Source organism: Flavobacterium sp. FG19 (genome assembly GCF_057809475.1).
The window spans coordinates 1-57,671 of the sequence record NZ_JBMDKA010000028.1 but is presented as its reverse complement, the minus strand read 5'-3'; the positions used below and the strand labels follow the sequence as shown (position 1 = coordinate 57,671).

General features: G+C 36.8%; 48 protein-coding genes and 1 tRNA gene (1 of these 49 running past the window's edge). 32 read left to right on the top strand and 17 right to left on the bottom strand.

All coding sequences use genetic code 11. From position 1 onward, the window contains the following. The 6 genes from ACODST_RS22560 to ACODST_RS22535 all read left to right on the top strand — a co-directional run. Positions 1–420: the 3' portion of a lactonase family protein gene (locus tag ACODST_RS22560; RefSeq protein ID WP_488934349.1), read on the top strand. The gene continues 705 nt to the left of window position 1, outside the view; only the last 420 of its 1,125 coding nucleotides appear in the window; its start codon lies beyond the left edge, outside the window; its stop codon occupies positions 418–420. Between the two features lie 46 nt (positions 421–466). Continuing rightward, positions 467–1,522 carry a GNAT family N-acetyltransferase gene (locus ACODST_RS22555; RefSeq protein ID WP_488934348.1) on the top strand — a complete coding sequence of 352 codons (1,056 nt, stop codon included), beginning with the start codon at positions 467–469 and terminating at the stop codon, positions 1,520–1,522. A gap of 147 nt (positions 1,523–1,669) precedes the next feature. Beyond that, positions 1,670–2,251: an LOG family protein gene (locus ACODST_RS22550; protein ID WP_488934347.1), complete on the top strand. Its 582-nt coding sequence runs from the start codon at positions 1,670–1,672 to the stop codon at positions 2,249–2,251. Between the two features lie 126 nt (positions 2,252–2,377). Then, a complete protein-coding gene (locus tag ACODST_RS22545; protein ID WP_488934346.1) occupies positions 2,378–2,845 on the top strand; it encodes an SRPBCC family protein in 468 nt (155 codons plus the stop codon). Positions 2,846–2,914: 69 nt separating this feature from the next. Further along, entirely contained in the window at positions 2,915–3,283 is a 369-nt protein-coding gene (locus ACODST_RS22540) for an iron chaperone (RefSeq protein WP_488934345.1), read from the top strand. A 6-nt stretch (positions 3,284–3,289) separates the two neighbouring features. Continuing rightward, positions 3,290–3,973, top strand: coding sequence for a 2'-5' RNA ligase family protein (locus ACODST_RS22535; protein ID WP_488934344.1), 684 nt, complete (start codon positions 3,290–3,292; stop codon positions 3,971–3,973). On the opposite strand, the gene ACODST_RS22530 is transcribed toward ACODST_RS22535, so the two are convergent. The 5 genes from ACODST_RS22530 to ACODST_RS22510 form a co-directional block, all read right to left on the bottom strand. After that, a complete protein-coding gene (locus tag ACODST_RS22530; RefSeq protein ID WP_488934343.1) occupies positions 3,974–4,339 on the bottom strand; it encodes a VOC family protein in 366 nt (121 codons plus the stop codon). A gap of 48 nt (positions 4,340–4,387) precedes the next feature. After that, complete coding sequence (locus ACODST_RS22525) at positions 4,388–5,083, bottom strand: VanW family protein (protein ID WP_488934342.1); 696 nt, start codon at positions 5,081–5,083, stop codon at positions 4,388–4,390. After that, positions 5,080–5,742 (bottom strand): class I SAM-dependent methyltransferase, encoded by a 663-nt coding sequence (locus tag ACODST_RS22520; protein WP_488934341.1) that lies wholly within the window; start codon positions 5,740–5,742, stop codon positions 5,080–5,082. The genes ACODST_RS22525 and ACODST_RS22520 overlap by 4 nt, the downstream gene beginning before the upstream one ends. A gap of 105 nt (positions 5,743–5,847) precedes the next feature. Further along, complete coding sequence (locus ACODST_RS22515; RefSeq protein ID WP_488934340.1) at positions 5,848–6,585, bottom strand: DUF2625 domain-containing protein; 738 nt, start codon at positions 6,583–6,585, stop codon at positions 5,848–5,850. A 24-nt stretch (positions 6,586–6,609) separates the two neighbouring features. After that, on the bottom strand, positions 6,610–8,757 hold the full coding sequence (locus tag ACODST_RS22510; RefSeq protein WP_488934339.1) for a cation:proton antiporter: 2,148 nt from the start codon (positions 8,755–8,757) through the stop codon (positions 6,610–6,612). A gap of 318 nt (positions 8,758–9,075) precedes the next feature. Between ACODST_RS22510 and ACODST_RS22505 the strand changes: the two genes are divergently transcribed. From ACODST_RS22505 to ypfJ, 8 genes are all read left to right on the top strand, one after another. Next, the gene (locus ACODST_RS22505; RefSeq protein WP_488934338.1) at positions 9,076–10,503 is read left to right on the top strand and encodes an L-serine ammonia-lyase; all 1,428 of its coding nucleotides are present in this window, start codon (positions 9,076–9,078) and stop codon (positions 10,501–10,503) included. A gap of 113 nt (positions 10,504–10,616) precedes the next feature. Next, positions 10,617–11,810, top strand: coding sequence for an SH3 domain-containing protein (locus ACODST_RS22500; RefSeq protein WP_488934337.1), 1,194 nt, complete (start codon positions 10,617–10,619; stop codon positions 11,808–11,810). A 50-nt stretch (positions 11,811–11,860) separates the two neighbouring features. Next, the gene (panB, locus tag ACODST_RS22495; protein WP_488934336.1) at positions 11,861–12,679 is read left to right on the top strand and encodes a 3-methyl-2-oxobutanoate hydroxymethyltransferase; all 819 of its coding nucleotides are present in this window, start codon (positions 11,861–11,863) and stop codon (positions 12,677–12,679) included. A gap of 158 nt (positions 12,680–12,837) precedes the next feature. After that, a complete protein-coding gene (locus tag ACODST_RS22490) occupies positions 12,838–13,527 on the top strand; it encodes an RluA family pseudouridine synthase (RefSeq protein WP_488934335.1) in 690 nt (229 codons plus the stop codon). A 75-nt stretch (positions 13,528–13,602) separates the two neighbouring features. Further along, complete coding sequence (locus ACODST_RS22485; RefSeq protein WP_488934334.1) at positions 13,603–14,931, top strand: aldehyde dehydrogenase; 1,329 nt, start codon at positions 13,603–13,605, stop codon at positions 14,929–14,931. Positions 14,932–15,052: 121 nt separating this feature from the next. Then, complete coding sequence (locus ACODST_RS22480; protein ID WP_488934333.1) at positions 15,053–15,847, top strand: hypothetical protein; 795 nt, start codon at positions 15,053–15,055, stop codon at positions 15,845–15,847. Positions 15,848–15,934: 87 nt separating this feature from the next. After that, positions 15,935–19,990, top strand: coding sequence for a PAS domain S-box protein (locus ACODST_RS22475; protein WP_488934332.1), 4,056 nt, complete (start codon positions 15,935–15,937; stop codon positions 19,988–19,990). Positions 19,991–20,083: 93 nt separating this feature from the next. Continuing rightward, positions 20,084–20,932 (top strand): KPN_02809 family neutral zinc metallopeptidase, encoded by an 849-nt coding sequence (gene ypfJ / locus ACODST_RS22470; protein ID WP_488934331.1) that lies wholly within the window; start codon positions 20,084–20,086, stop codon positions 20,930–20,932. 97 nt (positions 20,933–21,029) lie between these two features. Here the strand turns inward: ypfJ and ACODST_RS22465 are convergent, their stop codons facing one another. The 5 genes from ACODST_RS22465 to ACODST_RS22445 form a co-directional block, all read right to left on the bottom strand. Beyond that, positions 21,030–21,206, bottom strand: a complete 177-nt coding sequence (locus tag ACODST_RS22465; RefSeq protein WP_488934330.1) for a bacteriocin — start codon at positions 21,204–21,206, stop codon at positions 21,030–21,032. Positions 21,207–21,491: 285 nt separating this feature from the next. Then, positions 21,492–21,565: transfer RNA gene (locus ACODST_RS22460), tRNA-His, on the bottom strand. 66 nt (positions 21,566–21,631) lie between these two features. Next, positions 21,632–22,348: a bacillithiol biosynthesis deacetylase BshB1 gene (gene bshB1, locus ACODST_RS22455; RefSeq protein WP_488934329.1), complete on the bottom strand. Its 717-nt coding sequence runs from the start codon at positions 22,346–22,348 to the stop codon at positions 21,632–21,634. A gap of 89 nt (positions 22,349–22,437) precedes the next feature. After that, positions 22,438–23,502 carry a chorismate-binding protein gene (locus ACODST_RS22450; protein WP_488934328.1) on the bottom strand — a complete coding sequence of 355 codons (1,065 nt, stop codon included), beginning with the start codon at positions 23,500–23,502 and terminating at the stop codon, positions 22,438–22,440. Positions 23,503–23,505: 3 nt separating this feature from the next. Continuing rightward, positions 23,506–23,937 carry a PaaI family thioesterase gene (locus tag ACODST_RS22445; RefSeq protein WP_488934327.1) on the bottom strand — a complete coding sequence of 144 codons (432 nt, stop codon included), beginning with the start codon at positions 23,935–23,937 and terminating at the stop codon, positions 23,506–23,508. 265 nt (positions 23,938–24,202) lie between these two features. On the opposite strand from ACODST_RS22445, the gene ACODST_RS22440 reads away from it, so the two are divergent. The 4 genes from ACODST_RS22440 to purL all read left to right on the top strand — a co-directional run bounded on the left by ACODST_RS22440 (position 24,203) and on the right by purL (position 32,316). Further along, positions 24,203–25,711 carry a hypothetical protein gene (locus tag ACODST_RS22440; RefSeq protein ID WP_488934326.1) on the top strand — a complete coding sequence of 503 codons (1,509 nt, stop codon included), beginning with the start codon at positions 24,203–24,205 and terminating at the stop codon, positions 25,709–25,711. A 99-nt stretch (positions 25,712–25,810) separates the two neighbouring features. Continuing rightward, a complete protein-coding gene (locus tag ACODST_RS22435; protein ID WP_488934325.1) occupies positions 25,811–26,395 on the top strand; it encodes an XAC2610-related protein in 585 nt (194 codons plus the stop codon). A gap of 178 nt (positions 26,396–26,573) precedes the next feature. Beyond that, entirely contained in the window at positions 26,574–28,415 is a 1,842-nt protein-coding gene (locus tag ACODST_RS22430; protein WP_488934324.1) for an endonuclease, read from the top strand. 247 nt (positions 28,416–28,662) lie between these two features. Beyond that, on the top strand, positions 28,663–32,316 hold the full coding sequence (gene purL / locus ACODST_RS22425) for a phosphoribosylformylglycinamidine synthase (RefSeq protein ID WP_488934323.1): 3,654 nt from the start codon (positions 28,663–28,665) through the stop codon (positions 32,314–32,316). 211 nt (positions 32,317–32,527) lie between these two features. Here the strand turns inward: purL and hypE are convergent, their stop codons facing one another. The 4 genes from hypE to ACODST_RS22405 are packed head-to-tail and all read right to left on the bottom strand — an operon-like array spanning position 32,528 to position 34,991. Continuing rightward, on the bottom strand, positions 32,528–33,538 hold the full coding sequence (hypE, locus tag ACODST_RS22420; protein WP_488934322.1) for a hydrogenase expression/formation protein HypE: 1,011 nt from the start codon (positions 33,536–33,538) through the stop codon (positions 32,528–32,530). Positions 33,539–33,547: 9 nt separating this feature from the next. Continuing rightward, positions 33,548–33,784, bottom strand: coding sequence for a HypC/HybG/HupF family hydrogenase formation chaperone (locus ACODST_RS22415; protein WP_488934321.1), 237 nt, complete (start codon positions 33,782–33,784; stop codon positions 33,548–33,550). A gap of 2 nt (positions 33,785–33,786) precedes the next feature. Then, entirely contained in the window at positions 33,787–34,641 is an 855-nt protein-coding gene (hypB, locus tag ACODST_RS22410; RefSeq protein WP_488934320.1) for a hydrogenase nickel incorporation protein HypB, read from the bottom strand. Between the two features lie 8 nt (positions 34,642–34,649). Continuing rightward, positions 34,650–34,991, bottom strand: coding sequence for a hydrogenase maturation nickel metallochaperone HypA/HybF (locus ACODST_RS22405; protein ID WP_488934319.1), 342 nt, complete (start codon positions 34,989–34,991; stop codon positions 34,650–34,652). Between the two features lie 187 nt (positions 34,992–35,178). Between ACODST_RS22405 and ACODST_RS22400 the strand changes: the two genes are divergently transcribed. Genes ACODST_RS22400 through ACODST_RS22365 form a run of 8 tightly spaced genes read left to right on the top strand, consistent with a single transcriptional unit; the run spans position 35,179 to position 44,070 of the window. Further along, the gene (locus ACODST_RS22400) at positions 35,179–36,303 is read left to right on the top strand and encodes a hydrogenase small subunit (protein ID WP_488934318.1); all 1,125 of its coding nucleotides are present in this window, start codon (positions 35,179–35,181) and stop codon (positions 36,301–36,303) included. 18 nt (positions 36,304–36,321) lie between these two features. Next, a complete protein-coding gene (locus ACODST_RS22395) occupies positions 36,322–38,058 on the top strand; it encodes a nickel-dependent hydrogenase large subunit (protein WP_488934317.1) in 1,737 nt (578 codons plus the stop codon). A 15-nt stretch (positions 38,059–38,073) separates the two neighbouring features. Then, complete coding sequence (cybH, locus tag ACODST_RS22390) at positions 38,074–38,838, top strand: Ni/Fe-hydrogenase, b-type cytochrome subunit (RefSeq protein ID WP_488934316.1); 765 nt, start codon at positions 38,074–38,076, stop codon at positions 38,836–38,838. Positions 38,839–38,843: 5 nt separating this feature from the next. Beyond that, the gene (locus tag ACODST_RS22385; protein WP_488934315.1) at positions 38,844–39,344 is read left to right on the top strand and encodes a HyaD/HybD family hydrogenase maturation endopeptidase; all 501 of its coding nucleotides are present in this window, start codon (positions 38,844–38,846) and stop codon (positions 39,342–39,344) included. Between the two features lie 16 nt (positions 39,345–39,360). Further along, positions 39,361–41,637, top strand: a complete 2,277-nt coding sequence (hypF, locus tag ACODST_RS22380) for a carbamoyltransferase HypF (protein ID WP_488934314.1) — start codon at positions 39,361–39,363, stop codon at positions 41,635–41,637. Between the two features lie 3 nt (positions 41,638–41,640). Next, positions 41,641–42,285 carry an FKBP-type peptidyl-prolyl cis-trans isomerase gene (locus tag ACODST_RS22375; protein WP_488934313.1) on the top strand — a complete coding sequence of 215 codons (645 nt, stop codon included), beginning with the start codon at positions 41,641–41,643 and terminating at the stop codon, positions 42,283–42,285. Then, positions 42,269–43,345 (top strand): hydrogenase formation protein HypD, encoded by a 1,077-nt coding sequence (hypD, locus tag ACODST_RS22370; RefSeq protein WP_488934312.1) that lies wholly within the window; start codon positions 42,269–42,271, stop codon positions 43,343–43,345. Before ACODST_RS22375 ends, hypD begins: the two co-directional genes overlap by 17 nt. An 8-nt stretch (positions 43,346–43,353) precedes the next feature. Then, on the top strand, positions 43,354–44,070 hold the full coding sequence (locus ACODST_RS22365) for an urease accessory protein UreH domain-containing protein (RefSeq protein ID WP_488934311.1): 717 nt from the start codon (positions 43,354–43,356) through the stop codon (positions 44,068–44,070). A gap of 45 nt (positions 44,071–44,115) precedes the next feature. On the opposite strand, the gene ACODST_RS22360 is transcribed toward ACODST_RS22365, so the two are convergent. Beyond that, positions 44,116–44,400 (bottom strand): hypothetical protein, encoded by a 285-nt coding sequence (locus tag ACODST_RS22360; protein WP_488934310.1) that lies wholly within the window; start codon positions 44,398–44,400, stop codon positions 44,116–44,118. Between the two features lie 244 nt (positions 44,401–44,644). Between ACODST_RS22360 and ACODST_RS22355 the strand changes: the two genes are divergently transcribed. The 6 genes from ACODST_RS22355 to ACODST_RS22330 all read left to right on the top strand — a co-directional run bounded on the left by ACODST_RS22355 (position 44,645) and on the right by ACODST_RS22330 (position 56,507). Beyond that, positions 44,645–47,047, top strand: a complete 2,403-nt coding sequence (locus ACODST_RS22355) for a TonB-dependent receptor domain-containing protein (protein ID WP_488934309.1) — start codon at positions 44,645–44,647, stop codon at positions 47,045–47,047. Positions 47,048–47,195: 148 nt separating this feature from the next. Next, complete coding sequence (locus ACODST_RS22350) at positions 47,196–47,627, top strand: hypothetical protein (protein WP_488934308.1); 432 nt, start codon at positions 47,196–47,198, stop codon at positions 47,625–47,627. A gap of 178 nt (positions 47,628–47,805) precedes the next feature. Then, positions 47,806–49,584, top strand: coding sequence for an AMP-dependent synthetase/ligase (locus ACODST_RS22345; protein WP_488934307.1), 1,779 nt, complete (start codon positions 47,806–47,808; stop codon positions 49,582–49,584). 443 nt (positions 49,585–50,027) lie between these two features. Beyond that, positions 50,028–51,545, top strand: coding sequence for a reverse transcriptase family protein (locus tag ACODST_RS22340; RefSeq protein WP_488934306.1), 1,518 nt, complete (start codon positions 50,028–50,030; stop codon positions 51,543–51,545). Between the two features lie 18 nt (positions 51,546–51,563). Further along, positions 51,564–54,848, top strand: a complete 3,285-nt coding sequence (locus ACODST_RS22335) for a WGR domain-containing protein (RefSeq protein WP_488934305.1) — start codon at positions 51,564–51,566, stop codon at positions 54,846–54,848. A 3-nt stretch (positions 54,849–54,851) separates the two neighbouring features. Beyond that, complete coding sequence (locus tag ACODST_RS22330; protein ID WP_488934304.1) at positions 54,852–56,507, top strand: SWIM zinc finger family protein; 1,656 nt, start codon at positions 54,852–54,854, stop codon at positions 56,505–56,507. Positions 56,508–56,600: 93 nt separating this feature from the next. Here ACODST_RS22330 and ACODST_RS22325 read toward each other — a convergent pair whose 3' ends face one another. Together ACODST_RS22325 and ACODST_RS22320 are read right to left on the bottom strand one after the other, a co-directional pair. Next, positions 56,601–57,065, bottom strand: a complete 465-nt coding sequence (locus ACODST_RS22325) for a hypothetical protein (protein WP_488934303.1) — start codon at positions 57,063–57,065, stop codon at positions 56,601–56,603. A gap of 304 nt (positions 57,066–57,369) precedes the next feature. Continuing rightward, positions 57,370–57,671 (bottom strand): hypothetical protein (locus tag ACODST_RS22320; RefSeq protein ID WP_488934302.1); only part of this gene is annotated, 302 nt, incomplete at its 5' end.

The window sequence follows — 57,671 nt, the reverse complement described above, 5'->3', positions numbered from 1 at the left end:
TGTATTGAAGAAATGGCAGGTCAGATAAGCGTTTACAAATATGACAACGGTATTTTAAATAAAATCCAGCGTATTGCCACACATTCTGACAAGGTAAAAGAAGGTTTTGAAAGTTCAGATATTCATATATCTCCTGACGGGAAATTTCTGTATGCCTCAAATCGGGGCAGAGAAAACAATATTGCCATTTTCGCTATTGATGAAAACGGACTTCTCAAAAATATCGGCTATCAGTCTACATTAGGAAAACATCCCAGAATTTTTGCAATAGATGAAAGCGGCAGATTTTTAGCGGCATCAAATGTTTTAACTGGCAATGTAATTGTTTTTAAAAGAGATTCTAAAACCGGATTATTGAAAAAAACGGGAAAACAGATAAAAATGGAGAATGTTTCCTGTGTGCAGATTAAACAGATCTGAACACATGAAATTATTCTAAGAACTATAATCAGCGGCAAAAAAAAATATGACTGCAGATAACTTCAATTTACAGCCCGATTTTCTGGAAAATGAAATCATAAAACTGATTCCGTTAGAAGAAAATCATTTTGAAGAGCTTTATAAAGTTGCTTCAGATCCATTAATATGGGAGCAGCACCCGAATAATAATCGTTATGAAAGAGATGTATTTTTAAACTTCTTTAAAGATGCAATCGAAAGCAAAGGAGCTTTTATCATTTTTGATAAAACCAAAAATGAGATTGCCGGAAGTACCCAATTTTATGAATTCGAACCAGCCAATAACAGCATTTTTATTGGATGCACTTTTTACGGAAGGAACTTTTGGGGAACCGGTTTTAATGCTCAGGTCAAAAAATTGATGCTCAATTATGCGTTTCAGTTTGTCGATAAAGTTCAGTTTTATATCGGCACCAAAAATTACAGATCCCAAAAAGCAATAGAAAAATTAGGTGCCCAAAAAATAAACGGAACTAATGCTGCTTATAACAACGAACCTTCACCACAAAATTTTGTTTATCAAATTAAAAAACACAAAATCATGACATCAAATTTCAATTTACAGCCTGAAATTTTAGAAAATGAGATCTCAAAGTTAATTCCGTTAAAAGAAGAACATTTTGAAGCACTATTTGAAGCAGCTTCAGATCCGTTAATTTGGGAACAGAATCCTGTAAAAAACCGATATCAAAGAGACGGATTTAAAACTTTTTTTGAAATAATAAATACAAAAAGCCCGTTTCTTATTCTGGACAAACAGACTGGTGAAATAATGGGAACAACCAGTTTTTATGATTACAATCCCGAGAAATCAAGCATCGCCATTGGCTATACTTTTATTACAAGAAAATTTTGGGGCGGCCCTTATAATGCATCAGTTAAAAAATTACTGACAGATTATGCATTTCAGTACGTTGATTCGATCCTCTTTCACGTTGGAGCAGAAAATTACCGTTCTCAAAAAGCCGTTTTAAAACTTGGAGCAGAAAAAGTAAATGATGTCATGTTTAAAATTAATGATAACGATGTCCCTTACTTTGAGTATGAACTGAAAAGAAAGTAGTTTATGCAGTTTTTAGTCACAGTATTCAGTCACAGTATTCAGTCACAGTATTCAGTGGCAGTGTTCAGTGGCAGTGTTCAGTCTTTAGCACCAACTTAATCTTTAATCTTTAATCTTTCAATCTTTCAATCTTTTTAAAAAACAAACATGAATAGAATAACTGTTTTCTGCGGCTCCAGTTTTGGTACTGAAGAAATCTATAAAGAACAAGCAGAATTACTGGGTAAAACCTTAGCACATCAAAATATTGGTCTCGTTTACGGAGGCGCCAATGTGGGCTTAATGGGTGCTGTTGCTGATGGCGCACTAAATTCGGGCGGAACCGTAATTGGTGTACTCCCTAATTTTTTAAGATCTAAAGAAATTGCTCATTTACACCTGACCGAGCTCATTTTAGTAGAAAGCATGCACGAACGAAAAACCAAAATGAATGAATTGTGCGACGGGGTCATTGCCCTTCCGGGCGGTTTTGGAACTTTGGAAGAACTTTTCGAAATGCTGACCTGGGCACAATTGGGGCTGCATAAAAAACCAATCGCCATTTTAAATATAAATGGTTTTTATGATTCACTGATAGAATTACTTCAGACTATGACCAGCAAAGGTCTGCTTAAAGAAGCCAATAAAGAAATGCTTTTAGTAAGTGATACTATCGAAGACTTATTGGCTCAAATGAGAAATTATACACCGCCCACAGTTGGGAAATGGATTGATAAAAAAGAGTTATAAGTTATAGGTTAAGTGTTAGGTGTTAGAAGTACAAATTTTAGAGTTATATTTACAGATAACTCTTAACTCTTAACTTCTAACTCTTAACTCTTAACCCTTAACCTATAACTTCTAACTCTCCAATCGATGAAAACAGAAAACAACAAATTCGCCAAAGCCGAAATGCTCATTCGAAAACCTGTTTCCGAAGTTTTTCAGGCTTTTACTGATCCGGAAATCACCTGTAAGTTCTGGTTTACCAAAGGTTCCGGCAAATTAGAAGAAAATACCCGGACCGAATGGACCTGGGAAATGTACGGTTTCTCACTTACAGTCAGTACACTGGTAATTCAGGAAAATCAAAAAATTGTGATTGAATGGGGAACTCCAGAAGAAACTACTTTAGTCGAATGGATTTTCACTCCGCTGAACGAAAATGAAACTTTTGTGAGTATTACCAATTCCGGTTTAAAAGGCGATCAGGATAAAATAATCGATCAGGTACGCAATTCAACCGAAGGTTTTACGTTAGTTTTAGCGGGAGCAAAGGCATATTTAGAACACAATATACAGCTGAATTTAGTTCTGGACAGGTTCCCGAAAGGACTGGCTTAATTAAAGTTCCGGCTTTTTTTAGTTTCAAATGACTCTATTGTAAACCTGAATCAAAATTATCAACCGAACATGGAAACAAAGAAACCTGAAAATATTAACGAATACATTGGCGGATTTCCAAATGACGTACAGGAAATTCTGGAAAAAGTGAGAATGACAATTCAGAAAGCCGCTCCCGATGCCAAAGAGAAAATCAGTTACTCAATGCCTGCTTTTGATCAAAACGGAATAGTCGTGTATTTTGCGGCTTTTAAAAACCATATCGGATTATATGCGCTTCCAAGCGGACATGAAGCTTTTGCCGCAGCCCTTTCCAAATACAAATCTGGTAAAGGCTCGGTCCAGTTTCCGCTAAACCAGCCGATGCCTTATGATTTAATTACTAAAATTGTAAAATTCAGGGTAAAAGAAAATCTTGAAAAAGTGAAAAAGAAATAATCCTAAATGAGTTTAAGCGAACATTACAACCAACTTTACAACACTTCTAAAGAAGCCATTTTGAACGGCAATTTTGTTTTAGATCACAAAATAAACGATCCTTCTGATGCCCGTTTTGGTCTGACCCTGCTGATACGTCCCAATACCGAAATAAAAAACAATATCCAACTCTTTATCAACGAATTAAAAAAAACAGAACCGGTACAATACTATTATCCCGATACGGATATTCATATTACCGTAATGTCTATCATTTCCTGTTATGAAGGTTTTAACAGAGGTAAAATTAATCCTGAAGAATACACCACCCTTATTCACAAAAGTCTGAAAGGCTTAGAAAAGATCGAAATTGAATTTCGCGGGGTAACTGCCTCCAGTTCTGCTGTTATGATTCAGGGCTTCCCTGCTGATGAGACACTAAATGATCTGCGGAACAAACTGCGTGAGAACTTCAGAAACTCAGCTTTAGAACAAAGTATCGACAGCCGTTATGCTATTTCTACGGCACACTCGACTGTCATGCGTTTTACGGAAGAACTTCAAAATCCGGGAAAACTTATCGAAATTACGGACCAATTCCGAAATCATCATTTCGGTACTTTTACAGTAGAAAAAATTGAACTGGTTATTAATGACTGGTATCAAAGAGAAAAAAACACGCTGCATTTAAACGAGTTTTTGTTACAATAATCACTGCTTTTTAAATTCCCCAAAATGCCATAAAACACCCGAAGGATCATGTAAAAAACATTCGTTCCCCCAGTCTAAGTAACGTGTTGGTGTAAGTTTCACTCCGTATTTTTCAACAAGATTCAGTGCTGCTAATTCCTTATAATAGCGATCGGCGTCATCGACTTCCAAAAATATCATCGTATTTTCAATCCAGTTTTTATCGTAATAGTCCTGCAGGTAGAAAGCAGTTTCACCCCATTTAAAAACAGAAAAATTAGAAGCTAATACTACTTCTTCAAAGCCCAGATCTTTATAAAAGCTTCTTGAAATTTCAAAATTTTTGGCCCCGATAAAAGGGCGGATTGATTTTATATTGTGGTTCATTTTAAATAAAAATTATTCAGTTCTAATATATGAATTTTTAATTAATCCTTAAAGCTTTCGTTTATAATGTGACCGGTTCAGGAGTTTTCTATTTCTGTCAAAAACCTTTATTATAGTAGCGTCTTTTATGGTTTCCGATTCAAAAAACAATTCATTTTCAGTAATAGATACGGCACTTAATAAAGCGGCCTCAATGCATTGATCTTTTATTAGAATTTCAAATTTTACAGGAAAAGGAAAACAGTTTTTAACTCTGAGGTCTTTATAACCGTAAACAATGGTGGCATCGGTTCCTAACGGGGCAAACCGCGTCTCATCAGTATAAATATCAACCGAATGATTATGTCTTTCTAAAATTTCGAGTCCGGCAATTAAACTCAAATGGTAAATAATCCCGGAAACCTGACAGATTCCTCCGGCATTCTCTTCTACTAAAATATCATTTACCAGAGTCCTGCTTTTCTTAAAACCTGAATCCGGACTGCCTGCTATTCTTGAAAAAGAAAAGATTTCTCCGGGATTTAAAAAGCACTGATTAATTCTGTCAGAAACCAGTTTAAGATTGTATACCTTATTTTCAAAAGAAGTGCTGCTTTTTATTTCCTGAGTGACAGATATTTTATGAACAAAGGAACTTGGACAGCTGCCTTTTTTACAAAATTGAAAAAGGTCTTTGCTGACTAAATCCTTTTTAAATCTTGCCGCTAACTTCAGCGATGTTTTAAATTGCTTCCAGGCTCTCATCTCTTTTCTAATTCAATAATTAAATAAGAACTGTACGCTTTTAAAAATGAAGCCGCCAGAACTGAATCTATAACCGTAAAAAATTTTCTGGAAAATTTAGGGAATCTGTGAATTGGTAAAAACAATAAACCAAATGTCCTTTTTACCGCAAAACGGGGATTATTATACAAATCTGCAAGGTCTAAACTGGCAGCACCATGCCAGTCGTCTTTTTTATACCCCAAAAGCTTTCGTCTTTTTTTTGACGGAATATCAAAAATAATCCGTCCTTTCTTTTTTAAAATCCGGGCAGATTCTTCTAAAACCTTATTGATTTTATCTTCGTTCAGATGCATAAAAAAATGGAAACTGATAATCGTATCCAAACTGTTATCTTCTAATGCTATAGAATCCGCATCATTGTGAAGCAGTATTTTTTGGGGAAATTTTTTTCGGGCTTCAGCAAGCATTTCGGCACTGGCATCGGCACCAAGTTCTGCATAATCCAAAAACCGCCCGGTACCACAGGCTAAATCAAGAATTCGTTCGTTTTTATCACGCAATAGCTTATTCAGTATTTTTCTTTCCTGACCATCTATAAACGCTCCATACGTATTATCAAACCGATCCTGATCATATTTAGGTGCCAGATCATTGTAGTAGGTTATAATTTCATCCATATTGACTGCTTAAAACAAAAATCAAATATAGAGAATACCTCAGAAAAATCTTCTTTTGAAAAATAAAATATTCTGCTGTCCTTACCTTTCTGCTTTCTTTACAAACTAAAAACCAAGCTGTTTCCGCAAATCGAGGTTCAAACTATACTGTTCCTGAACTGGAATTATTTTTCGGGAATTTTTATTGATATCATTTCCTTCTGCTGTCCATAAAAAAGGATAAAAATTAAATACTTCGTCACCTTTTAATTTAGAAACCTCTTCACGCCATCCTTTCCAACGATTCCCTTCGTAAAATTTATCAAGGTCATTGGTAAAACAAAAACCTAAAAACTCCGAATAGGTAATGTCAAGCGGTTCATACTCCAGGGTATCCGGAGCTAAATAGTAAATTTTCCCTGTATCATTCCCAAGTCCGCCCCCGTTCAAAAGAAAAAAACCGCCAATCGCATCATCCGCAATCAGCCAGAAAGGCGCAAGCTCACCAAACTCACTAAATGCTTTTCCTTTATTCCAGTCCGGCAGTGTACGGTTAAACCTTGCATTTCCCGAACCCAGAATCCTGATCCAGCCGTCATCAATCAAAAGTCCGCCCGTCATGTAAACAACAGCTCCCATAACAGAACGGGTGGTAACCTGAGTTTTATACAAAGCCTCTTTTGCTTTTGAAGCTTCGGCAGGTAAAACTTCTACTTTATTTTTAGCAGTTTTGATCCAGTCTTCCACAACAGCCCAGCCCGGATCTGTTTTATCTATAAGTTCTTCGGCTTTTTTCATTTTGTTTTGTGCATTTACTGCAAAAGTGGTCAGTAGTAAAACCAGTAAGGAAAACTTTCGTGTCATTTATTGTAGTGGTATTGTTTCTTTTTAGCCTTTCTTTAGAATACTTCCCAGACCGCGGCCAATCTGCTCAATAGCTTCCAGACCTTTGGTTAACGGAGTGGCCGTAAAGTCTTCATAAGCATCCATCGCACTTTCTTTACGGTCATCCTGCGGATAAACCAGAATGATATTATTACCGCTGAAGAATTTTTCAAATTTCTGAGGCAGTCTGTCAAAAATAGACTGATAAGACACCGATCCTTTTCTTGATAAATTAAAAACAATTAGATCTGTAGGGCGTATTTCATCTGAAATGGCTTCAAAATCATCCCATTCCAGAATACTTTTAAAACCCAGTTTGGCATTTAACCTCAAATTACCGGCAATCTGCTGAATCGCCTGATGTGTTTTATATTCAGCATAAATCACAATCGGAATACTCAGTTCCTGCGACAGTCTGCAGATTTTTTGTAATAAAAGCTGGAATCCGATACCTCTTTCAGAAAATGGCGGACAAATAAATACCAGTCTTTTCTCTTCAATAAAGTTTTTCTGGAATCGGCAGATGAAAAGGCTTTTATCGATATTATTGATAATTGAATCCACGTTTTCCCCAAAGATTTTATCCAGGAAACCCGTTTTTCTCGGCCAGCCCACAATCACGATATCCGACATAATTTCTTTTGAAGTTCTGGCAATTCCACTCGCAGGATTATGATCAATCCGGGCAATCGTATTGATTTTCACTTCTGAAGCCGATCCCTGAATTACGAATTTATCAGCCGCTTTTCGGTATTTCAGAATATTTTTTTCAGCCTGATCATTATTGGGTACAATGGTGAGTAACGTTACCGGATTAGACGATTTTTTATCTTTTATCAAAAGGGCAAAATCCAGAAGACTGGCTGCTGCTGAAGTTTTGGCCAGCGGAATTAAAATATGTTCATCTAAAATTTGATCTGAATCGCCATTTTCATGGGAAATCTCTTCTTCGCAGATGGCTATTTTTTTGGCTGCTTTTTCGGTAGCAAAAGAAGCCACAATACAGGTTATCAGAATTAAAATAATGGTTCCGTTTAAGATATTTTCATCCAGGATTTTTGCTTTGTACCCTACCAGAATAACAGCCAGTGTGGCGGCGGCATGCGCACTGCTTAATCCAAAAATAAGCTGTCTTTCGGTTTTGGTATATTTAAAAACAATCTGGGTAAAAAAGGCGGCAATCCATTTTCCAAAAATAGCAACCACACTTAAAGTCCCCGCTACAATTAAAGCAGTTGGACCGCTTAAAATCACACTTACGTCTACCAGCATTCCTACTGAAATAAGGAAAAACGGAATAAAAAGGGCATTTCCAATAAACTCGATCCGGTTCATTAAAGCAGAAGAATGCGGAATCAGCGGATTGAGTGCCAGACCGGCCACAAAAGCTCCAATGATGGGTTCTACTCCTGCCACTTCGGCCAGGAAGGCGGCAAAGAAAACCACCGAAAGAACAAAGATATAATGGGCATGTTTTTCACTCTCCAGTTTCTTAAAAAACCATTTCGCGATACGCGGAATCAGTAAAAACATAATCGCAGAGAAAATCGCCAGCGAAATCCCCAGTTTAATCCAGAACGCCTGATTTAAACTTCCCTGACTGCTTCCCATAATAACGGCCAGAATAATCAAAACGGCGGTATCTGTTAAAATAGTTCCACCCACAGTTATCGCTACAGCCTGATTTTTGGCAATCCCCAGTTTACTTACAATAGGATATGCCACCAGAGTATGCGTGGCAAACATACTCGCTGTTAAAAAGCTGGCATTAAAATCATATTTCAGCAAATAAAAACAAACCGGAAAACCAATGGTAAGCGGCAGAATAAAAGTAAAAAAACCAAACAGCAGACTTTTATTGCGATTCGCTTTAAACTCATTCATATCAAGTTCCAGACCGGCAATAAACATAATGTATAAAAGCCCAATGGTCGAAAACAAATCGACTGCCGAATTTTTTGCCAGAATGTTCAATCCATGGGGACCAATAATAACACCAGAAATAATCAAACCAATAATTCCGGGAATATTAATTTTTTTAAGTAAAATAGGTGACAGCAGTATGATAAAAAGTATCAAAGAAAAAATTAATACCGGGTTGCTGAGAGGTAATTCGAATTCGTGTAAAAAGTGCTTGAAAAATTCTATCATAATGTAATTTATCTTCTTGTGGTATTCTGAAATTTTCGTAAAAAAACATAAGCAGCATTCAAACGAAACCATTGAAGTCGATACAAACAGCAAGCCTTAAGAACTAAAAAGAAATTACAGATTTACCTATTTGTATCTTTACAAAAATACCGAAAAAACACAAACTTCAGACGAAAACCGCATATTAAACAATTAATTTTATTTCGTTGCCGAATTATTAAAATTTAATATCTTTTTTAACAATTACTCAAGATTAACACTCAAAAAGAAATCTTCATTGCATTATTCAATTATCTTTGTCTTAACAAAACTTGAATAATGGAAGAATGTATCTCTGTTTTTGATATGCTAAAAATTGGTGTGGGTCCTTCAAGCTCGCACACTTTAGGCCCATGGAGAGCCGCTGAACGTTTTTTGGAAGAGCTGAAAAACGAAGCTATTTTAGAGCTGGTCGTAAGGGTAAAAGTCGATTTATACGGCTCTCTTTCCTTAACCGGAAAAGGTCATGCTACCGACTTATCCGTCATGCTGGGATTAAGCGGTCAGGACCCGGAATATATTCCCGTTGAAAATATTGCCGGAATTATCAAAACCATTGAAGATACTAATGAAATAAATCTGGCAGGCCAGTGCAAAATTCCTTTTTACTTCCTGCAGGATATTGTTTTCAATAAAGATTTTCTGCCTTTTCATGCCAACGGTTTAAAATTTACAGCTTACAAAAAAGATGATTCAGAATACGAATCGACTTTTTATTCTATTGGCGGTGGTTTTGTAGTAAAAGAAGAACGTGAAAATGCCAAAATAAAAGAAGTCATAAAATGCGCCTTCCCGTTCCCGATTCAAAATGCAGTCGAACTTTTGAACTATACCGTTTCTGAAAATAAATCCATTTCTGAAATTGTTTATGAAAATGAAAAATCGATGCGTTCTGAAAACGAAATCCATTCAGAACTGATGCGCATCTGGAACACGATGTTAGAGTGCATGTATATTGGATGCCATTCTGAAGGAATTCTTCCGGGCGGTTTACATGTGCGCCGTCGTGCTTTTGACATGCATCAGAATTTAATCGGATTGTCCAACTATACAGATCCGCAGTCGTGGCTGGAAGAAATCAGAAAAACCGAAGTTAAATTCCGTCAGATCCTTAAATGGGTCAGCTGTTTTGCTCTGGCAGTAAACGAAGTAAATGCTTCACTAGGCCGTGTGGTTACGGCTCCAACAAATGGCAGTGCCGGTGTTATTCCGGCCGTTTTAATGTATTATATGGTAATTGAAAACCATAATGCCGGAGAAAAAGAAATCAAACAATTTTTGATGGTGGCCGGCGAAATTGGAAGTATCTTTAAAAAAGGCTCTACCATTTCGGCCGCTATGGGCGGATGCCAGGCCGAAATTGGCGTATCGTCATCAATGGCTGCTGCAGCACTCTGCGAATTAATGGGCGGAACCCCGGCACAGGTGTTAATGGCGGCCGAAATTGCCATGGAGCACCATTTAGGCTTAACCTGTGACCCAATTGGCGGACTGGTTCAGATTCCGTGTATTGAAAGAAATACCATGGGTGCTATAAAAGCCATCAATGCAGCCGAACTGGCTCTTGAAACCGATTCTAAAAATGCCAAAGTACCACTAGACAAAGTAATCAATACAATGTGGCAGACGGCAAAAGATATGAACTCCAAATACAAAGAAACATCAGAAGGAGGTCTTGCTGTTGCTGTAAACATGGCGGATTGTTAATTTTTTTTCACTGCGAATTTCAAGAATTTACACTAATTATTTTCTTCTAAATAGTATCATCAAATTCTTGAAAATTCTTGAAATTCGCGGCAGACAAAACCTAAATTTTCTTCATGAAAAAATTCTACTTTTTTATTGCATTATTCTGTTCTCTTTCATCACATTCACAGGAAACGTATTTTATTAATTCAGATACTCGTTTGTATACCAGTACAAATACCTCTGATTTTTTAGGTTATTTTAAATATGGAGCTCAGGTACAACTGTTGTCTGAGAGCAAAAATGGCTGGTATAAAGTCAAAGCTGATAATTTTTCTGAAGGATATGTTCCGGCTAAATTCATATCTACATCTTTAAACGCAAGTGATATAAAAACCACAGATCCGGAAAATCCTATTCTTTTTGGCGGAGATCATTATCATGGCAGTAATCACCTTTTTATACAGGCAGCGGGTTTAAAAGCCAGAGTGCTTCCTGATAAGAATTCAAAGGTTAGAGAGATTTTATTTACCGGTGATGCTGTTTCTATTGATTATCTTCCAAAAGATGAAAATGAATGGGTTAACCTATCCGGTGGTTTTAAGGAAGAATACATAATGTTTACGTTAAGAAAATTTGTTGGAAAAAGACCCAGCATGAATGCTTTACTTAAAGAGTTTGACAAATTAGATGTAAACAACATTCCTGATCGCAAGACAATCAGTGAACGTATTGTTGAATTAGCCTGGAATAGTGATAAAACAACTTTATCTCCGGCTTATCAACGATATTATGAAGTTGTAAAACAATTAAATAGCCCTAAACTTCTTGCTGAAACCGAATTGAACATGGCGATTGTTAAAGGTTTGATGAAATCTAAAACTGCAGAACAAATTATTGCTCTTACCAAAAAAGCCGAATTCAGTTTAAAAGGCATTAAAACAAGATCCTTTTATTTATCGCAGACAGAATTAGTTAACATATTTGGAAAACCTGCTAAAAAGGCAAATATCAGCGATGAGTGTGGTATTTACTTAAGTGATTTATTTTATTATTATCCTGATTTAGAAACTTCTGTTGACGAAAAGAAAAATCAAGCCGAAATAGTTAAAGTTTACATTAACGACAACAACAAGCTTATCATAAATGCCAATTCAGTTTTAGATAATTCGGTGTCCGAAAAAGCTTTCATTGAAAAATACGGAACTTATATCGATGCTTCGATAAAATCACCTCATATTTATTCTATCGCAATGGAAGACAGCAGATTTATAATCGAATTTAAAGATGGGAAAATATTTTCTGTCGAAATATTCTTTTATTGCTGATTCCCCTTTTACAATTATTCAATACTTTTACATTATCAAAAAAACATAAAATGTCAGTAGCAAAAAAAGATTATAAAAGAATCACCACAAAGTCATTAATTGAAATGAAAAGCAACGGAGAAAAAATCTCCATGCTTACAGCGTATGATTATACAATGGCTAAAATTGTTGATACTGCCGGAGTCGACGTGATTTTGGTTGGAGATTCTGCATCCAATGTTATGGCGGGCCATGAAACGACTTTGCCAATTACTTTAGATCAAATGATATATCACGCTTCATCTGTAGTTCGCGCTGTAGAAAGAGGTTTAGTTGTAGTCGATTTACCTTTCGGAAGTTATCAGTCAGACCCAAAAGAAGCTTTACGTTCTGCTATCAGAATCATGAAAGAAAGCGGTGCCCATGCGGTAAAGCTGGAAGGCGGAAAAGAAATTAAAGAATCCATTAAAAAGATATTAAATGCCGGAGTTCCGGTTATGGGACATTTGGGTTTAACTCCACAATCAATATACAAATTCGGAACTTACAGTGTTCGTGCCAAAGAAGAGCAGGAAGCCGAAAAATTAATCGAAGACGCACAGATGCTTGAAAAAATAGGCTGTTTTGGAGTTGTCCTTGAAAAAATTCCTGCTGATCTGGCTAAAAAAGTTGCCGAAAGTATCTCCATCCCGGTTATTGGAATTGGTGCCGGAGGCGGCGTTGACGGACAGGTTCTGGTAATTCATGATATGCTGGGAATGAACAATGAATTCAGCCCTCGTTTCTTACGTCGTTATTTAAATTTATACGAAGAAATGACAAAAGCAATTGGTCAGTATGCTGCCGATGTAAAATCAAAGGATTTCCCTAACGAAAAAGAACAATATTAATTTTTTAAGATACGAAGTCGCTCAGGTTCTTAGCAGCTAAGATTCTTTAGTGACAAAGTTCAAAAGTTTTATAAAGTACCTCCGGCTAAAGCTGGAGGTTTATTTTTAAACAGTCAGGCTATCGCCCAGCTTTTTTCAATTTAAATTTCAGGTCAAAAATGAAAATTCTTTCCGATAAAAACAATCTCCAGATTTTACATGAAGACAATCATTTAATTGTGATTAATAAACGTGTCGGAGACATTGTGCAGGGCGACAAAACAGGTGACAAACCCTTGTCTGATGTCGTGAGAGAATATATCAAAGAAAAGTACCATAAACCCGGTGATGTTTTTCTGGGCGTGATTCACCGCTTAGACCGTCCTACTACCGGAATTGTGGTATTTGCCAGAACCAGCAAAGCATTATCACGAATGAACGAATTGTTCAGTAATCGTGAAACCAAAAAAACCTATTGGGCAGTCGTAAAAAATAAACCTGCCGAAGCATCAGCCAGACTGGTTCATTACCTCAAAAGAAACGAGAAAAACAATACTTCAAAAGCACATCTGAAAGAAGTTCCGGACAGTAAACAGGCCAGCCTCGATTATAAAATCATCAAAGAACTTCAAAACTATACGGTGCTGGAAATCAATCTTCATACCGGACGCCACCATCAGATTCGTGCACAGTTAAGTGCCATTGGTTCTCCAATAAAGGGTGATTTAAAATATGGTGCCGACCGCAGCAATCCTGACGGAGGAATCCACCTGCATGCCCGAAAGCTGGTTTTTACACATCCGGTTACCAAAGAAAACATTACGATTACAGCTCCGGTTCCGGACGAAACGATTTGGAATGCCGTATGATTTTATGATTAAATTGTTAATTTTTTAATTTTTATCGATTAACTTGCATATCCTAAAAATCAAGCTGATCATAAAATGGACTTTAAAAACGACATCAGATACCGAAAAGAAACCCTGAAAAAGTTATTATATAACATTCAGAAAAACGAAGATCTGATCGTAAAAGCTTTATATGATGATTTTAAAAAGCCTGAATTTGAAGCTGTTTTAACAGAAACCAACTATGTTATTTCGGATCTGAAAGACACTATTAAAAACATTCATTCCTGGGCCAGACCCAAACGTGTTTTTCCATCTATACTCAATTTTCCGTCCTCAGATTATATCTACAAAGAACCTTATGGAAATGTTTTAATCATAGCGCCCTGGAATTATCCGTTCCAGCTGGCTTTATGTCCGCTTATTGCCGCTGTTGCCGCAGGAAACCGGGTAGTTCTCAAACCTTCTGAGCTAACACCCCACACCTCTTCCATCATCGCCAGAATTATCGAAAAAACATTTCATATCAGCCATGTTGAAGTTTTTGAAGGCGGAGTAGAAACAGCAGACAAACTCCTTGCGCAGCGCTGGGATTATATTTTCTTTACCGGCAGTGTTTCTGTTGGTAAAATTGTAGCAAAAGCGGCAGCCGAAAACCTTACTCCTGTTACACTGGAACTGGGAGGAAAAAACCCGTGCGTTATTGATGAAACAGCCGATTTAAAACTGGCAGCCAAACGAATTGTATGGGGAAAATTCATCAATGCCGGACAAACCTGTATAGCTCCTGATTACATACTGATCCAGAAAAATATGAAAGTTAATTTCATTTCTTTTCTAATGGAAGAAATCGTAAACGCTTACGGAAAAAAAATAGACAAATCGCCTGATTTTGCCCGTATCATCAATACCAAAAACTGGGTACGACTGGATCAGATGATTGATCGTGAAAAAGTTATTTTTGGTGGAGAAACCAATCATGACAAACTGTATATTTCGCCCACATTAATTGAAGAACCTGATTTAGACAGTGCCATCATGCGGGAAGAAATATTTGGTCCTCTTTTACCGATACTGACTTACGAAACTCCGCATGAAATTCATAACGTGATCAGCAGATATGAAAAACCTCTTGCTTTTTATATTTTTAGTGAAAAAAAAGCATTTGCTCAAAAACTCATTGGTGAATATTCTTTTGGCGGCGGCTGTATCAATGATACTGTGGTACATTTTTCTAATAAAAGACTGCCTTTTGGAGGTGTAGGCCACAGCGGTATTGGAGCTTATCACGGACAAAGAAGTTTTGACACTTTTTCTCATCATAAAGCCATTGTAAAAAAAGGAAACTGGCTCGACCTGCCTATGCGATATGCTCCTTACAGAGACAAACTGGCTTCCATCAAAAGAGTTCTGGACTGGATTTAACCTCTTAAAAACAATTTCGTAATGTTTTGTAGATTTTGATACGGAATTGATTAAAAATATTATATTTACGTCAAACTATAATTAGTAAAACGAAATATATAAAACAACTTTACTTTTTAAAATGAAATCCACACTTGAACAGATTGAAGACATCAGAAGAGATGGCTATTCAATAGATTTTTCCGCTGCTATTAATTATGCTTTCGAAAATTATAAAAAGATTGCTTTATATTCAGGATTAATTATTGTCGTATTTTCTATTCTTGCTTTTGCTTTAATAATAGGGACTATGGCTGTCTTTTTTGGAATACAGGCTTTCTCTGAAGAATTTATCACCCAATTTGAAAGTCAGAAACTCACTTATATTGAACAGCTTATTTCAACTGTTTCCATAGCAGCCGTTACTGCCGTTTTTGCACCGCTGGGGGCAGGATTTCTAAAAATGGCCGACTGTGCCGATAAAGATCAGGAATTTAACGTATCGACTATTTTTACTTATTACAGAGCACCGTACTTTTTACAGTTATTTTCGATGGCTTTTATGCTGGCCATTGTAAGCACCGGGATTTCTTATTTTCTGGAAAGCTCAGGAGTGCCGTTTTTGGGTGGTGTCATTTCGTTGTTAATTTCATTTTTTACCTATTTTGCGATTCCATTAGTTGTTTTTGGAAATTTAACTGCCATCGATGCCATAAAATCAAGCATAGTGGTCGTAAGTAAAAATCCATTGATTATTTTTCTATTGTTCATAATAGGCCTTTTAGGCTCAATGGCCGGTTTTGTGGGTTGTTGTATCGGGGTAATTTTCACCATAGTATTCAACACTTCCGTAAACTATGCCGCTTATTTTTCTATTTTTCATGCCGAAGAAGAACCCGATTCGATAGATTCGATAGGAAAAACAGATTTAGAATAAAACCAGAATTCTGAAAGAAACAGAAACTAACCAATTCTGTTTTTTAGAATTTAAGATTGCTATTTACTAAACCAAAAACCAAAATCTATGGTAGAAGACTATAGTTTTTTCAATTTATTGGTTTCAGGAATTGCCGGTTTTGGTAATACCCTGAAATCGATTATGACAAACTGGTATGTCTTCAACACGGATATCATTTTTTTTAACAATCCAAAACTTATTATCTTAGGACTTTCCTTATTGGCTTTTCTGGGGCTGCTGGTGTATCAGTTTTTCAGAATAAAAGCCAAAATTGGAAACTTCATCGAAAAAAAGAAAGAAGCAGATACTGTAAACAGGGAATATCAGCTTTATATTTTATTCTTTGGAATTGCCGTAATCGTAATTGAAATCATAAATGAGATTTTTAAAATCAGGCCTAAAAGTTTACTGGTTATAAACGTTTCTATAGGTTTTTCGGTATTGCTGGCTTATTTAATTACCGATAAAATAAAATGGCTCCGTGATAAAATCCAGAAGATTTTTATTTTCAGTTTCTTCATTTACATCAGTTATGTAGGATATAATATTATTTTTCTGTCCAATGATGTTGTTCCTGTTATCGTATTCCTGATTTCATTTTTCTTTTCGTACAACATCTTAAAACCCATAAAAGTTTACTGGTTCTTTGTTGGGCTTGTTTTTATCTTTTTAATCCTTACGATAGTCTTTCATTTAATTCCGATAAAATCATCAATACTGTTAATCAATTTCTGTATTCTGATTTTTATTATCAATCAGGTAAAATATGCCGTTTTATTAAACAACCGCGATAATTTCAGGTTTGCCAGCGAAATTGTGCACAAAGGAAATTCATTGACCATTGCCACCGATCAAAAAGGCGAAGTACTATTCTGCAGCGAAACCATTATCGCTATTTTAGGATATTACCCCGATGAAGTAATGGGGCCTAAATTCTGGAAACTCACCCGGGACGATAAGGAACCGTACGATTATCCCGCTCCTATAAGTCATGAAGAAAATAAAATCTATACCCGAAAACTAAAAAGCAAAAACGGAGAATACAAGTATATACAATGGAAAGACAAAAAATTCTCTGACGATCTGGTAATCAGTATTGGTCAGGATGTTACCGAACAGATTATTGTACAGGACCAGTACAAAAACTTAATTCAGACCGCAACGGATATTATTTTTGAAGTAGATGCCGAAGGCCATTTTACCTTTATCAATGAATTTGCTTATTCTCTTCTAGGCTATTCTGAAAATGAAATCATCAACAAACATTATTCTAATTTTATCCACGAAAAGTATTCCATAAGTGCCGTCGATTTCTATGAAAACTTTGAAAGCGACGGACACAATTTCCCCATAATCGAAATTCCGATTTTAAAGAAAAACGGACAGGAATTATGGATTTCCCAAAAAATTATTATCCGCAAAAGCGACCTTGGGCAAACTATAGGTTTTGCCGGAATTGCCAGGGATATTACAGAAATCAAAAACGCCGAAAACGAAAAGAAAAGACGTCTTGAAAAAATCGAGGCCTATACTAATTCGACCAAAAAATTATCCACCACAGATTTCAGCACTTACAATAACCTGAACTCTGTTATTGATTATATCATCAAAGAAGCTTCGACTGTCAGCAAATCAAACCGGGTAAGTTTCTGGAAATACTACAAAGACCTTATCACCTGCAAAAACCTGTACAGCATTGACAATCAAAACATAACTGACAAAAACATACTGGATAAAGAATCCTACCCTATCTATTTTGAAACATTAAAAAACAAAGCGATTATCAATGCTCCTGATGTTTTCAATAAACTGGAAACATCTGAATTCCAGACCCTGTATTTCACCAAAAATCAAATTAAATCAATGCTGGATGTTCCAATCTTCCTCAGCGGACAGCTGGCCGGAGTCGTTTGTTTTGAAAGCACTCAGGAACAAAGGGAATGGGACAATGAAGACATCAACTATGCCCGAACCATTTCTGACGTTATTTCGCTGGCGATTTCAATGCAGATGCGTCTGGAAACCGAAAGGCGTTTAGAATTTAAAAGTCAGCTTTTATCAGCACTTTCCCTTTGTACCGAGAAATTTTTGCTCAGCAAGTCTACCGAACAGATGTTCCAGGAAACTTATGAATTAATTGGAAAAGCTTCCAAGGCTGACCATATGTTTTATTATGAAAGAGACTTTACGACTAATACAGTCAGCCAGAAATACAAATGGTCCAGACAGGGCGTTGCGCATCAGATAACCCCTCTCCGCCAGATGACAGAGGAAAATTTAACCGAGATTTTTGAAGCGGCACGTAACAAACGAATTGTCAATACCTATACCCGAAAACTCGAAAAAACCTTTTTCAAACAGCTGCTGATTAACAATGAAATAAAATCCATCCTGATTCTGCCGTTATACATCAACGATATTTTTACCGGATTTATTGGTTTTGACGACTGTACAAAAGAAAGAAAATGGCTCGAAGAAGAAATTTATATTTTCCAGATCCTGGCCAATAATATTTCATCGGCCTTAGAAAGAAACCGAAACGAAGCCAAAATCATCGAGAGTGAGGAGAAATTTAAATTAATTGCCAACAATATTCCCGGAACGGTTTATTTATCAAAATTTGATGCTTTTTCGACCAAAATTTTCCTAAACGACGAAATTCAGAATTTAACCGGATATTCTAAAGCCGAATTCATAGAAAACAACCTGTCTTTTTTATCCCTTATTCATCATGACGACCGGGATGAAGTCATCAACAATCAGATTGACAACCTTCAAAGCGGAATACCACTGCATAACATTTACAGGATTAAACGAAAAAGCGGCGAATATATCTGGGTAGAAGAATTTGGAGATGTGATCAAGAAAGGAGATGAAATTGAATTTGTGGGCGGCATTTATTTCGATATTACCAATAAAAAAGAAACCGAAGATGCCATTAAAGCCAAACAGCTGGCCGAAGCAGCCAACAAATCAAAATCTGATTTCCTGGCCAACATGTCACATGAAATCAGGACACCGCTGAATGGAATTATAGGTTTTACTCATTTACTGATGAAAACCGAACTGGAAGAAATCCAGGAAAAATACATGACCACCATTAATCAGTCAGCACATTCGCTGCTCGAAATTATAAATGACATTCTGGATTTCTCTAAAATTGAAGCCGGAAAACTGGAGCTTTTCATTGATTTGTATGATATCAAAAAAGTATTGGGGCAGGTATTTGATTTAATTGTTTTTGAATCTAACCAAAAAAGCCTGCAGCTCGAACTTAATGTTGACCGTGATGTGCCTAAATACATTTGGACTGACATTGTACGAATCAAACAAATTTTGATCAACCTGCTTTCCAACGCTGTTAAGTTCACTCATGAAGGCTCAATAAAACTAAACGTTTCTGTTTTATCAAAAAACAAAAACAATCATTGCACGATTCGTTTCTCGGTGGTGGATACCGGAATTGGTATTATGGAAAAAAACCAGAAGAAAATTTTCAAAGCCTTTTCACAGGCTGATAGTTCTACAACGAGAAAATTTGGAGGAACCGGTTTAGGACTTACTATCTCCAATCAGCTTCTGGCCTTAATGGAAAGCCGTCTGCAGTTAGAAAGTAAAATTGGCGAAGGAAGTAATTTTTTCTTTGATTTAAATTTAAAAACCAGCAATCAGAGCATTAACGAAAAATACAATAACGAACTTAAAAACCTTCATATATTATCCAGTTCTGATGCAGACGAAGCAAACCACAGCGATATACGTTTCCTGATTGTGGAAGACAACAAAGTCAATATGCTACTTTTAAAAACAATCGTCAAAAACCTGTATAACAACGCCTTTATTTTTGAATGTGAAAACGGTTACGAAGCCGTAAAACAATTTGAAAGCATCAATCCCACCCTTGTTTTTATGGATATCCAAATGCCCATTATGAACGGCTACGAAACCACGAAAGCAATCCGGAACACCGCTATAGGAAAAGACATTCCAATTATTGCCGTAACCGCCGGAGCCGAAAAAGAAGAACGAAATAAATGTTTATCAGCCGGAATGGATGATTATATCTCAAAACCCATCATGAAAGGCTCTGTTGAAGAAACTCTGGTAAAATGGTTAAAATAAATTAAAAACAAAATTACTGCAGGACTTCATTTTTCCCGAAAATTCTATAAATTCGTACAAAGAAAAACACAAAAAGCTTAAAAACAATTTACTATGAAATGGCAAGGCAGAAGACAAAGTGATAATGTGGAAGACCGGAGATCAGTTCCCGGCGGAAAAATTGCTGTGGGAGGCGGTATTATCGGAATCATTATTCTGCTTCTGAATGTTTTTGGCGGTGAAACAGGTCAGCAAATAGCACCAATTTTGGAACAAATGCAAGGCGGACAATCGCAACGAACTGAAGCTGCTGCTCCATTAAGTGAGGAAGACAAAAAAATGGGAAATTATGTCGGAGTTATTTTGGCAGACACTGAAAACATATGGAGTAAAATTTTTGCTGAGCACGGCATGACATACGAAAAACCAAAATTAGTACTTTTTAAAGACTCCGATCAAAGTGCTTGTGGCAGTGCATCATCAGCCTCAGGCCCTTTTTATTGCCCTGCTGACCACAAAGTCTACATGGATTTAGCTTTTTTTGAAGAATTAAAAACTAAGTTTGGTGCAAAAGGAGGTGATTTTGCGATTGCTTATGTAATTGCGCACGAAATTGGTCATCATATTCAAACCTTACTAGGAACCTCTGCAAAAATGCGTCAAGCACAGCAGGGAAAAAGTAAAGCCGAAGCCAATAAATTATCTGTTGCTCTAGAATTACAAGCTGATTTCTATGCTGGAGTCTGGGCACATTATAATGAGGAAAATCTAGATGTTGGGGATATTGAGGAAGCATTAAGTGCCGCAAATGCTGTTGGTGATGATGCTATTCAGAGTAAATTACAAGGACATGTTGTGCCGGATTCTTTTACCCATGGAACTTCAGAACAAAGAATGTATTGGTTTCAGAAAGGTTACAAAACCGGAGATATTAAGCAAGGAAATACATTCGACGAGATTTGATAATACAAAAGCCAAATATAATAACCACCAAAAAGCCCGACTTTACAGTCGGGCTTTTTTAAATTCAAATAAATAATTTATAGAATTTTATACATTATTAATTACCTGTTAAAGTTTCATATAAAGTTGGTATTCTAGGAAACCCTCTTAAATCAATAACATTGTCACTCATCCTGCTTCCTTTCCACTTCATTCCTCCAGTAACTGTCTTCATTTCTTCTTTAGAAATAGTTTTTACTGAGTTCAAATCCATTTTTTTGATTGTTTTTTTCATAGTTTAAAGTTTTAAATAATTAATATAAATATACCATAAGCATATTTTGCTAACATATAAAAAAAATCCTATAAAAAATATAAAAAAAAGAAAAAATTTCTTAAAAAAAAACTCTCTCTTTAAAAAAAATAAAACCTCATATCCAACAGTAATTCCAATAAAAAAAATCCAAATTCCAAAATGAAGCACTTTGGAATTTGGAATTTCAAAAAATTGGGATTTTACTTTTTTTGTTTTCGTCAGAAAACAAAAAAAGCCCTGAATTACTTCAGGGCTTTAAATCTGGGTGGCTGACCGGGTTCGAACCGGCGACCCGCGGCACCACAAACCGCTACTCTAACCAGCTGAGCTACAACCACCATTTTTGCTTAGCGAGTGCAAATATAGAACAAAGGTTGAGTTCTACAAAGAAAAAAATGAAAAATTTACAATAAATTTTCTAAACTATTGACTGCCAAACACCTTTCAACCGTAAATCCTTCGGCAAAATCTTTTCCAACCAGTCTCCCTAAGTCCTGCGCACGATAATTTAAACTTTCAAAGAAGTTTTTACTCGTAATAGGCGTAGCAGGTTCTTTTGAAGCCGGATCATAAAACTGGGTTTTATAGGCCGAAATAGCTTCCACTTTCTTTTTTTCAAATCCGGTAATGTCTACCACAAAATCCGGCGTAATATTTTTCCACTGAATATAATGATAAACCACTTTAGGTCTCCAGGCTTCCTGCTGCTCTCCGTCAATCGAAGTTTCAATTTTCATCAGTCCCGACAAAAAACAGGCATCTGAAACCAACTTACTGCCTTTTCCGTGATCAATATGACGATCGTCGATGGCATTACATAATACAATTTCCGGTTTATACTTGCGAATCATTTTTATAACTTCTAACTGGTGTTTTTCGTCGTTCACAAAAAAACCGTCGCGCATACGTAAATTTTCACGCACCAGAACCCCTAAAATTTCCGCAGCATCTTTTGCTTCCTGATCTCTAATTTCGGCTGTTCCACGCGTTCCTAATTCACCACGGGTTAAATCAACAATCCCTACTTTCTTTCCAAGGGAAACTTCTTTTAAAATCGTCCCCGCACATCCTAATTCCACATCATCCGGATGCGCGCCAAAGGCTAGTATATCTAATTTCATTTTTTTTGTTTGTTTTGTTTCAGGTTTCAGGTTTCAAGTTACATACGGAACGTGAAACCTGAAACTTTAAACTTGAAACTATTCTTTTGTTATTTTTTCAAAACTTTTTTCATCGTCATCGATTTGTTGACGCTTTCTTCCCATTCTTTTTCAGGAATACTTTCTTTTGTAATGCCGCATCCCATATACAGAATGGCTTTATCTTCCTGAATCTGCATGCTTCGTAAATTTACGAATAAATCAGAACTTGAATTATTCCCTGCAAAACTGCTGTTTAATTCCCCCAGAAAACCACTGTAAAAGGTACGGTCGTACTTTTCGTTTTCGATAATAAATGTTTTTGCTTTTTTCTTTGGCAGCCCACAGACAGCAGGTGTTGGATGCAAAGTATCAATCACTTCTTCTAAAGTCGAATTCTCTTTTAAAACTCCTGAAATATCCGTTTTAATATGCCAGATTGATCCGGCTTTTAAACTGTAAGGTTTCGAAACTATTACAGAAGCAGCAAACTCCCGAAGTCTTTTTACAATAAAATCGGTTACAAACTGCTGTTCGTCTTTTTCTTTCTGCTGCCAGACAATTTCTGTTTGTGCATTATCTTTCTGCGTTCCCGCCAAAGCCATAGTTTCAAAATTATTCCCGCTTGCCTTCAACAGTTTCTCAGGCGTTGCTCCCATCCACAATCCAATTTTAGGATGAAAAAAACAATAACAGAATGTCGCAGGATACAACTGAACCAAATGCTGGAAGGTTTTTATAAAATCAAATTCGGATAAAAATACTTCTTCACTTCGTGATAAAACCACTTTTTTGAATTCCTCATTTGTAATCGCCTGAATTCCCTGAGCGACTAAATATTCGTATTGAAATTTAGCTTCGGGATCAAAACTCAAATCATCAGTTTCAATTGGTTCAAATGAAGTTGGTTCTTTTTCAGCAGTAATAATTTCAGATTCATTTTCCGGAATCAGAATCAGCTGTTTTTCATCAAAAGAAGCAAAAACAAATCCTTTTTCGCTATAGTCTGAAACGGTATGCAAAGTAGTATTCTGTTGTAAAATCCCAACCAGATTTACGGAATTGGGTTTAGAATAAAGAACAAAGGGTAAATTCTGCTCTTTATGATTTTTAATTTTTAAGAAAAACGGATTCATACTTTATTCACTTTTCTTTCTTTCCAAAACCATATTCGTTAATTTGCAAAGCGAAACCAAATTACCCTCTTCATCTGTAATCTTGATTTCCCACAAATGAAGGCTTCTCCCTTTGTGAATAATTCTGGCTGTGCCAAAAACATACCCTTCACGAATACTTTTTAGATGATTTGCCGAAATTTCGATACCTCTGACCTCCTGCTCTTTTGGATTGATAAAAAAGAAAGAAGCCGCACTTCCAACACTTTCCGCTAAAGCTGCAGAAGCGCCGCCGTGCAGTAATCCCATTGGCTGATGAACGCTTGGATTAACGGGCATTTTTGCAGTTAAAAAATCTTCTCCGGCGTCGATATATTCAATTTTCAGCGTTTCCATTAATGTGTTTTTAGAAAACTCATTACAGCGCGCCAAAATCTGCTCTTTTGTATAGTTCATTAAAATATTCTTTAAAATCGTAAAATTAAAGAAAGATAAGACACAAATCGAAAAATCGGATTCTAAAATTAAAAATCAATTATGAACTTGTCAGTTTTTTGCTATTTTTACAAAAACAATCAAAATCAATCTTTGGCATTTTTTAGGCCACAGATTATACAGATTAAAAAGATTTTTATCTGTCATTATGCAATTTATTCGCCACAAATTCACAAATTATTTCAAATAAAAATTCGTGAATTCGCGGCTAAAAAAAAACATCCAAATGCGTCAATACTCTGCCATCTTTATTCTCGGTTTAATTCTTGCTTTTAGTTCGTGCCGAACTGACTTTGATACTGTTCCCAGTACCGGGGATCTGAAGTTTTCAAAAGATACGGTTTATCTGGACACCGTTTTCAAAAATATCGGATCCAGTACGTATCAGCTAAAAGTGTATAACCGAAGCAAAAATGACATTTCGATTCCGGTCATCCAGCTTAAAAAAGGACTGAATTCGAAATACAGAATGACCGTTGACGGAATGACCGGCAGCGACGGAAAGATTTTTAAAGATGTTACGCTTTTGGCTAAAGACAGTCTGTATATTTTTATTGAAACCACCGCTGATATTACCGACGCTGATCCGACTGATTTTTTATATACCGATGAAATCCAGTTTGACAGCGGGGCTAATCTTCAGCAGGTAGCTCTGGTAACTTTAATTCAGGATGCTGTTTTTCTATATCCCAAACAAAATCCGGACGGAACCAAAGAAAAAATCCAGATCGAAGGTAAAGATACGGACGGATTCTACCTTAATGAAAATGATCCTGAAAATGGAAATGAATTAATTTTTACCAAACAAAAACCCTATGTAATTTATGGATATGCGGGAGTGCCCGAAAACAAAACCGTGACTTTTGAAGCCGGGGCGAGAGTACACTTTCATGCCAATTCAGGTTTATATATCGGCGATAAAGCTTCGCTGCAGATTAACGGAACGGTTTCAACAACTGATAAACTGGAAAACGAAGTTATTTTTGAAGGCGACCGTTTGGAATCTCTATATGCCGATATTCCGGGGCAATGGAAATCGGTTATTTTTGCCAATGGAAGTACTGATCACTCCATCAGTCATCTGACTTTAAAAAATGCTGTTATAGGTTTGGATTTTAAAGCTCCTTCAAATACCGTATCCATTAAAAACACACAGATTTACAATTGTGCTGAATATGGAATTTTCGCTCAAAATGCCCGGATTACCGGAGAAAACATCGTAATTAACTATTCTGGTTTAGCCAGTTTATCGTGTGTATATGGCGGAAACTACAGCTTTACACACTGCACTTTCAATAACAACTGGTCCAACAGTTCTCATTTTGCTGTAAATTTAAGTAACAGTATGACAGGTGCTGCTCCTGAAAGCAATCCGCTGACAAAAGCTGATTTCAACAATTGTATTATTTACGGATCCAGTACCAATGAATTCAATATCAGCAAAAATACAAACGCCGCTTTTGTATATCAGCTCAACAACTGCCTGTTAAAATTTGGCACTACCACAAATCCTGATTATCAGTTTAAAACCGACACCGAACATTATAACAATATCATTCTAAATGAAAACCCGAAGTTTTATAATGCTTCTAAAAATCAGTTTAACATTGATAAAACATCTGCCGCTTTCGCAAAAGGAAATCAGGCATACATGATTCCCTTTGATATTTTAGGAATTACAAGAACTTCACCTCCGGATCTGGGCGCTTATCAAAGTAAAGATTTTCCAAAGTAAAATTTTCAAACCATATAAGCGATATAAGAAATTTAAGTTTTGTGTGAATTTTGCTGAAAAATCTGAAAGTCTCAAATTTTAAAAATTTAATATTATCTAATGAAAAGAAGTTTTTTGACCATCATTTTTCTAGCTGCCAGTATTTTTACATTTGCTCAGAGTTCAAAAACAATCCAATGCGATTCTATTTACAAAAACAAAGGAATTACCATACAATTGAAAAGGTTTGAGACTGAAAAAGAGGGTTATGACGGAGACAAAAATTCAATTCTGACCATCCGGCAAAAAGTAAATGGCAAAAATTCAGTTTTACTAAAAGACTCTATTTTCAGCCTCGTCCAGGAAATAAAATTCGAAGATTATAACAATGACGGCATAAAAGATCTTTTAGTTCAAAATATATCTGATGTCAGAAGTAACTGGACCTACAATTTATATTTATATAACTCTAAAACCAATAGTTTCAAAAAAGTGAAAGGCTTTGATGAAATTAAAAATCCCAGCTATAATTCAAAATATAAAATTATTGAAAGCCTTGTAATGTCTGGCACAAACTGGACAGGACTTTACACTATCAAAAATAATAAAATTGATAATTACAAAATTGAAATTGACAATGATGGCAGTACCAAATATGAAAAAGAATACAGGGAAGCCATTAAAAAAATCACTAAAAGAAAGTAAAACTTAATACCCTGGCACTTTTACACAAAAATCAACAGTAAGAAAATATATCTAAAATTAAACATCGCTTAACGTATCGTATACCAAAAAGTAGTAGATTTGTTACAATATATTTTTAAAACACTACAAACCAGCATTTTAAAATTGTATTTCCAAACCAAATCTTAATCCGTATACTATGAAAAAAAATTACTTTTTACTATTGTTACTAGGGGTTACGAGTGTTTTCGCCCAAATTCCTTCGGGATATTACAGTACCGCAACCGGAACCGGTTATACTTTAAAAACACAATTGTACAACATTATTAAAGACCATACCAATAATGGCTATGCCGGTTTGTACACTACTTATTTAACTTCTGACGTTGACAACTTCTACGAAAACGACGGAACCATCTTAGACATGTATTCCGAAAATCCATCAGGAACAGACCCTTACACTTATACAACCGGAACCACTCAGAGATGCGGGAACTACTCTGTCGAAGGCGACTGTTATAACCGGGAACATATCATTCCACAGTCGGTTTTTAATGAGCAGTCACCAATGGTGGCCGATGCCCATTTTATAACTCCAACCGACGGAAAAGTAAACGGGGTACGTTCCAATTATCCGCACGGAAATGTAAGTTCGGCTACCTATACCTCTCAAAATGGAAGTAAATTAGGTTCTAGTGCAGTATCCGGATATTCAGGAACGGTTTTTGAGCCAATCAATGCTTTTAAAGGTGATATCGCCCGAATGTATTTTTATTTTGCCACAAGATATGAAAATACCGTTGCCGGATATTCTTACGCTATGTTTAATGGTTCAGCTAACCAGGTTTTTACAACAGCATTTTTAAACATGCTTTTGACATGGCACGCACAGGATCCCGTAAGCGCAAGAGAAATTGCAAGAAATAACGCAATCTACGCCCGTCAAAACAACCGAAATCCATTTATAGATCATCCCGAATATGTAAATCAAATCTGGGGTGGAACATCTTCTACAGACACACAGGCACCAACTGCACCAACAAGTTTGGCTTCGACTTCAAAAACAGCGGTTTCGATTACACTTTCGTGGACAGCTTCTACAGATAACGCAGCTGTTACAGGATATGATGTTTATGCAAATAGCACTTTAAAAACAACTGTTTCTGGTACAACCGCAACAATTACAGGTTTAACAGCCTCTACCGCTTATTCCATTTATGTTAAAGCAAAAGACGCTGCCGGAAATACTTCTGCGTCTAGTAATACTATTTCAGTTACCACCAACAGCAGCGGGACCGGAACCGCTACCGATTTGCTTTTTTCTGAATACATTGAAGGTTCCGGAAACAATAAAGCGTTGGAAATTGCAAACAATACCGGAAGTTCAGTCAGCCTGTCTGCTTATACCATCAAAAAACAAACCAACGGAGCAGGTTCCTGGAGTACAGGATTGGCTTTAAGCGGCACTTTAGCAACCGGAAGTAAATTTGTAATTGTAAACAGTTCCATTTCTTCCAGCTGTTTTTCAACCACTGCGGCCAATATTTCAACAACAGCAACCGAACTGACTTTTAACGGAAATGATGCAGTAGGTTTATTTAAAAACGGCGTTTTAATTGACATCATCGGAACCTTTAACGGCGGAACGGCTAATTTTGCGGTTGATGTCACTTTAAGAAGGAAATCGACCGTGACTTCTCCAAGCACTACTTTCAATTTAAGCGCTCAATGGGACTCGTATTCACAAGATACCTGTAATAATTTAGCAAGCAAAATGGTGAAACCAACAGAAGAAGTTGTGGAACTTTCAGATGAAATTGTGGTTTTCCCAAATCCTTCTGATGGAATTTTCAATATTGTTTTAGACAATCCAGAATCTCCATATTCTATAGAAATTCTTTCTTTTTCAGGGCAGAAAGTTTTTGAAAAACAAAACACGACAGATTCTTTAATTTCAGTAAGTCATCTTTCGAGCGGAATTTACGCTGTTAAAATCATTAAAGATTCAGAAACGATTATCAAGAAAATAATCATCAACTAATTTTTTTTTTCACGCAGATTAGACAGATAGGAAACTAAAAATATATTGACACAGATTTATTAGTAACTCTAAAAATTAAATCTGCAATATCTGCCAAATCTGCGTGAAACAAAAAACAGATAAATTCTTAATTTTTAGCCTAATTTCAGAGCAAGTTCATTTTTTTCAAAAGAGTTTGTTATCAAATTTGCGCCTGCTATTTATTTACACTAAATTTGCAGCTCAATACAACAAACTACACATCACAATGATCCATTTCTTTGAAAACCAAAGCAAAACAGTTTTTGCCGTACAAACGCAAAATGAACTTTCAGCTCAAGACATTTCAAAATTAAACTGGCTTTTTGCCGACGCACATAAGATCGAGAAATCCGCTTTGACGGATTTTTTTGTTGGTCCGCGTGCCACTATGATTACGCCCTGGAGTACCAATGCTGTAGAAATTACCCAGAACATGGGAATTTCCGGTATTATCAGAATCGAGGAATTTCATCCGGCAACGGAAGATTTTACTGATTTTGACCCAATGCTTTCTCAAAAATTCAATGGATTAGACCAGGAAATCTACACGATCAACATTCAGCCGGAACCCATTCTGGAAATTGATGATATCGCTGCTTACAATAAAGCAGAAGGCTTAGCTTTAAGCGAAGAAGAAGTAGAATACCTAAACAATCTTTCGACTAAACTAGGAAGAAAATTAACGGATTCTGAAATTTTTGCTTTCTCTCAGGCAAACTCAGAACACTGCCGTCACAAAATCTTCAACGGAACATTTGTGATCGACGGAGAAGAAAAAGAAACTTCTCTTTTCAAATTAATCAAAAAAACATCTCAGGAAAATCCTAACGATATTGTTTCTGCATACAAAGACAACGTTGCTTTTGTAAAAGGACCAAAAGTGCAGCAATTTGCACCAAAATCGGCAGACAAACCTGATTTTTACGAAATAAAAGAATTTGATTCTGTAATCTCATTAAAAGCAGAAACACATAATTTCCCAACAACAGTGGAGCCTTTCAATGGAGCTGCAACAGGATCAGGAGGAGAAATTCGTGACCGTTTAGCCGGAGGCCAGGGATCGTTGCCATTAGCCGGAACTGCTGTTTACATGACGTCTTACTCTCGTTTGAAAGAAGACAGAAAATGGGAAAATGCAGTTGAAGAAAGAAAATGGTTGTACCAAACGCCAATGGACATCTTGATCAAAGCTTCAAACGGAGCTTCTGATTTCGGAAATAAATTTGGTCAGCCGCTTATTACAGGTTCTGTTTTAACTTTCGAACACGAAGAAGAAAACAGAAAAATTGGTTACGATAAAGTAATCATGCAAGCAGGTGGAATTGGATACGGAAAATTAGATCAATCAATTAAACACAAACCACAAGAAGGTGATAAAATCGTAATTCTTGGAGGTGAAAACTATAGAATCGGAATGGGTGGTGCTGCGGTTTCTTCTGCAGATACAGGAGCTTTTGGTTCAGGAATCGAGTTGAATGCGATTCAGCGTTCAAACCCGGAAATGCAAAAACGTGCTGCCAACGCGATTCGTGGTTTAGTCGAAAGCGACAATAACCCAATTGTTTCTATTCACGATCACGGTGCGGGCGGACACTTAAACTGTCTTTCTGAATTGGTGGAAGAAACTGGAGGTTTGATCGATTTAGACAAATTGCCTGTTGGAGATCCAACACTTTCTGCAAAAGAAATTATTGGTAACGAATCTCAGGAAAGAATGGGATTGGTTATTGGTCAAAAAGATATTGATACATTACAAAGAATTGCCGACAGAGAGCGTTCTCCAATGTATGAAGTTGGAGATGTAACGGGAGATCACCGTTTTACATTCCAATCACAATCAAACGGTTCAAAACCGATGGATTATGCTTTAGAAGATTTCTTCGGAAGTTCTCCAAAAACGGTTATGACCGATTCTACTGTTGACAGAAAATATGCTGACGTTGCTTACAACGCTGCAGATTTCGAAAGCTATTTAAAAGACGTTTTGCGTTTAGAGGCTGTTGCATCTAAAGACTGGTTGACCAACAAAGTTGACCGTTGCGTTGGAGGAAAAGTAGCTAAACAACAAAATGCAGGTCCGTTACAATTGCCTTTGAATAATGTTGGAGTTATGGCTCTGGATTATTTAGGAAAAGAAGGTATTGCAACTTCTATCGGACACGCTCCTATTGCGGCTTTGATCGATCCGGTTGCCGGATCCAGAAATGCGATTGCAGAATCGTTATCAAACTTAATCTGGGCTCCAATTAAAGAGCAGTTAAAAGGAGTTTCATTATCTGCAAACTGGATGTGGGCTTGTAAAAACGAAGGTGAAGATGCTCGTTTATACGCTGCTGTTGAAGGTTGTTCAGAATTTGCAATTGAATTAGGAATCAATATCCCGACAGGAAAAGATTCACTTTCAATGAAACAAAAATATCCAAACGACGAAGTAATTGCACCTGGAACGGTTATTATTTCGGCTGCTGGAAACTGTACCGATATTAGAAAAGTAGTGGAACCCGTTTTACAGAAAAACGGCGATTCAATCTATTATATTAATTTGTCTCAGGATGATTTCAAATTAGGAGGTTCCTCTTTTGCACAAATCAGAAATACAATCGGAAACGAAACATCTACTATCAAAGACGCTTCTTTCTTCAAAAATGCCTTTAATACGATTCAGGAATTAATCGGCGAAAGCCAAATCTTAGCGGGTCACGATATCGGAAGCGGTGGTTTGATCACAACTTTATTAGAATTGTGTTTTGCTGATGTTAATTTGGGAGCTAAAATTGATTTTAGCGCTTTCGCGGAAAAAGACTTGTTGAAAATCCTTTTCGCAGAAAACATCGGGATCGTATTCCAAGCAAAATCTGATGCAACTGTTGAAGCTAAATTAAAAGCAAATAATATTGAATTCTTCAAATTAGGTACAGTTCAAAGCAAACCAAGTTTGGAATTTGGAATTTATAATTTGGATATTGCGGAGTACAGAGACGTTTGGTTCGAAACTTCTTATTTATTAGATCAAAAACAATCTAAAAACGGAAGAGCTCAGGCACGTTTTGAAAACTATAAAAATCAGGTTTTAAATTATACTTTCCCAGCACATTTTACAGGAAAAAAACCAGAAATCGACAATTCTAAACCAAGACCAAAAGCAGCTATTATTCGTGAAAAAGGAAGTAATTCTGAGCGCGAAATGGCAAATGCAATGTACTTAGCTGGATTTGACGTAAAAGACGTTCACATGACGGATTTGATCTCAGGTCGTGAAACGCTTGAAGATATCCAATTCATTGGAGCGGTTGGAGGATTCTCTAACTCTGACGTTTTAGGTTCTGCTAAAGGCTGGGCCGGAGCTTTCTTATACAACGAAAAAGCAAAAACAGCTTTAGATAATTTCTTCAAAAGAGAAGATACACTTTCTGTTGGAATCTGTAACGGATGTCAGTTGTTCATGGAATTAGAAGTTATTAATCCGGAACATGAAGTTCACGGAAAAATGCTTCATAATGAAAGCCAGAAACACGAAAGTATCTTTACTTCTGTAACCGTTCAGGAAAATAACTCTGTAATGTTATCAACTTTGGCAGGAAGCACTTTAGGAGTTTGGGTTTCTCACGGAGAAGGTAAATTCAAATTGCCTTATGCAGAAGACCAATACAACATTGTTTCGAAATATGCTTACGAAGGTTATCCTGCAAATCCAAATGGTTCTGATTACAACACGGCTATGATGTGTGATAAAACAGGAAGACATTTGGTGATGATGCCTCACATTGAGCGTTCGACTTTCCAATGGAACTGGGCGCATTATCCAAAAGACAGAAATGACGAGGTTACACCTTGGCACGAAGCTTTTGTGAATGCCAGAAAATGGATTGAGAAAAACTAATTTTTTACCATTAAGACATTAAGAAAGATTAAGTTTTAATAGCTAAATCTAAAATATTTTACTTAAAAGCGCCTGAGATTATTGGGCGCTTTTTTTTAAAATAGCCACGAATTCACGAATTATTCTTTTACAAATATGGATTAAATGATTAGACGAATTATCATCATCTGTTAAAATAAAATAATTCGTGGAATTCGTGGCGAATAAAAAATCAGCAGATTCTCGGCAATTGCTCTCCAACTAAAGGATTTACAACTCTTTTACCTCCAAAAGCACTTTCAATAATTATTTTTGACGGATGTTCTGCTGTAACAAAACCTATTTCTGAAGCACTTGAATTTACTTTTTGTAAAATCTTCAAAACTTCATCCTTAATTTCGGGTGCTGTAACACAAACAAAAATTCCTTCATTAGCCACATAAAGCGGATCTAAGCCTAGCAGTTCACAAGCGCTTTTTACCTGGTTTTCGACTTTTATATTTTCTTCAAAAAGGGAAATCCCTAACTTAATTTCTGTTGTTATTTCGTGAAGAACCGAAGCCAGTCCGCCACGGGTGGCATCTCTTAAAAAATGAATTTTATCTCCAAATCGTTCAATCAATTCCAAAACAACATGATTTAAATTAGTAGTATCACTTAAAATATCACTTTCAAATTCCAGTCCTTCACGTTCAGACATAATTGCCATTCCGTGCGAGGCAATTGGTCCGTTTATAATTATAACATCATTTTCCTGAATATTCTGAGTTTTGATATTGGCCTTTTCATGAATAATTCCAATACCGGACGTATTGATATAAATTTTATCACCTTTTCCTCTTTCCACTACTTTGGTATCTCCGGTAACAATTTGCACATTGGCTTTGTCTGCTGCCTGTTTAATTGACAGAATAATTTGGGAAAACTCATCCAGACCAAAACCTTCTTCAATAATTAAGGCCAGCGAAAGGAATTTCGGAACTGCTCCGCACATCGAAAGATCATTAACGGTGCCATTAACTGCCAGTTCACCAATGTTTCCTCCTTTAAAAAATACGGGCGAAACAACATAACTATCTGTAGAAAAAGCCAAATTTCCCTGCAAGTTTAAGGATGCACCGTCATGACGAACTTCTAAAATATCATTTTTCAGGATCTTAAAAATTACTTCGTTGAGCAATTTAGTCATATGTTCACCTCCGCTTCCATGATGCAGGTGAATCACTTCCGATTTTTTTTCCATTTCACAATTTTAAATCTCTTCGCCCATTTCTTTAAGAACTTCCATTGTCCTTTTGGCCTCAGCCTCATCAATAATACCAATGGCCGCTCCTACGTGAACCAGAAGGTAATCTCCAACTTCAGCCTCCGGAACAAGGGCCAAATTGACTTCCTTAATAATTCCTTCAAATGAAACATTTCCAATTCTGAACGTTTCATCAAGTTCGGCTGTGACCTCTTCAAGCCTTCCGGGAACTGCTAAACACATACTTATTGTTTTATAGATTGTATCAAATACTCATACCAGGCGGTTAAACCTTCGCCTGAGGTTGTCGAAACTTCAAAGAAAGTCAGATGAGGATTTACTCTCATTGCATATTCTTTGAGTTTGTCCAGATCAAATTTTAAATACGGCAGTAAATCTATTTTATTGATAATACAGATTTGTGATCCCGAAAACATATCCGGGTATTTAAGCGGTTTATCCTCACCTTCGGTTACCGATATAATGACAATTCGTTTCCCTTCTCCGAGATCAAACATGGCCGGACAAACCAGATTCCCAACATTTTCGATCATCAAAACCGAATCCTGAACCGGTTTCAGTTCTTTTACGGCTTTTGCAATCATTTCACTGTCCAGATGACATCCTTTTCCTGTATTGATCTGGATTACGGGAACGTTTAATTTATGAATCCTGTCGGCATCATTTGTAGTCTGCTGATCGCCTTCAATTACAGAAAAAGCCATTTTGTCTTTCAGGTCAGAAATGGTTCTTTCTAATAAAGACGTTTTTCCCGAACCCGGCGAACTTACTAAATTGACAGAGAAAATATTCAGGGCTTCAAAAAAACCTCTGTTTCTCTCAGCAGTAAGCTGGTTTTTATACAGGATGTCTTTCTCCAGCTGTACCACACTGATGTCATGAGAATGAGAATGATTATGAAAATGATCATGATCATGGTCATCGTGATCATGATCGTGGTCACAATGATGATCGTGATGGTGGTCATGATCATGGTCGTGATAATGAAAATGACCGGAATGAGAATGGAAATACTTCTCTCCTATTTTAGTAAACCTAATTTCGTTTTCATCAGAACTGCATCCGCAAGTGGTACACATAGCTAAACTTATTTTATGATTATTTTCTTTATTTTCAATTCCTTTCCGGAAATAATTTCTTTAAACGGACTATTACAATCCGGACAGTTGTCGAAAGTCTTTTCGATTGCGAATTCCGTTCCGCATTCCGCGCATCTTGCTTTCCCTTCCGGTTCTTCAATAAAAAGTGCGGCATCACTCAGAACATTCCCTACAATACACTGCGGCCAGACAAAGTGAAAAGAGCTCAGTTCAATTCCGGACAGTTTTCCAATTTCCAGATAGAGTTCCAGCACTTTTTGACCGTTTATTTTATGTACTTCTTCCCTGACAATTTTAACAATAGAAGTAACAACTGAAAGTTCGTGCATATTGATACATTTTAAAAAGTACATAACAATTGTTAAAAATACGCCGCATATTCTGGTAAAATACTGATAATTATCACGTTTAAAAAACAAATATTCAAATAGCTTTGAAATTCATTACAACCAAAAAAAGAGTATTAGTTCACGCTGATTCTCAAACAAAACCAGGCTTTCTCAAAATATAATCAGTATGAAAAATAAGGATACAGTAAATGAGACCTATTATAACAGTATTGAAAGACAAGGTTATAACAGAAGGGATTTTTTAAAATTCGTGGCTTACATAGGAGCTTATATGGGCGTACAAAGTTCCGCGATAGGTCAAATTACCAAAGCACTCGAAACCACGCCCCGTCTTCCCGTAATTTGGGAACATTTTCAGGAATGTACCTGCTGCAGCGAATCGTTTATACGTTCTGACCATCCTATTGTGGCCGACATCATACTGGATAAAATCTCCCTGGATTATACGCTGACTTTAATGGCTGCCTCAGGTCATCAGGCCGAAGCGGCTAAAAAAGCCACTATGGACAAATACAAAGGAGAATATATTTTGTGTGTAGAGGGTTCTGTTCCAATGGGGGCCGATGGTAATTACTGCTGCATAGGCGGAAGAAGCGCTGTAGACATTCTAAAAGAAGCCGCTGCAGGAGCCAAAGCTATCATTGCCTGGGGAAGCTGTGCTACAACAGGCTGTGTACAGGCTGCAAGACCAAACCCTACAGGAGCCGTACCTATTAATAAAATTATTACAGACAAACCCATCATAAATGTTCCGGGCTGTCCGCCAATTGGCGAAGTCATGGCCGGAATAATTGTACATGTTGTAGCCTTTGGAAAATTACCTGAATTAGACAGTTCGGGCCGTCCTAAAGCCTTTTATTCCAAAAGAGTTCACGACAGCTGTTACAGAAGACCTTATTTTGATGCGGGACTGTTTGCCGAAACTTTTGACGACGAGAATGCCAAAAAAGGATACTGTTTGTATAAAGTGGGATGCAAAGGCCCAAGTACCTACAATGCCTGTGGTAATATGAGATGGAATGGCGGTGTGAGTTATCCTATTCAGTCGGGTCATGGCTGTATAGGCTGCAGTGCTAAAGATTTCTGGGATGCCGGAAGTTTCTATTCAAGAGATACTTCTATCGGAGGCAGTGTAGAAGCCAATGCCGATACACTCGGAAAAATTGCCCTTGGCGGTGTGGCCGTTGGTATTGGAGCACATGCTGTTCTTGCCAATGTTTCAAAAAGAAAGGAACTCAAAACCCGAATTACCCAGGGAACTGAAAATGAAAAACACTTAGACGATTTATAAGCTAAAAAAAGAAACAAAATGGCAGAGAGAATAGTGGTTGACCCTATCACCAGGATAGAAGGTCATTTAAGAGCCGAAGTAGAAATATCAGACGGTACGATCCAGGAAGCCTTTTTATCATCGACAATGGTAAGAGGTTTAGAAAATATCGTAAAAGACCGAAATCCAAAAGATGTTTGGGCGTTTGTACAACGAACCTGCGGCGTTTGTACGGCAACCCACGCCACAGCTTCTGTAAGAGCAGTTGAAGATGCGCTGGGCATTGTAGTTCCGCCCAATGCAGAAATAGTAAGAAACCTTATGCTTGGTGCTTTATACATCCATGATCATGTGGTGCATTTTTATCACTTGCATGCTTTTGACTGGGTTGATGTAGTAAGCGGTTTAAATGCTGATCCTGTAAAAACATCTCAACTGGCACAATCTATTTCAAACTGGCCTAAAAGTTCTCCCGGTTATTTTTCTGATTTGCAGAAAAGACTTAAAAGATTTGTAGCCAGCGGACAATTGGGCATTTTTGCCAACGGATACTGGGGACATCCGCAAATGAAATTACCGCCGGAAGCTAATTTAATGGCTACGGCTCATTATCTGGAAGCTTTGGAATGGCAGAAAGAAATTGTAAAAGTACATGCCATATTTGGAGGAAAGAATCCGCATCCTAATTTCTTGGTTGGAGGAATGGCCTGTTCTATAAATCTGGACGATGCCAGTGGTTTAAATGCCGAAAGACTTGCTTTTGTGAGACAGCTGCTGGAAGAGGGAAAACGCTTTGTTGAACAGGTTTACCTGCCGGATGTACTTACCATTGCCGGTTTTTATAAAGACTGGGGTGCTGTTGGCGGGTTTCATAATTTTATGACTTTTGGAGATTTCCCAACGCAGGGGCATAATAATACGAACAACAATACTTTTAAATTCCCGTCAGGGGTTATTTTAAATCAGGATTTGACCAAAGTGCACGATTTAGATTTACGAGATCTTAAAACGGTAGAAGAATATGTAAACAATTCCTGGTACGATTATGAAGGTGACGGAAACTCGGGAAGACAGCCCTGGAGCGGAGAAACCAAAATCAATTACACAGGACCCAAACCGCCTTACACGCATTTAAATGTTGACCAGAAATACAGTTTCATCAAAACACCAAGATGGAAAGGACATGCTATGGAAGTAGGTCCGCTGGCAAGAATGCTCGTAGGATATGCATCCGGAAGAGATGAATTCAAAGAAATTGTAGATCATGCTTTATCAAAACTGCAGATTCCTGCCGGAGCATTATTTTCTACTTTAGGAAGAACTGCTGCCAGAGCTTTAGAATCGCAATTGGTAGCCAGCTGGAACCTGGAGTTTTTTGATGAACTGATTAAAAACATCAAAAACGGTGATACCAAAATGGCCAATATGGAAAAATGGGAAACCTCAACCTGGCCAAAAGAAGCACAGGGAGTTGGCCTGGTAGAAGCACCAAGAGGAGCTTTAAGCCACTGGATTGTAATAAAAGATGCTAAAGTGGCTAATTATCAGCAGGTCGTACCATCGACCTGGAATGCTTCGCCGCGAGATCCAAAAGGGCAGCGCTCTCCTTATGAAAGCAGTTTGTTAAAAACACCCGTAGCCAGTCCGGAACTGCCGCTGGAAATTATCAGAACAATACATTCCTTTGATCCATGCATTGCCTGTGCCGTGCATTTATACGACGAAAGTGGTAACATCATTAAGGAAGTTAACGATATATCTGTCTGTACTGTTTAATTTAAATGGAACACAATGCCAACAAAAACCAACGATTATAAAAGAGCTTATATCTGGCAGTTACCCATACGGATTTTCCACTGGGTAAATGCCTGGGCTATTACAGGTCTGGTTATTACCGGATTTATTATTGGTAATCCGCCGGGAATTATTTCTACAAAAGAAGCTTCAGACCAGTTTTGGTTTGGATACATCCGCGAAATTCATTTTATATGCGCTTACTTACTGACTGCCGTTATGATTCTCCGCATTTACTATGCCTTCAGAGGAAATAAATATGCCAGCTGGAGAGTCTTTTTTCCTTTTAAAAAAGAAGGTTTCAAAAGAATGTGGCATGTTATTAAATATGACATTTTTCTGCAGAACGAAGAAACACACGGTTCACCTACCGGGGCGGTGGGACATAACAGTGTCGCTGCTGCCTCTTATCTGGTAATGTTTTTTATGGCGCTTATCATGATCGCAACCGGATTTGCCATGTATGCCCCCACTTCTACCTGGTTTTTTCCTAAAATGTTTGGCTGGGTGGTAAATCTGGTTGGCGGTGATTTAAACGTCAGAACAATTCATCATTATACCACCTGGACTTTTATTTTGTTTGTCATAGTACATGTGTATCTCGTTTTCTTTCATGACTGGCTGGAAGGTCTGGGAGAAACATCGGCTATGGTGAGTGGTTATAAATTTGTACGGACTGAAAGAATTAAAAAAGAAAAAGAGGCAGTTTCTGAAGCAGAAGCAGCCAATCAGACTTCAGTTCAGACAGAAGATTTTAGTTAAGGAATATGGAAACAGTTACTAAGCCGCGAAAATTAGATGAATTTCATTCGGGCGGAAATACCATTTTAGTCCTTGGGATTGGAAATTATTTAATGGGAGATGAAGGTGTTGGTGTACATTTTATAAACCGGATCGATCCCAGTCAATTCCCGGAAGGAATCTCTTTTATTGATGGGGGAACTGGCGGTTTTACCTTACTCCCTTATATAGAAAACCATGAAAAGGTAATTATCGTTGATGCCACAATGGACGGAAAAGAAGAAGGAACAATTACTCTTTTGAAACCCCGTTTTTCAGATGATTTTCCTATTTCACTAAGCGGACACAATTTTGGACTTAAAGATATGGTAGAGATTCTGTCGATGATGAATACCATGCCCGAAATCTATTTGTATACCATAACCATTTCAAAAATGGAACCTATGTGCATGCAGCTGTCTCCAAAAGTAGAGGCCGCTATAGAGAACGTAACCCGGAAAATTATCCGTCAGCTAAAAAAATCATAATGTAAAACTCACTTTTTTGATACCCGCATTTCAAATAACAATTTCAGGCATAGTACAAGGTGTTGGTTTCCGGCCTTTTGTATACAATCTGGCCATGCGGTTCTGTTTGAAAGGATATGTTTCCAATAATGAATCCGGTGTTGTGATACTCCTGCAGGAAAATGAAAAAAAAGTAACCGAATTTGTCCACGAAATAAAAAAAAGATATCCCAAAAAAGCGAGGATTTACGACCTTCAGGTTTCAGAAATTGCGGTTGAAGAAAGCTTTAGTTATTTTTCTATACAACCCACACCAAAGGATATTGCGGTCAACGCTCCTTTAACTCCCGATTTTGCTATCTGTAAAAACTGTCAGGAAGAAATTCTGGATCCTCAAAACTCCCGGTATTTTTATCCGTTTATAAGCTGTACTGCCTGCGGACCAAGATACGCCATTGCTGAAAAATTTCCTTTTGAAAGAGAAAACACCAGTATGAATGTTTTTAAAATGTGTGAAACCTGTAAGGCAGAGTATAAAAATCCTCTGGATATCCGTTTTCATTCGCAGACGAATTCATGTCCGGACTGCGGGGTTAAAATTTTGCTTACAGACCATAACGGAACTCTCATATCAGGAACCAATAAAGAAATTTTTGAAGCGGTTTCAGAAAAATTAAATGACGGAAAAATAATAGCGGTAAAAAATACAACCGGCTACCTTCTTTTGTGTGATGCTTCCAATACAGAAGCAGTACGGGAATTAAGAAGGAGAAAAAAACGCCCTTCAAAACCTTTTGCAGTGTTGTTTACTAATTTACAAAAAATAGAAAACCAGCTTTTTTGTGACAGCACAGAAAAAAATCTGCTTAAATCGGCAAAAGCTCCTATTGTGGTCCTGCCTTTAAAAAACCACAAAGATTTAGCGGTAAACGAAATAGCTCCCCATATGAAAAGCATTGGAGCTATGCTTCCCAATTCGGGAATATTATATTTAATTTCTCACTTGTTCAAAAAACCTCTAATTGCAACGAGCGGTAATTTTAGCGGTTCTCCCATTTGTTCCGGTCAAAATGAAGCAGTCACTTGTTTAAAATCTACAGCCGATTATTATCTGCATCACAATCTGGAGATTCTAAATTCACAGGACGATTCGGTAATCCGGTTTTCAAAAAAAAACAAACAAAAAATTGTACTGAGACGGGCAAGGGGTTTTGCTCCTAATATAGATTATAAACTCTACCCGCATAAAACCACAGAAAAAGTACTTTGTTTAGGGGCCGCTTTAAAAAATACGGTTACCATTTCGCTGCAAGATCAGCTGTATACGAGCGAATACCTGGGGAATGTTTTTCATTACGACATTTTTAAACGATTTGAAAACCGCATAGAAAAGTACCGGCGCTTTTTTGATTTCGATCCGCAGACTATTGTTTATGACCTGCATCCTGATTATGAAAACAACAAAATTGTACCTGCTTTTTTAAAAGAAAACCACAAGTTAAATGTTCTGAAAATTCAGCATCATGAAGCCCATTTTGCGGCCATTCTGGGTGAAAAAAAACTTTGGAAAAAATCGAAAATATTAGGAGTTATCTGGGATGGTACCGGTTTTGGAAACAAATCAAAAATTTATGGCGGGGAATTTTTCACCTATCGTTACAGAAAAATTACCCGCATAGGCCATTTACAGTATTTCTCCTGGATATTAGGCGATCAAATGGCCCGGAATCCCGGAATGGCGGCACTTTCTATTAGTCAGAATCACAGCTATTTCCAGTCTTTTTTTAATGAAAATGAATTAAAAATTTACACGAAACTCATTAAAAACAGTTCGATAAAAACGTCCTCAATGGGAAGACTGATTGATGCTGCGGCTTTTACACTGGGTTTTAAAGGAAACATTTCTTTTGAAGGTGAAACAGGACTGTTTTTGGAAAATCTGGCGCAAAAGGCTTTACACCGCTTCGATATAACCTTAACCGATTATCTGAACGATGGAAACAGCACCGGCATTATCCCTTCTAAAAAATTGCTTTTACAACTTGTAAAAGAATGTAAAAAGAAAACAGACAGCAGTATTATCGCCTTAAATTTTCATTACACTCTGGTAAAATGTATCGAAAGAGCGGCTTTATTCTCGCAGTCAAAAGAAATTGCTTTTAGCGGCGGTGTGTTTCAAAACCCGGTACTTGTTGATTTAATTCTGGATCACTTAAAACCTCTATACAAATTACATTTTCATGAGATACTTTCACCAAACGATGAAAATATTTCATTTGGTCAGTTCAATCATTATTTACATCTAAAAAAATAAACTATGGACATTCTTGAATTATTAGGGCCTGTTGGCAAAACAGAGGAAAAAGATAAAATTTCGTATTCTGCCGGAGTAGTAATGGCTTTAAGCCTGAAAGATATTGGATTTGAAGAAATTAAATATAACGATTATCTCGACGGAATGAAATCTGTTTTTGAAAAGTCAGGAGAGAAAATCTCCCCTAAACGTTCCATTGAAATTTTTAATAACTATGTCGCTCTGCTTCAGGAGGAATTAAAAATAAAAAACGCGGAAAAAGGAGCTGCATTTCTGGCAAAAAATGCATCGAGAGAAGGGGTTATTTCACTGCCAGGCGGATTACAGTATGAAGTACTGGCCGAAGGAAATGGTCCAAAACCCAAAATTACAGATACCGTTAATGTTCTTTATGAAGGCTCCTTACTGAATAAAGAAGTTTTTGACACTACCAAAGATACCGGACCTCAAAAGATGAGGGTTTTACAAACCATTAAAGGCTGGCAGGAAGTATTGCCCTTAATGTCTGAAGGATCGCGCTGGAAAATCTATATTCCGCATTATCTGGCGTATGATGAAACGGGAGCACCTCCTATAATTCAGCCCAATTCAACTTTGGTTTTTATTATTGAACTTTTAAACGTCATTCCGCATGAAATACATGTCTGAATACCGAAATCCGGAACTGGTAAAACACTATCTGAATGAAATACATAAAATAACCACAAAACCGTGGAATATTATGGAAATCTGCGGTGGTCAGACGCACTCATTAGTCAAAAACGGTTTACTGGATTTACTGCCCGGGAATATCAGAATGATACACGGCCCGGGCTGTCCGGTTTGTGTGACCCCTGTTTCATTAATTGACAAAGCCATTGCGTTAATGAAACAGGGAGTAATCCTTTGTTCATTTGGAGATATGATCCGGGTTCCCGGCTCTTCAAAAAGTTTACTGCAGGCTAAAGCGGAGGGAGGTGACCTTCGTATTTTATACTCTCCTCTTGAAGCCATAAACATCGCGTGTAAAAACCCCGGCAAAGAAGTCGTATTTTTTGCCGTTGGTTTTGAAACCACTGCTCCAAGTAATGCCCTGGCGGTTCTTCATGCACAAAAATTAGGTCTGTCCAATTTTAGTTTATTAGTTTCCCATGTACTGGTTCCGCCTGCTATGGAAGCTATTTTGTCGGATGAATTTTGCACACTGAATGCTTTTCTGGGCGCGGGACATGTATGTACTATAGCCGGTCTGGAAGAATATTATCCCATTGCTCAAAAATATAAAATACCCATTGTAGTTTCAGGATTTGAACCTGCCGATATGGTCAGGGCCATTTATCACACCGTTCTGCAGCTGGAGCAGGGAAAACATGAAGTAGAAAACCAATATACCCGATTGGTAAAAAAAGAAGGAAACCTAAGGGCCAAAGAAGTCGTTGCTACTGTTTTTACTATTGGCACGCAGGAATGGCGTGGAATTGGAGTAATTGAGAACAGCGGACTTGTATTGCGGGAAAACTATAAAACATATGATGCCGGCACCCGGTTTTCTATAAAAACGACCGACGAAAAAAAGGAAAATTTGTGTGTAGCCGGACAGATTTTAACGGGAAATAAAAAGCCGGACCAATGCCCTGAATTTGGCAGAAAATGCCGGCCGTCAAATCCACTGGGAGCACCTATGGTTTCTTCTGAAGGAGCTTGTGCCGCCTACTTCAACTATTTATAAAAATCAGAATGATAGGATTATTGATTACCGTTTATGCCGGACTGGAACATGCTTTTGAAGCAGATCATCTACTGGCTGTAAACAATCTTGTGACCAACAGGACAAAAATAAAAGATGCTCTTAAGGACGGAATGTTTTGGGGAGTGGGTCATACCGCCACTATATTTATCGTAGGGGTTATTATGATTGGTTTTAAAATTTCGATAAGCGAAACCATTTTTAGTTATCTCGAAGCGGTAGTGGGTCTAATGCTGATTATTCTGGGAATAGTGCGTTTGTTTAAACTTTTATACAAAAAAAGACATTCCCATACTTACTATCACAGCCACGAACATACGCATCGTAACGGTGTTACGCACACTCATATGCATGCCCATACTTATTTTCACTCGCATCCTGTTGCTTCGTTTAAACATGCACATTACGATGGCTCTGTCAATTACAAAACGGCATTTGGTGTAGGGCTTATTCACGGATTAGCCGGGAGCGGATCGTTAGTTATTCTGGTTATTTCCCAGATGAAAACACCATTGGAAGGTCTGCTTTACATTTTAATTTTCGGAGTCGGATCGATATTGGGAATGTTTATTGCTTCGGGATTGTTTAGTATTCCTTTTACCAAAAGCATCCTTAAATCACAAAAGTTACAATTTGCTTTAATTATAATTTCGTCTGTAATCTGTATTGTTTACGGACTAAAAATCGTGTATACCAATTTATTCTAAAACAAAAACGCCCCGATGCTATCCCCCCGGACCGGGGCATTCTTGTTAGTTTTTAAAGGCAGTCGCAATACCTGTTACGATATTGGAAGCACCATAAGCAAACATTCCTGAAGCTATTGCCTGCTGACCGGCAAAGAATTGGTTTTCTGCAATAGCACTGCTGAAGAATGTTCCTCCGGCAGCTGCGGCTACTAATCCTAAACCAATAGCGGCAACGGCCCACCAGGGTTCCGGATCAGGCGGTGGCGGCGGGTTTTTCAAAAAACGTCTCCACCAGCCCGGATATCGGGTTCCGCACCAGCCCATGGCTAAAAAGAAAGCTGTTTCCATAGTTTTAAAATTGAATTACTGCCTACTCTTTCTGCTTTTCGGCTTACGCATTTAATCGTAGTAAAAGTAAAATAAGCACCATTAGGACAGTCAGGGTTAACTACCGTTTTTAAAGGGGGAAATTTCCCGTTTTTTATAACAGTTAATGAGACTCTAATAGACATATAAGAATTGCTTAATGATATCTTAAGGCAGTTTTCAAACCTTCATGTGCCGGGATAAATATCTTTGTCACATGAAAAAAATGATCCTACATACCGCCTTTGTTATTCTTATATTCCTTATAAGCCCCTTTTCATTTGGACAAAAAACAACTTCTTTAAAAGGAACTGTTACTGACGGAAAACTTCCGGTAGAATTTGCCGACATTATTCTAAAAAGTTTCCGTAATCCTCAGGAAACAGCAAAATACACTGTGACTGACAGTCTTGGTAATTTCAATATAGACCATCTTGTTCCCGCTGTATATCAGTTTGAAATTAAACTAATAGGGTATAAAAGCTTTATACAGCAAATTACAATTGGAGAAACACCCTTGTCTCTCGGAACACTGACTTTACAAAACGACACCAATCTGCTGAATACAGTAGTGGTTAATTCGCAGAAAAAACAGATCCAGAAAACCAATGAGGGTTTTGTTTTTAATGCGGTTTCTACTATTTCACAATCCGGAGGAACAGCTGTTGACATGCTTAAAAATATTCCAACCGTTGCTGTTGATGCAGACGATGTTATTTCGCTGCGAGGGAAAACTCCGCTGATTTTAATTAACGGAAAAAATTCTGCTATTACAGATATGAACCAAATTCCGGCAAGCAGTATTGAAAGTATTGAAATTATTACAAGTCCCACAGCAAAATACGATGCCAATGCCGAAAGCGGGATTATTAATATCAAACTACGAAAAAACAATTTAAACGGATTAAACGGCTCGGCAGCTCTGGGCGTTGGTGCGGGTGCCAAAGGAAGAATGAACAGCTCGGTTCTTTTAAACAACAAAACCGATAAATGGAATATTGGGCTTGCTTATGACAACCGTTTTGCCGGAAGAACCAAAAGTGTAAAAGGAGAAAGAACCAATTACTTCATCGATGATGAGCATTTTATTGATCAAAACCGACAGGACCAAAGAACCGAAGGTCTTCAAAATTTAAAGTTCAATGTCGATTTTTTGCCTAGTGAAAGAAACCGTTTTTCGTTTGAAGTTCTTGGCAATATTGAAAACAAGGATAATGACGAAACCTTAAAAACCAGTATTTATGATAATTCGGGTCAGTTTTTCTCCCGCAGTCAGCGCCATTCAATGGAAATACAAAAAGCCAAAGCAGCAGAAACAGCGCTTAATTACGACCGGAAATTTTCTGATGACCGGAAAAGTTTAAATGCCGGTATCAGCACTTCTTTTAATTTTGGAAGGGAAAATACAAATATCGACACCAATTCATACAACGAAAATCAAAATATCTCCGGAGAACCGTTTTTACAACAAACCCATAATTACGCTAAAGAAAATATTTCTAATGTTATTTTCAATTATGCCTTTCCTGTTTCTGAAAAATCTATAGTGGAAACAGGTTATAAAGGAACCTTTCGTTTTTTTAATTCCGATTTTCAAAGTGCCGATTTTATCCATAATGAGTACGTCGTAGATCCGCTCGTAAGCACCGTTTTTGATTTTAACGAGCAAATAAATGCCGTTTACGGACTTTTGAACTCCTATTCGGGTCCTAAAGAGGATCCTAAATGGAAATACAATTTAGGGTTTCGTGCCGAACAGGTTTCCAACAACGGAAAAACGCAGAACAACAGTGACCAGTTTTCAAATCACTATATAAAACTTTTTCCGTCGGGTTCTCTACAATTGAATTTAGAATCAGATCAGTTTTTGAAACTGGTTTACAGTAAGCGAATTAACCGTCCGGATTTAGAAGACTTAAATCCTTTTATTGATATCACCGATTCCCTGAACCCGCACGGCGGAAATCCGTATCTGAAACCTGAAATCATTCATATTGCAGAATTACAATACAATAAAGAATGGTCCCTTTATTCGCTTTCCGGAAATGTTTTTTTCAGAAATGCCAAAGATGCCATCAGGCAATATGCCCTACTTCAGGATAATGGAGTGGTTTTACTCCAGCCTCAAAACATTGGAAACACCGTTACTTACGGACTGGAAACTCTTTTTACATTCAAACCGTTTTCCTTTTATGATGCGAATATAAGCCTGACAGCTTTCCAGCAGAATATTAAGGCCGATAATCTGGAACAGGCTCAGAATACTGTAAAAAATGCTTTTAGCTGGTATGGTAAAATCATTAATAATTTTGTTCCCTGGAAAGGCGGAAAATTACAGCTTATTGGGAATTACAATTTGGCCGCGGCCACTGCCCAGGGTAAAAGAATTCCAATTTACAATGCCGACATGGGGTTTCAGCAGAAACTCGGGAAAGGAAATGCCCGTTTAGGACTGGTGGTAACGGATATGTTTAATACTCTCGAAAGCGGTTATAAAAACAATACCGCTTTATTCAGCAATACCCGGATTAACAAATCGGATACCCGTGCTTTAATGCTCACTTTTGCTTATACTTTTAAATCTGATTTTAAAGAAAAGTTACTGGAAAACCAGTTTTCTACGGAATAAAATCCTCTTAAAAAAGTACTGAAGACAAAAAATACGGTACTGAACCCGTATATTAAGAGTTTCTATTAAAATTTAAGTTATATTCGCTAAGTAAAAATCGGCCACAGGTTTTTATTAAACGCCAAAAACACTTAAACCTATTATAGAAATGAAATCTGTACATTTATTCTTTGCTGCCTTATTTTTTATTGCGCTGAAATCTTATTCCCAAAACGAAGTCAACCAAATCACCCATAATTCTAAGGACCGTTATATTACTACCTCTATAGGTTATCCTGTTCAGGGCACTTATGCCCCAATTGGGTTAAAAGAACCTATTACAGTTTTAAATCCGGACGGAACAGGGTTTATTCAGGCAGACGATTTAAGCAAGAAAAAAATCAACTGGGGAATTGAATGTACAGAAGATGGTGTTCCGGTTTTTAAAGAAGGCTTTAACAGTAAATCCTATACATTCTGGTACAGACCCAATGACGGCGATGAATGGTACTATTCTCAATTCTCTATTCACTTTGCCAAGAAAAAAATGTTCTTAATGGGTGAAAGAGTAAAAGCGTACGAAGATTATAACGTACAATAGTGCTCTTAAAAGCAGTTTCAAATTAAATTTTTCTTGATTTTTGGGATTGTTTACGAGAAAAAAGAAAACGTTTTCGTTGATTTTTAATAGTCTGTATAAATTTTGCCATAAAATTCCATAAAATAAAAAATCTTACTTAAATTTTATTTAATTTGCAGTAAAATTCAATATATTAAACATGGTTTCAATCACACGCCTTTTTGATTTTCCCTATTATCAACAAGAAACTTATAACCTTCCGGTTGCCCTGGCGACCAAAAAAAACGGGGTCTGGGAAAAAACATCCAGCAGCGAATATATTGCAAAAGCAAATGCTGTTTCGAGAGCATTACTGCGCATGGGCGTTCAAAAAGACGATAAAATTGCTTTAATTACTTCTAACAACCGTACTGAATGGAATATCATGGATATTGGTATTCAGCAGACCGGTGCGCAGAATGTGCCAATTTACCCAACCATTGCCGAAGAAGATTACGAATATATATTAAATCACAGCGGCAGTATTTACTGCTTTGTGTCTGATGAAGAAGTACTTCAGAAAGTAAACGCTATTAAAGCTAATGTGCCTACTTTAAAAGAAGTGTATTCTTTTAATGAAATTCCGGGCTGTAAACACTGGTCTGAGCTTTTGACTTTAGGTGCGGATGAAAGTAATCAAAATGAAGTAGAAGCCCGAAAAGAAAGTATTACGACTGATGATTTAGCGACAATCATTTATACTTCAGGAACTACCGGAAGACCTAAAGGGGTTATGCTTTCCCATAAAAATATTGTTTCCAATGTTTTAGACAGCGCTCCAAGAATTCCGTTTGATCCGGGCAAAAGTACAGCTTTGAGTTTCCTGCCTATCTGCCATATTTTTGAAAGAATGATTCTGTACATCTATCAGTATTATGGTGTTTCCGTCTATTTTGGTGAATCGATTGATAAAATCAGTGATAACTTAAAAGAAGTTAAACCAACGGTTATTACCGCTGTACCAAGGCTTTTAGAAAAAGTATACGATAAAATTTACGCAAAAGGAACCGAATTAACCGGGATCAAGAAAAAACTGTTTTTCTGGGCTATCGATTTAGGTTTAAAATACGAGCCTTACGGAGCAAATGGTTTCTGGTACGAATTCCAGTTAAAAATTGCCCGAAAACTGATCTTCAGTAAATGGAAAGAAGGTTTGGGAGGTAATCTGGAATTAATGGTTTCCGGAAGTGCGGCCTTACAGCCTCGCTTGTCAAGAGTTTTTGCTGCTGCCGAAATTCCGGTTATGGAAGGGTACGGCTTATCTGAAACCTCTCCGGTAATTGCCGTAAACGATCAGAGAAACAGAGGTTTTAAAATTGGAACTGTTGGAAAACCAATCCGTAATATTGAAGTAAAAATTGCCGCAGACGGTGAAATCCTGTGTAAAGGTCCTAATGTAATGTTAGGGTATTACAAAGATCCTGAAAAAACAGCTGAAGCTTTACAGGACGGTTATTTCCACACCGGAGATATTGGAGAAATTGACAGCGAAGGTTTCTTAAAAATCACCGACCGTAAAAAAGAAATGTTCAAAACATCGGGAGGAAAATACATTGCTCCGCAGATGATTGAAAATGCCATGAAACAATCCCGTTTTATTGAGCAGATTATGGTAATTGGCGAAGGCGAAAAAATGCCGGCGGCGTTTATCCAGCCAAGTTTTGAATTTGTAAAAGAATGGGCCAAAATCCATAAAATTACGTTAGGAACTACTGATGCCGAAATTAGTGCCAACCCTGATGTTATCAAACGCATTGATGAAGAAGTTGAAAACATCAACAAAAAATTCGGTCACTGGGAACAGGTAAAACGTTTTGAACTTACGCCGGATGTCTGGTCAATCGATGGCGGACAGCTGACTCCTACCCTGAAATTAAAACGTAAAGTAATCAAGGAAATCTACAAAGACCTTTACGCAAAAATCTACGATCATAATTAAATCAAAATAATTTAACCAAAGGAAAAGGCTTTCTCTAACCGGAAAGTCTTTTTTTATTCAGAAAAGTTTTTTTTATTTTTAAAACAATCATTTTCAAATCCTTATAAAAAACCAAAAAATCTATTTCAATTTTATTGATATACATTAAAAGTTTTTTAGTATGTTTGGTAAAAAGTTTAAGAAATACCTTGCTTTTCTTGTATAAAGAAAATGATGATGTTTCGTCATCGCCGTAAGAATATCTAACACTCAGCACTACTTCTATCTTATGGATGAGAAAGGGTACTATACGTACAGTTTCGGTTCCGACTCCTTGAGATTAACTGTACGTATAGTACCCTTTCTCGGGAGTTGATAGACATAGTCCTCAGAAAATACGAAGGTTTTAAACTTTAAGCCCTATTGCTGCAATAGGGCTTTTTAATGTAAAAAAGTATTCTAATATGTCTGAACAACTTAGTAAACAACAAATTTATGACCGAATAAGAGCTGGCTCAAAAGACAGCTATATATTAGAAGAAATGCAGCGTTTAGGTTTCTGGCAGTCAGGATCAGAACCTACACTTTCTGAAATTCTTATTAATCAGGAAGCTAAGATTGAAAAGGAATTAAATGACCTTTTGGCTCAGGACAGAAAGTTTAGCAACAGAGAAGCAATGGTGCTTGAAATGCGCAAAGCGCGAATGAAAGCGGCTAAAGAAAAAAGAGTCGAAACCAAATTAAATCAGGAAAAAAAACGACTGGATAAGGCTGAAAACTGGAGGCTGTTACAAGAAAAACAAATTTTATATTTAGGAGAAGAAGTATCCAAAGGCCTAAATATTACTGAAAGTGATTCGATAATTTTAGAGAAATACAATCTGCCTGTTTATGAAGATTTATTGGCTTTGGCCAAAAGCATGCAGATCGATCTGAAAGCACTGCAATATCTGGCTTATAACAGAAAAGTTTCTAAAATTAACCACTATCATACTTTTGAAGTCGAAAAAAAATCCGGAGGAAAGCGCAAAATATCCGCTCCAAAGTCAAAATTAAAAGAAATTCAAAACTGGATTTTAGAAAACATACTTCATAAAATACCTTATACGGCCGAAGCACATGGTTTTATCAAAGAACGTTCTATTGTAACCAATGCTCAGCCTCACGTTAATAAAGATATTGTGGTTAATATCGATTTAAAAGATTTTTTCCCAACAATAACCTACAAAAGAGTAAAAGGATTATTTCAAAAAATAGGCTATTCAGAACAAATTGCTACCGTTTTGTCTCTTTTATGTACCTACTCTGAAGTCAATGAAACAACTCTGGACGGAATTACCTATTATGTTCAGTCCGGCGAACGTAAATTACCACAGGGTTCTCCCGCAAGTCCTGCTATAAGCAATATTATCGTTTATAAAATGGATAAAAAAATCAGCGGATTAGCCCAAAAACTAAATTTCAGTTATACCCGTTATGCCGATGATATGACGTTTTCTACCAGTGAAGAAAACAGTAAAAATGTCTCCCGATTATTATATTTCACTAAAAAAATAATAGAATCAGAAGGTTTTCTAGTTCATCCGGACAAAATACACATCATGCGGAAAGCGATGCAGCAAAAAGTTACCGGAGTTGTGGTAAACAAGAAACTGAATATTGATCGTAATGAATTGCGTAAATTTCGTGCTCTGCTTCATAATATTGATCAAAACGGGTGGAAAGATCAAAAATGGGGAAAAGCGATTCACTTAATTAATGCCATTGAAGGTTATATCAATTATGTCTATATGGTTGCTCCTGATAAAGGAACTGCCTTAAAAGAAAAACTGAAAGCGATTATAAAGAAACACGGTCAGCCGGTGATTACCAAAATAAGTATTCCAGAAAATGCGGTTCCAATTCCGGTTTCTGTTCCTGAAAAAACAAATGAAACAATTGTACCAGAAGAGAAATCAGGAAACTGGTGGAATATTTTTTAACTAATACCCTTTTCAATTATGAAATTAATTAAGCAAATTAAACTTTTCTATAAAGAAGGGAATTCAGATAAAGTATATGAAATAGACTTATGCGCTATTGATGCTGATAATTATGTCGTAAATTTTAGATATGGACGCAGAGGTGCTGCCCTGAAAGACGGAACTAAAACTCCTGAGTATGTTTCGGCCGAAAAAGCGCAGACAATTTTCGACAAACTTGAAAACGAAAAAAAAGCAAAAGGCTACGCTTCAGAAATAGAAACCCTTATTGATCTTCCTTCACTGGAAGCTGTTGAACCTAATTCTAAAAATGGCGTAATTCTGCAGCGCTTAGAAAATGCAGTTACAGGCAGACAAACTTTCAACACGGAATGGAAAACCAGCCGTGTTATCTGGAAAGCGGGATTACTGGACATTCAGGAAGCTATCCCTTATATTATTAAACTGGCTTCAAAAGGAGACGAAATGCAGACTTATTCCTCTCTTTGGGCTTTAATAAAACTTAAATCCCAGGCAGCAGCTGCAGTTTTCAAATCGTATGCATTACAGAATAAGCAAAAAGAATATATCCGAAATCTGGCTCATGAAGGCTTGTTGGGAATTTTAAAAGACGAGGAACTGCAGAAACATATTTCAACGATTCTGGAGAACATTCCGCCTGAAGCAAAATACTATATTGATAAAAAAGATTTTGATTCGCTGGTTACCTTTTTACAGGGAGAACTGGCTGAAAACTCGATTAAATATCTCACCTCTTTATATCTGGCTGCAAAATTTGATGCAAAATTACATGAAATTGTTGTTTTCTTATTAGAAGCTGTTCCGTTCCGACCTCCTTATTTTAAACATGTCAGAGCCATTTACAAACTGGCTCATTTACGAAATGATGCTGATGCCATCGCTGTTCTTGCTTATCGCTTCGAAAATGAAAGTCCGATGTTCATCACAACTCCTGTACTAGCAGAACAATTACGCAGAGAAGATACCAAAATTGCCTTTTCAGCTTCAACCAAGCTTTATTTTCAAAAAAACAGTCTTCGTTTTCTGAAAGAATTAAACGCTGAAACCGAATCTAAAAAATACCTCAAATTTGCGGTATCCATTTTATCACAATACACCGAGTACGATTATTCAAAAGCCGACAAACAGCCTGTAAATACCTATGGCCATTACAATTATAACGATCGAAAATATTATTATACCGTAATTGACTATCCCGAATGTTCTAATCTGACTTTGCTGTCGACAATTTTATTTGGGAATGACCCAAAACGAATTTTAAACTCCAAAATGAAATTCGTTTACAGTCAGGAACTTTTCTCCAGTAATAATTATTACTACAATGCCAGCGAAGTAACCAGAGTTAATGGTAAAAAATCTGCAGAAGAAAAGAATTCTTTTGAAACAAATGAGAATTCTGGATCTGTGCTGGATATTGCTAAAAAAGCTTTTTCTGTTTTTTTTGGCAAAAAAGAAACACAGCAAAATACTGAAAAGCCAATAATTCAGGAAGAAGAAAAAATTACGACAGTTAATTCACCAGCTCGTTTAGAATTATTTCCGGAACATTGGGATGCTTTTCCTGAAGCTTATATTCAGCTTTTGATGGAAGCGCAAATGAATCTTGTTCATCAGTTTGCTTACCAAAATTTAAAAGCACGAAACGATTTTAATATGTTACTAAATCGTTTTGACGAAACCAGTATTCTGACACTTTTAAACAGTGATTTCACTATTCCTAATACTTTAGGATTTGAAACCATCCTGATGAAAAAGGATATACTTTCTGCTAAGACTAATTTTATTACTGCGGTTCTGAATTCAAAAACACAGGATGCCAGAAATTGGGCAAAGAAAAACATCGAAGCCAATACAGCGTTGTTCCTTACTGATACCGATTGTACTGTAAAAATACTTTTTAATGACGTTCCGGATTTAAAAACATGGATAACCAATACTTTGGAAAATTTTTCATTTACGGAAGATAAAGCCAAAATAATAACCGGAAAAGTAATCCTTGAACTGTTATCATTTGAAGAGTCTGAATCTAACAATGCATTAGCTTCAACAGCGGTTGACAGGTTAAAGAAAATAGCTTCATCGCAGCTTGAACAACTAAGCTGGGATATTACAGCCCAATTGATTTCTTCTGAGTTAAAAACAAATAATCTTCTTGCTAGTACTATTCTGATTTTAAAATCTAAAACTGTAGCTTCGAAAGAAATTCCGTTATCGCTTATTGTGCTGTTTTTAGGAGATGATAATTTCGAAATCAGAAAAAATGGTATTGAGCTGTTAAATAACTATGATAACGAATATTTAATAACACAAACTGATTCTTTATTGGATTTATTCCAAAATGAATACTCCGATGTTATTGAGGCTGTTTTGACCTGCATTATTAAATTATCAAAATCAAACCCTTTGATAATCGACAAGGCACTTCCTGCTGCGGTTTATGCCATGATTCGAAAAGAAAAATTTGAAGGAGCCCATCTTATTTTCAAAAAATTCATACTGGATGAAACCACAAATCACTGGAATACGGCTTTAAAACCGCGTGATATTATCAAATTAATTCATGCTAATTACAGACAAAGCCAATTAACCGGTTATGAGATATTGAAAAAATGGAAACCTAAAAATGATTTTACGCTCCGTCAGGTTATCTCATTAGGAAACCATGAAATCCTGGCCTTAAGACAATGGTGCTGGAATTATTTTATGGATCAAAAAGAACGAATCCGTGCCGAAAGAAATGCTGCTCTGGGTATTTTAGATACTTCATGGGATGATACAAGGGCTTTTGCTTTTCATTTTTTTAAAACTGAATTTGATGAAACCGACTGGGATTTAGATTGTCTGATAAGCATAGTCGATTCTGTGCTTCCTGCTGTTGAGCAATTTGGAAAAGAAATCATTACCCAATATTTCAATCCGGATGACGGTCTAACCTATTTAACCAAATTAAGTGAGCATCCGAGTGTCAATATTCAGCTTTTTGTAACCAATTATCTCAGCACTTATGCAACGGATAATCTGCCTAAACTCAAAGAACTTGATTTTTATTTCAGGTCAGTCCTCACACGTGTACACAAAGCCAGAACAGCCAAAGACCGTATTTTTAAATTCCTGCATCAGGAAGGTCGAAAAAATGAAGACGCTGCTTTTTTTGTAACCGAAATTATCGACAACGTTTCGGCTATGGCCTCTATACAGGATAAAGCCAGTTGTATTTACATCCTGACCGATTTAAAAACATTGTATCCACAACTGAATACCCATTTAATTCTTAAAAACTAAGTTATGTTATTTGACTATAAATACAGTGGCAGCACAATCGTAAATAACACCTCCAATAGTACCGGAATGAGTTTTTCGCCGGATACTTTGAGAGAGCCTACTTTTTTTGTTGGAAAACTAAACCAGAAAATAGCGTTTAGAGAAGCTATTTCGGCATTGCATGATGTTGTAATTTCGGATTTACGCTTTACTCCAAAGGATAAAGAACAATACAAATTATGGGCGGCCGAACAGGAAAAAATATGGCTAAGCGAATATATGGCCGATTTTCAGATTGAGAATGTCCGTGCACGTATTCAGGAATTAAAAGAAGAATTAAGCACCGTTCAAAAAGAAAAAGCAAAAGTGATGGGGCCTTTTAACAAAGCCAAAACTGCTTATTTTGACTACTTATACAAAAATGATAAAGATGCCTGGTATGTACTGGATCCCGTAATTACGGTACATCCTGATGAAGTTTTTTTTGAATGTTTCAGCAAAGACGAATCCTCTTATGGAAAACTAAGCTGCAACTATAATATTTTTACTGAAATCAGTGATTTTAAATGCGGTACTACCAACATTGATTATTCAGAAGGGTTATACAATGAATTTCAGAAAATACGCAATTATAAAGAAACCGAATTTAAAATTGACCCGTCAGGTTTTGAAGCTAAAACTACAAACGAACAGGTTTATAAAGAAGTCAAAATAGACTTACCGGATTCCTGGGTCAGAGGATTTTTACAGGTGAGTTCAGCGATGACTTTACCTGCAGCCGTATTGGATTTACATCCGATGGACATTTTCAGTTTGTGTCAGTATTTAAGACGTTTTAAAGAAAAGAAAGGGCCAAGAGCTTTACGCTTTGTACTGGAACCGGACAAGCCTATTAAAGCCGTTTTTGAGCCTTCGCATGATGAAATTACGTTTCACCGTTCTCTTTTTCAGGGAAATGAATCTAAAACTATTCGTATCTGGGGAAGACGACGTTTGTTAATTCTCGAAAGATTAATTCCTGTGGCACGAAATTTTAAAGTTGTTTTATTAGGATCTGGTCTGCCGTCTTTCTTTATTGCCGATTTAGGAGATATGTCTTATACACTGGGTCTTTCAGGATGGACAAAAAATGACTGGAGTACTGCCGGAAATTTCGATTTAATGGCACCAAGAACCAACGTCGATTTGTTCACTCAGGAAAAAGTTTTCAATGCTTTAAAAGAAAACTGGTTCGATACTTCTCATGCTTTAGCAAAAAAATTAAATCTTGATCCTTCTGTAGTTTCAGCATCATTAACCGCATATACTCAGGCCGGACGTGTTATATATGATTTGAACTTAGGCGTTTATCGTGTAAGAGAACTGACTCAGGAACCTCTTAACATGAAAGATTTACGTTTTGCCAGTCCGCAGGAAGAAGCAGCGAATCGTTACATTAGTGAAAATCGCATCAAAATTGACTCCAGTGTAAAAGGAGATACTTTACAAATTCGGGGAAAAATAACCGATAACGATTTTAGATACCACACTCTTGCCGTATTAGACAAAGATAATCGTCTAATTGAAGGAAGCTGCGAATGTTCGTTCTACAAGTCCAATCAGCTTAAAAAAGGACCTTGCGAACATATTTTATCAACCCGAATGGCACTGCATGCCAAAACTGTGGCTGCAGCTGTATAAAAAATAAAAAGGGCATAGTCTATAAAGCCCTTTTTGCATTTAAACTTATCTCGTCCTAAACTAAAGAATCCTACAGAGCGGGATCCCGTTGATTTACAACGTAACCCGCAAACCAATTCCGTTTTGGTTGGAAAGAATGTTAATACTTTCGACAGTAAATGCTGTTTTTTTCGCCTGTAAAGATTCATTATAACCCTCAACGGCAGATTTAATTTTTTGGGAACGACCGGAGAGTACCGGAATTGAAATTATTGCCGAAGCTGCCCCCAGATAAGTAAATACAGTAGGATATCCTATATCTTGTGTTGCTCCTGCGGCCACATCGGCAGCCATAAGACCAAGACCAAAACCTAACATAAATCCTCCTACTGAGGTTTTGGTTTTTCCGGACTTGTATTCAGATAAAAGTTCAGGAGTCGGAGTTAATAATTCTTTTATCTCCGCGTTAGATAGTTTTTTATTTTCAGCATTAAAAATGCGGCCGTTTTTATAGGTTAACTGCTGAGAAAATCCCACAAACGAGAGCATGAGCATACATGCGATACTGATTTTTTTCATAAAATTTTGTTTTTCTGTTGTTGTTTTCGTGCGTTTATACTGCTTTTATTTTCTATTTCTCCAGAGTCTTTCTTTGCTATACAAATTCTACTGAGATACATATTCTAAAAAAGCAGGACTTTAAAAATGTCTTTTTTCACTTAAATCTAAAACCCGTAAAAGTTTTACTTTAGTCATTATAAGTCATAACTGCTTCCTGTTTAAACGAAAAAGACAGTGTAAAAACACTGTCTTTAATTATCTAAATTCTTACCCAAAAATCAAACTTACAAGTCTGTTAGTCTAAGAGATACCACATAAAAGATTACTTATCCCTTTTTGGATTAACATCTGAATCATTATTCTGTTTTGAGTTTATAGGAACCTCATTTGATTTTAACTCGCCATCATAAATTTTGACACCATTCTTTAACAATTCTTCGTAATTTTCAATTGGCATATAACTAGATATATAATCAACATTATTTTTAAATACTAACTGAAAAAAATACTGATTTTCAAAACTTACATTTGGATAAAAATAATCCCAAAATTTAAAGTTGTCTCTATTTCTTGATGAAAATGGCAAATACACAACAGTTTTAAATGTTTTAGACTCTTTTGGAT

What these genes read in the sequence shown, in the direction of transcription:
- ACODST_RS22555 (WP_488934348.1), top strand. Translation starts at nt 467, where the DNA reads ATGACTGCAGATAACTTCAATTTACAGCCCGATTTTCTGGAAAATGAA.
- ACODST_RS22550 (WP_488934347.1), top strand. Translation starts at nt 1,670, where the DNA reads ATGAATAGAATAACTGTTTTCTGCGGCTCCAGTTTTGGTACTGAAGAA.
- ACODST_RS22545 (WP_488934346.1), top strand. Translation starts at nt 2,378, where the DNA reads ATGAAAACAGAAAACAACAAATTCGCCAAAGCCGAAATGCTCATTCGA.
- ACODST_RS22540 (WP_488934345.1), top strand. Translation starts at nt 2,915, where the DNA reads ATGGAAACAAAGAAACCTGAAAATATTAACGAATACATTGGCGGATTT.
- ACODST_RS22535 (WP_488934344.1), top strand. Translation starts at nt 3,290, where the DNA reads ATGAGTTTAAGCGAACATTACAACCAACTTTACAACACTTCTAAAGAA.
- ACODST_RS22530 (WP_488934343.1), bottom strand. Translation starts at nt 4,339, where the DNA reads ATGAACCACAATATAAAATCAATCCGCCCTTTTATCGGGGCCAAAAAT.
- ACODST_RS22525 (WP_488934342.1), bottom strand. Translation starts at nt 5,083, where the DNA reads ATGAGAGCCTGGAAGCAATTTAAAACATCGCTGAAGTTAGCGGCAAGA.
- ACODST_RS22520 (WP_488934341.1), bottom strand. Translation starts at nt 5,742, where the DNA reads ATGGATGAAATTATAACCTACTACAATGATCTGGCACCTAAATATGAT.
- ACODST_RS22515 (WP_488934340.1), bottom strand. Translation starts at nt 6,585, where the DNA reads ATGACACGAAAGTTTTCCTTACTGGTTTTACTACTGACCACTTTTGCA.
- ACODST_RS22510 (WP_488934339.1), bottom strand. Translation starts at nt 8,757, where the DNA reads ATGATAGAATTTTTCAAGCACTTTTTACACGAATTCGAATTACCTCTC.
- ACODST_RS22505 (WP_488934338.1), top strand. Translation starts at nt 9,076, where the DNA reads ATGGAAGAATGTATCTCTGTTTTTGATATGCTAAAAATTGGTGTGGGT.
- ACODST_RS22500 (WP_488934337.1), top strand. Translation starts at nt 10,617, where the DNA reads ATGAAAAAATTCTACTTTTTTATTGCATTATTCTGTTCTCTTTCATCA.
- panB (WP_488934336.1), top strand. Translation starts at nt 11,861, where the DNA reads ATGTCAGTAGCAAAAAAAGATTATAAAAGAATCACCACAAAGTCATTA.
- ACODST_RS22490 (WP_488934335.1), top strand. Translation starts at nt 12,838, where the DNA reads ATGAAAATTCTTTCCGATAAAAACAATCTCCAGATTTTACATGAAGAC.
- ACODST_RS22485 (WP_488934334.1), top strand. Translation starts at nt 13,603, where the DNA reads ATGGACTTTAAAAACGACATCAGATACCGAAAAGAAACCCTGAAAAAG.
- ACODST_RS22480 (WP_488934333.1), top strand. Translation starts at nt 15,053, where the DNA reads ATGAAATCCACACTTGAACAGATTGAAGACATCAGAAGAGATGGCTAT.
- ACODST_RS22475 (WP_488934332.1), top strand. Translation starts at nt 15,935, where the DNA reads ATGGTAGAAGACTATAGTTTTTTCAATTTATTGGTTTCAGGAATTGCC.
- ypfJ (WP_488934331.1), top strand. Translation starts at nt 20,084, where the DNA reads ATGAAATGGCAAGGCAGAAGACAAAGTGATAATGTGGAAGACCGGAGA.
- ACODST_RS22465 (WP_488934330.1), bottom strand. Translation starts at nt 21,206, where the DNA reads ATGAAAAAAACAATCAAAAAAATGGATTTGAACTCAGTAAAAACTATT.
- bshB1 (WP_488934329.1), bottom strand. Translation starts at nt 22,348, where the DNA reads ATGAAATTAGATATACTAGCCTTTGGCGCGCATCCGGATGATGTGGAA.
- ACODST_RS22450 (WP_488934328.1), bottom strand. Translation starts at nt 23,502, where the DNA reads ATGAATCCGTTTTTCTTAAAAATTAAAAATCATAAAGAGCAGAATTTA.
- ACODST_RS22445 (WP_488934327.1), bottom strand. Translation starts at nt 23,937, where the DNA reads ATGAACTATACAAAAGAGCAGATTTTGGCGCGCTGTAATGAGTTTTCT.
- ACODST_RS22440 (WP_488934326.1), top strand. Translation starts at nt 24,203, where the DNA reads ATGCGTCAATACTCTGCCATCTTTATTCTCGGTTTAATTCTTGCTTTT.
- ACODST_RS22435 (WP_488934325.1), top strand. Translation starts at nt 25,811, where the DNA reads ATGAAAAGAAGTTTTTTGACCATCATTTTTCTAGCTGCCAGTATTTTT.
- ACODST_RS22430 (WP_488934324.1), top strand. Translation starts at nt 26,574, where the DNA reads ATGAAAAAAAATTACTTTTTACTATTGTTACTAGGGGTTACGAGTGTT.
- purL (WP_488934323.1), top strand. Translation starts at nt 28,663, where the DNA reads ATGATCCATTTCTTTGAAAACCAAAGCAAAACAGTTTTTGCCGTACAA.
- hypE (WP_488934322.1), bottom strand. Translation starts at nt 33,538, where the DNA reads ATGGAAAAAAAATCGGAAGTGATTCACCTGCATCATGGAAGCGGAGGT.
- ACODST_RS22415 (WP_488934321.1), bottom strand. Translation starts at nt 33,784, where the DNA reads ATGTGTTTAGCAGTTCCCGGAAGGCTTGAAGAGGTCACAGCCGAACTT.
- hypB (WP_488934320.1), bottom strand. Translation starts at nt 34,641, where the DNA reads ATGTGTACCACTTGCGGATGCAGTTCTGATGAAAACGAAATTAGGTTT.
- ACODST_RS22405 (WP_488934319.1), bottom strand. Translation starts at nt 34,991, where the DNA reads ATGCACGAACTTTCAGTTGTTACTTCTATTGTTAAAATTGTCAGGGAA.
- ACODST_RS22400 (WP_488934318.1), top strand. Translation starts at nt 35,179, where the DNA reads ATGAAAAATAAGGATACAGTAAATGAGACCTATTATAACAGTATTGAA.
- ACODST_RS22395 (WP_488934317.1), top strand. Translation starts at nt 36,322, where the DNA reads ATGGCAGAGAGAATAGTGGTTGACCCTATCACCAGGATAGAAGGTCAT.
- cybH (WP_488934316.1), top strand. Translation starts at nt 38,074, where the DNA reads ATGCCAACAAAAACCAACGATTATAAAAGAGCTTATATCTGGCAGTTA.
- ACODST_RS22385 (WP_488934315.1), top strand. Translation starts at nt 38,844, where the DNA reads ATGGAAACAGTTACTAAGCCGCGAAAATTAGATGAATTTCATTCGGGC.
- ACODST_RS22375 (WP_488934313.1), top strand. Translation starts at nt 41,641, where the DNA reads ATGGACATTCTTGAATTATTAGGGCCTGTTGGCAAAACAGAGGAAAAA.
- hypD (WP_488934312.1), top strand. Translation starts at nt 42,269, where the DNA reads ATGAAATACATGTCTGAATACCGAAATCCGGAACTGGTAAAACACTAT.
- ACODST_RS22365 (WP_488934311.1), top strand. Translation starts at nt 43,354, where the DNA reads ATGATAGGATTATTGATTACCGTTTATGCCGGACTGGAACATGCTTTT.
- ACODST_RS22360 (WP_488934310.1), bottom strand. Translation starts at nt 44,400, where the DNA reads ATGGAAACAGCTTTCTTTTTAGCCATGGGCTGGTGCGGAACCCGATAT.
- ACODST_RS22355 (WP_488934309.1), top strand. Translation starts at nt 44,645, where the DNA reads ATGATCCTACATACCGCCTTTGTTATTCTTATATTCCTTATAAGCCCC.
- ACODST_RS22350 (WP_488934308.1), top strand. Translation starts at nt 47,196, where the DNA reads ATGAAATCTGTACATTTATTCTTTGCTGCCTTATTTTTTATTGCGCTG.
- ACODST_RS22345 (WP_488934307.1), top strand. Translation starts at nt 47,806, where the DNA reads ATGGTTTCAATCACACGCCTTTTTGATTTTCCCTATTATCAACAAGAA.
- ACODST_RS22340 (WP_488934306.1), top strand. Translation starts at nt 50,028, where the DNA reads ATGTCTGAACAACTTAGTAAACAACAAATTTATGACCGAATAAGAGCT.
- ACODST_RS22335 (WP_488934305.1), top strand. Translation starts at nt 51,564, where the DNA reads ATGAAATTAATTAAGCAAATTAAACTTTTCTATAAAGAAGGGAATTCA.
- ACODST_RS22330 (WP_488934304.1), top strand. Translation starts at nt 54,852, where the DNA reads ATGTTATTTGACTATAAATACAGTGGCAGCACAATCGTAAATAACACC.
- ACODST_RS22325 (WP_488934303.1), bottom strand. Translation starts at nt 57,065, where the DNA reads ATGAAAAAAATCAGTATCGCATGTATGCTCATGCTCTCGTTTGTGGGA.